The organism is Nakamurella sp. (assembly GCF_044224575.1).
Lineage (GTDB): Bacteria > Actinomycetota > Actinomycetes > Mycobacteriales > Nakamurellaceae > Nakamurella.
Genome location: NZ_JBGAKE010000018.1, coordinates 1 through 57,671 on the forward strand (window position 1 = coordinate 1; position 57,671 = coordinate 57,671).

A 57,671-nucleotide genomic window follows, 5' to 3' on the forward strand; every position below is an offset into this window, starting at 1 on the left:
CAGGACGACCTGTTGACCGTCCCGTTGGAGGCCCGGTTCGCCTACGACCCGGAGCGCAACATGTTCTTCCTGAACATGGAGGGGATGTCCCTGCGGACCCCGGCCGACGTCGAGGCGATCGGCACGGAGGTGGACAAGCGACTGTCGGCGATCGGCAAGAAGGTCCGGATCGCCGTGAACTACGACAACTTCCACCTGGCCCCGGACATGGCCGACGCCTACATCGCGGTCGTGCGCGGGCTGGCCGACCGCTACTACGAGAGCGTGACCCGCTACACCACCAGTTCGTTCATGCGGCTCAAACTCGGCGGCCAGTTGACCGAGCGGGGGCTGTCGCCACACATCTACGAGAGCCGGCAGGAGGCCGTCGGCTGGCTCACCGCCACCGGCGCCGGGTTCGACCCCTACCTCATCGACGGGAGCTGACGACGATGCCCACCGGCACGCACACCGACATTGCCACCCCGAAGGATCTGCTGGACCTGCCCGGCACTGTGCTGGGCACCAGCAGCTGGGTGGACATCACGCAAGACCAGGTCGACACGTTCGCCGTCGCGACCGGAGATCACCAATGGATCCACGTCGACCCGCAGCGGGCCAAGGGCGGGCCGTTCGGCGGCACGATCGCCCATGGGTACCTGACGCTGTCGCTGGCGCCGATGTTCCTGGCCGAGGTCGTCCGGGTTCAGCACTGCTCCGAGGTGCTGAACTACGGCGTGAACAAGGTCCGGTTCCCGGCACCCGTGCCGGTCGGCAGTCGGGTGCGCAGCGTGATCACGCTGACCGCGGCCACCGAACGACCCGGCGGTGGGGTGGAAGCGACTTTCGGCCTGCGGTACGAGATCGAGGGCGCGGGGCGACCGCCCTGCATCGCCGAAACCGTCTATCTCTACCGGTGACTCGAACCAAGGAATTGATGATGACCACCAGCGATGTCGGCCGGTCCGAACGCGCGTCGATGCTGACGATCGGACGCCGGCCGCTGGCCGTCCGGGTGCGACCCGGCGCAGGCACCGGCCCGCCGCTGGTGCTGATGAACGGCATCGGGGCGACCATGGACGTGCTGGATCCGTTCGTCGACGCCCTCGACCCGGCCATCGAGGTGGTGCGCTTCGACGCGCCCGGCGTCGGCGCGTCGCCGGCCCCGACCGTGCCCCAGCGGTACTGCTCCATCGCCCGCCTGCTCGGGGCGGCGCTGGACCGACTGGACTACGGTCGGGTGGACGTCCTCGGCATCTCGTGGGGCGGCGGGCTCGCGCAGCAGTTCGCGTTCCAGAACCCCCGGCGCTGCCGGCGTCTGGTGCTGGCCGCGACCGCGACGGGTTCGCTGATGGTCCCCGGGTCGCCGACGGTGCTGGCGAAGATGGTCACCCCCCGGCGGCACACCGACCCCGACTACGCCCGGCGCATCGCCGGATCGCTGTACGGCGGAAGCCTGCGGGCGGACACCGGCCCGGTGCCGCTGAACAAGTCGGTGGACGCCATTGGTCGGCGGTCGAGCCGGCGCGGCTACGCGTACCAGCTGCTGTCGGCGGCCGGCTGGACGAGCCTGCCGTTCCTGCCGTTGATCCGGCAGCGCACCCTGATCCTGGCCGGCGCCGACGACCCGATCGTCCCGCTGGTCAACGCCAAGATCATGGCCCGGCTGCTGCCCGACGTGCGCCTCGAGGTCAATCCGGACGGTCATCTGGGACTGATCGTCCGCGCCGAGCAACTCGGGGACTCCGTCGCTCGCTTCCTCGGCCAACCGTAGCCGGCGCGCCCGGCCGAACCGATTGTGGTCCGGCCACAACCGGCCTGGCCTGCTTCGTGCTTGGAAGCTAATGACGGGCGGTCCCGGTCGACCCAGAATTGTTGCACGCCGACTTCTGAATCTGCGAACCACCACTTCTCAAGGAGGGCAACGATGCCGCAAGCCGTGATCGTGGCGACCGCCCGCTCACCCATCGGGCGGGCATACAAGGGGTCTTTGAAGGATCTGCGCGCCGACGACCTGACCGCGACGATGGTGCGGGCGGCGTTGGACAAGGTGCCGGAGCTCGACCCGGCCGACCTCGACGACCTGATCCTGGGCTGCGGCATGCCCGGTGGGGAACAGGGGCACAACATGGCCCGGGTGGTAGCCGTGCAACTCGGCTACGACCACCTGCCCGGGGTCACACTGACCCGGTACTGCTCATCCTCGCTGCAGACCAGCCGGATGGCCATGCACGCGATCCGCGCCGGGGAGGGCGACGCGTTCATCTCGGCCGGGGTCGAGATGATCAGCCGGTTCGGCAAAGGCAGCAGCGATTCGCTGCCGGACACCCTCAACCCCCGCTTCGCGGCGGCGCGGGACCGGACCGCGGCCCGATCGGCGGCCGGCGTCCCGGTCTGGCACGACCCGCGCGCCGACGGTGACCTGCCCGACGTCTACCTGTCGATGGGCCAGACGGCCGAGAATCTGGCCCAGATCGAGGATGTCAGTCGACTGGAGATGGACGAGTTCGCCCTGCGGTCCCAGCAGCGGTACGAAAAGGCGGCGGCCGACGGGTTCTGGGCGCGCGACATCACCCCCGTGACGCTGCCGGACGGCACTGTGGTGGATCACGACGACAGCCCCCGGGCGGGCACCACGGCGCAGGCGCTGGCCGCCCTGAAACCGGTGTTCCGGCCGGACGGCCGGGTGACCGCGGGGAACGCCTGCCCGCTCAACGACGGGGCCGCGGCGGTGATCATCACCTCGGACGTCAAGGCCCGGGAGCTGGGCCTGACCCCGTTGGCGCGGATCGTGGCCACCGGAGTGTCCGGCCTGTCGCCGGAGATCATGGGCCTCGGCCCGGTCGAGGCGACCAACCGGGCGCTGCGGAACGCCGGGATGAGCATCGGCGACGTCGATCTGGCCGAGATCAACGAGGCCTTTGCCGCTCAGGTCATCCCCTCCCAACGGCATCTGGGCATTGATGAGGAACGGCTCAACGTCCATGGCGGCGCCATCGCGCTCGGTCATCCGTACGGGATGACCGGCGCCCGGATCACCACCACGCTGATCAACGCCCTGCAGGCCCACGACAGGCAGATCGGCCTGGAAACGATGTGCGTCGGCGGCGGCATGGGCATGGCCATGATCCTCGAACGACTCAGCTGATCCAGGACCTGCCGACGCACTCTCCGGACAAGGAGCGAGATCGATGACGACCCAGTACCTGCCACCGGATGTCAGCACCGCGCTGGACACCGACTACTACGCGGTGTTCACCGACGTGCCCGAGGCCGACCGGGTGTTCTGGAAGCGGGCGCGGAGCTTCGCCGACGAGACCCTGGACGAGGTGAACGAGGCCTGGGACAAGGCCGACTACCCGGTGCACCTGGTCCGCCGGCTGGGTGAGCTGGATCTGCTCACCGACGGGGTCGTCGGGCCGGGGCTCACGCCGATGTCGCCGCTGGCGGCCGGGCTGGTCAACATGGAGATCTCCCGCGGCGACGGCTCCATGGGCACCGTCGTCGCCGTCCAGGGCGGCCTGGCCCTGCGGTCCATCGCCCTGTTCGGCAGCGACAAGCAGAAGCAGCAGTGGCTGGCCCCGCTCGCCCGGGGGGAGAAGCTGGGCGCGTTCGCCCTGACCGAGCCGGCGCACGGGTCGGATTCGGTGGCCCTGGAGACGACCGCGGTGCGCGACGGCGGGCACTGGGTGCTCAACGGTGAGAAGAAGTGGATCGGCAACGGCTCGGTCGGCGACGTCACGGTCGTCTGGGCGCGCACCGAGGAGGGCACGGTCCGCGGGTTCCTGGTCGAGCAGACCACGCTCGGCTACCGGGGCGAGACCATCCGGGGGAAGGCGTCGCTGCGGGCGATCCACCAGGCGCACATCACCCTGACCGACGTCCGGGTGCCCCTGGACGCCGTGTTGCCCGGCTCGACCAGCTTCAAATCCGCCGGCACCGTGCTGCTGGCCACCCGGCTCGGCGTCGCCTGGGCCGCCCTCGGCCACGCCACCGCGGTATTCGACGCGGCCCTGACCTACGCGAAGCACCGGGAGCAGTTCGGCCGGACCTTGGCCTCGTTCCAACTGGTCCAGGAGCGGCTGACCCGGATGCTGGCCACCCTGACCACCATGCAGCTGACCTGCCGGCACCTGGCCGCCCTCGACCAGGCCGGCACGCTGACGCCGACCCAGGCCGCGCTGGCCAAGTACACCAACACCCGGGGCGCCCGCGACCTCGCCGCCACCGCCCGCGACCTGCTCGGCGGGAACGGCATCCTGCTGGCGAACCACGTCATCCGGCACATGGCCGACATCGAGTCCCTGCACACCTACGAGGGCACCGAGAGTATCCAGGCGCTGCTCATCGGCCGCGACCTGACCGGCATCAGCGCGTTCGGCTGATCATGTCGACAACTGCCCGACCATCCGACGACCACTGACCCCGACTCCGGAACGAGCCCTTCGATGACGAATCTCGCCACCAATCTCGGTGCCGCCGCGGACCGCTTCGGCGATCGCGTCGCCCTGCGCCAGGACACGGACCAGCTCACCTACTCCGACCTGGCCGATCGGACGGCGCGGGTCGCCGGATGGTTGGCCGGGCAGGGAATGCGGCCCGGCGACCGGGTCGGCATCATGCTGCCCAACGTGATCGCCTTCCCGGTGCTCTACTACGGGGTGTTGCGGGCCGGCGGCACCGTCGTGCCGATGAATCCGCTGCTCAAGGCGCGGGAGATCGGCCACTACCTGTCCGATTCGGGCGCCCGACTGATCCTCGGCGCGGAGTCTGCGGCCGGCGAAATCCGGGCCGCCGCCGAAAAAGTCGACGCGCGCGCACATCTGGTCGACGAATCGCTGATCGCCGAACTGGCGGCCGCGCCGCCGCGAACCGAGTGGGTGGAGCGGTCCGGCGCGGACACTGCCGTCATCCTCTACACGTCGGGGACGACCGGCGCGCCCAAGGGCGCCGAGCTGACCCACGCGAACCTGCGGGCCAACGCCGACGTGGTGGCCGACTACCTGCTCGGGCTGACTCCGCAGGACGTGGTGATGGGCTGCCTGCCGCTGTTCCATTCCTTCGGCCAGACCTGCAGTTTGAACGCGGCGTTGCGCAGCGGGGCGTCGTTGACGCTGCTCCCGCGGTTCGATCCCGCGCTCGCGCTCAGCATCATCGAGCGGGATCGGGTCACCGTCTTCGAGGGCGTGCCGACGATGTACGTCGCCATGCTGAACGCCGGCGGGTCCACCGCCGATACCTCGACCCTCCGGCACTGCATCTCCGGCGGCGCCGCCCTGCCGGTCGAGGTGCTGCGCGGGTTCGAGAAGGAGTTCGGCGCGGACATCCTGGAGGGGTACGGGCTGTCCGAGACCTCACCCGTCGCATCGTTCAACGTCGCCGGCCGGGCCCGCCCCGGGTCCATCGGGGTGCCGGTCGACGGGGTGCAGATGCGGGTCGTCGACGAGCACGGGCAGGACGTGCGCGCCGGTGAGGTCGGCGAGATCGCCATCCGGGGGCACAACGTCATGAAGGGCTACTGGGAGCGGCCGGAGGCGACCGCCGCGGCGATCCGCGACGGATGGTTCTTCACCGGGGACATGGCCCGTCAGGATGACGACGGCTACTTCTACATCGTCGACCGCAAGAAGGACCTGATCATCCGGGGTGGCTTCAACGTGTACCCGCGGGAGGTGGAGGAGGTGCTGTACGAGCACCCGCAGGTGCTCGAGGCGGCGGTGATCGGCATCCCGCACCCCACCCACGGCGAGGAGGTCGCGGCGATGATCGTGCTCAAGCCGGGCGGCGAGGTGACGGCCGACGACATCAAGGCCTACGTCCGGGAGCGGGTGGCTGCGTACAAGTATCCGCGCCAGGTGTGGCTGGCCGATGCCCTGCCCAAGGGGCCGACCGGCAAGATCCTCAAGCGGGCCATCGTCGCTCCGGAGCCGACGGGATGACCGGCCCAGCGGCCGGTTCCGCCCGATCGGAGCCCCCGGCGTCCGACGCCGTCGGGGCCGACGTCGCAGCACCCCTGGACGAACTGCTCACCCAGGCGGCGCTCGGGCCGGTGCGGCGCATGCTGCCCGGCGGGGCAGGCCTGCGGTTCCTCGCCGCCGCCGGTCGCCGGCCCCGGCAGGTGGGTGGTCGGCTGGCCACGCTGACCGCCGAGCTGGCCCGGATCGCCGCCGGACGGTCGGATCTCGCGCCGGACGCGCGCGACCGCCGCTTCGCCGACCCGGCCTGGACCGGCAACCCGCTGCTGCACCGCCTGGTGCAGGCGTACCTGTCGGCCGGGCGCGCGGTCGACGGCATCGTGCAGGACGTCCCGCTGGGTTGGTCGGACGGCGAACGGATCCGGTTCGCCGCCGAGAACCTGATCGACGCGCTCGCGCCCAGCAACAACCCGCTCGTCAGCCCGCTGGCCTGGAAGGCCGTGCTCGACACCGGCGGCGCCAACCTGATCAACGGCCCCCGGCAGCTGGTCTCGGACCTGGTGTCCGCCCCGCGGGTGCCGTCGATGGTGGATCGCAGCGCCTTCACCGTCGGCGGCAACGTCGCGACCAGCCCCGGGTCGGTCGTGCTGCGCACCCCCGTCCTGGAGGTGCTCCAGTACCGGCCGCGGACCGAGACCGTCCGGTCGGTGCCGGTGCTGGTGGTCCCGCCGACCATCAACAAGTACTACGTGCTGGATCTGGCGCCCGGCCGCAGCCTGGTCGAGTACCTGGTCGGGCAGGGCCAGCAGGTCTTCATGATCTCCTGGCGCAATCCGCGGGCCGAGCACCGCGCCTGGGGCTTCGACGAGTACGCCACGGCCATCACCCAGGCCCTCGACGCGGTGCAGGAGATCACCGGCGCCGATCAGGTCCACGCGCTCGCCGCCTGCTCCGGCGGCCTGCTCACCGCCCTGACGGCCGCGCACCAGGCCACCGCCGGAAAGCCGGGCCGGCTGGCCGGGCTGACCCTGCTGGTTACCATGATCGACCAGCGGCAGGCCGGCACGGTCACCGCGCTGCTGGACGCGCGGGCCGCCGAACGGGCGATCGACAAGTCCCGGCGCGCCGGCTACCTCGACGGGCGCAGCCTGGCCGAGGTCTTCGCCTGGCTCCGACCCAACGACCTGATCTGGAACTACTGGGTCGCCAACTACCTGCAAGGGCGGCCGCCGCCCGCGTTCGACATCCTTTACTGGAACGCCGATACCACCCGGATGACGGCGGCGCTGCACCGGGACTTCATCGACGTCGCCCTGCACAACAAGCTGGTGCGGCCCCACGAGGTGACCGTGCTGGGCACCCCGATCGATCTGCGCGCCATCTCCGTCGACGCCTATGTGGTCGCCGGGTCGGCCGACCACATCTGCCCCTGGGTGAACTGCTACCGCAGCAGCCAGGTGCTTGGCGGCAAGGTGCGGTTCGTGCTGTCCACCAACGGCCACATCGCCGCGCTGGTCAACCCGCCCGGCAACCGCAAGTCCAGTTACCAGGCGTCCGACGACAACACCCGGGACGCCGAGGAATGGCGCCGGGAGACGCCGACCAGCCAGGGCACCTGGTGGTCCGACTACGCCGAGTGGCTCGGCGCCCGGTCCGGCGAACCCCGGCCGGCCCCATCCGATCTCGGCAGCGCCCAGCACCGGCCGATCGAGGCCGCACCCGGGCGCTACGTCCACGAGAAGTAAACGACGCAGGAGGCACGTGTGAGCACAGCAGTGAGTACCAGCACCACCGTCACCCACCATCCGATGTATGTCGACGGCGCCTGGCTCGACGCCCCGAGCAGGCACGAGATCCACGATCCGGCCACCGGTCGGGTGGTCGCCACGGTGGCGCTCGGTGCGGTGCCGGACGCGGACCGGGCCGTCGAGGCGGCACTCCGCGCCCACCGCGACGGCAGGTGGCGTGGCCTGTCGCCGGCGGCGCGGGCGGACGTGCTCGACCGGATGTACGACTACCTGGACGAGCGCCGCGCGGAACTGGCGCACCTGGTCGCCGATGAGAACGGTGCCTGCGTGCGGCAGGCCGAGGCGTTCCACGTCGGCGTCGCGCTGGCCAGCCTGAAGTTCTCCGCCGACCAGGCCCGGACCTATGCGTTCGAACGGGATCTGGGCGAATCGTCGGTTCCGCTGCCGGCCCACGGCGTCCTGCGGCGGCAGCCGATCGGCGTCGTCGGCGCGATCCTGCCGTTCAACTTCCCCATGGTGCTGGGGATGTGGAAGATCGGCCCCGCCCTGGCCGCCGGCAACACGATGGTCGTCAAACCGGACGAGAACACCCCGCTCACCCTGCTGGCGATCGCGCGCGCGGCGCAGGCCGCCGGGCTGCCGCCGGGCGTGCTGAACATCATCACCGGCCCGGGGGAAACCGTGGGCGCCCGGCTGGCCGAGCACCCCGACGTCCGCAAGATCGCCTTCACCGGGTCGACCGAGGTCGGCCGCCTGATCATGCGGGGCGCCGCCGCGAACATCAAACGGGTCACCCTCGAACTCGGCGGCAAGGGCCCCAGCGTCATCCTCGACGACGCCGACCTCGACATCGCCGTCCCCGGTTCGCTGTTCGCGTTCCTGATGTACAACGGTCAGGTCTGCGAGTCCGGCACCCGGATCCTGGTGCCCCGGGCGCGGCACGACGAGATCGTCGCCCGCATGGTGGACAAGGCCGGCACGCTGCGGGTGGGGGACCCCCACGACCCGGCCACCGATTTCGGGCCCGTCTTCTGCGCGGAGGCCGTCGAGCGGGTCACCAAGTACGTCGAGGCGGCGGTGGCCGACGGGGCGACCATCGCGTTCCAGGGCGACCTGCCCACCGGCGAGAAGTTCCGGGACGGTCACTGGGCCCGGCCGACGATCCTCACCGGCGTCACCAACGACATGCCGATCGCCCGCGAGGAGATCTTCGGCCCGGTGGGCGTCGTCATTCCCTACGACACCGTGGACGAGGCCGTCGCGATCGCCAACGACACCGAGTACGGCCTGGCCGCGGGAGTGTGGGGCGCCGACGAGGTGCGGGCGATGGACGTCGCCCGCCGGATCGAGGCCGGCACCGTGTGGGTGAACGACTGGCATCAGTTCCCGCTCAGCGGGCCGTTCGGTGGGATGAAGCAGAGCGGGCTGGGCCGGGAGTTGGGAGCGCACGCGATCGACGAGTACACCGAGGAGCAGTACATCCACCGCGCGGCCAATCAGGACCCGCAGCGGCGCATCTACGGGCTGCTGTTCGGGCACTGATGGGCGTGTTGCTGCTGGTGCGGCACGGCCAGGCGTCCTTCGGATCGACCGACTACGACCGGTTGTCGCCGCTGGGCCGACGGCAGGCGGACCTGCTGGCCCGGCGGCTGGCCGCCGGCCCGGACCGCATTCGCGGTCTGGTCTCCGGACGGCTGGATCGGCAGCGCGGCACGGCCGTAGCGATCGGCGCGGCGGCCGGCGTCCCGACCACGGTCGACGGCCGGTGGGACGAGTACGACCACGTCGGGATCACCGGGGGTCGATCCGCCGACCTGGTGTTCGATCCGGGCGGGACGCCGGACGCCCGCGATCGGGCGTCGGCGACGCTCGACGAGGCCCTGCGCCGTTGGATCGGCGGTGAACCCGCCGGCCCGGAGACCCATCCGCAGTTCGTCCAGCGGTGCTCGGCGGCACTGCGTTCGGTGACCGCGTCCCCAGGAATCACCGTCGTATCGACCTCCGGCGGCGTGATCGCGGTCGTCGCCGCGATGCTCCTGGGCCTGCCGATCGACCGGTGGCCGTCGCTGGCCCGGGTGACCGTCAACTGCGGCTTCACTAAGGTGATCGCCGGACGGCGAGGGCTCTCGGTGGTGTCCTTCAACGACCACGCGCACCTGGAACACGACCGGGCGCTGATCACGTATCGCTAGCGAGCCGGTGCCCCGCACGGGGTGGCCGGTGATGGACGGGAGATCGGCATGGACGCAACCGACGAGGACGTCGACTTCGTGATCGTCGGGTCGGGTGCCGGCGGTGGCCCGCTGGCCGCCCGGTTGGCCTTGGACGGCTTTCGCGTCCTGGTCCTGGAGGCCGGTGACGACCATGCCTGCCCCTACTACTCCGTGCCGATCATGCAGGCGTACGCGAGCGAGGATCCGGCCATGCGGTGGGACTTCTTCGTCCGGCACTGGGGGGCGGACGAGATCCAGTCGCGTGACCCGAAGTTCGTCCCGGAGCGGGACGGAGTGCTCTACCCCCGGGGCAGCACGGTCGGCGGCAGCACCGCGGTCAGCGCCATGGTCACGATGTATCCGCCGGCCGGTGACTGGCGACGGCTGGCCGAGTTGACCGGCGACCCCTCCTGGGGGCCGGAGGCCATGCGCGGCCTGGTTCGCCGGCTCGAGGCGTGGCGCGGCGCCGACGCGCAGCCGTTGCCCGGCCTGGACGAGGCGGACCGGGAACAGTTGGCCGGCCACGGCCGGTCCGGCTGGTTGGGCACGACCCGCGCCGCGCCCTCGCTGGCCGGTCGGGAGCCGCGCTTCCTCGACATCATCGGCGCGATCGAGCAGACCGCCCGCACGATGTTCGATATTCCCCAGGAGGTCTCGCTGCCGCGGGACATCAACGCGCAGGACACCCCGGATGACTTCCAGGGCATGACGTTCGTGCCGGTCGCGGTCCGCGACGGGCGCCGCAACGGCAGCCGGGAACGCCTGCAGGAGGTGGCCCGGCAGCACCCCGATCGGCTGACCATCCGCACCGGGTGCCTGGTCACCCGGGTGGTGCTGGAGGGCACGACCGCGGTCGGGGTGGAGTACCTGGTCGGCCGCCGCGCCTACCGGGCGGCGCCGGCCGGGTCGGCGTGTGCGGCGGGTGCGGCGACCGGACCGGCGGACCCGGGCGGCGCGGCTCGGACGGCGCGGGCCCGGCGCGAGGTCATCCTGGCCGGCGGCACCTTCAACACCCCGCAGCTGCTGATGCTCTCCGGTCTCGGACCGGCGTCCGAACTGGCCGGGCTGGGCATCGAGCCGGTTCGCGATCTACCCGGCGTGGGTGCGAATCTGCATGACCGGTACGAGGTCTCGGTGGTCGGCGAACTCGCCGAGGACTACCCGATCTTCGCCGGCGCGGCGTTGGACGTCCCGGCGGACGGGGAGCCGGCCGACGACCTGTACACCCAATGGCGGGACGACGCCGACGGTCCCTACACCACCAACGGATCGCTGGCCGCGATCGTGGCCCGGTCCGGCGTGGCCGGCCCGGAGTCCGACCTGGTGGTCTTCGCGCTGCCCATCGACTTCCGCGGCTACTACCCGGGTTACGCGAAAGACGCGGTACGAGAACACGACCGGCTGTCCATCGTGGTACTCAAGGCGCACACGACCAACCGGGCGGGCACGGTGCGGCTGCGGACCACGGACCCGCGGGACGTCCCGGCGATCGACTTCCGGTACTTCGAGGAGGGTTCCGGGGACGCCGCGGCCGATCTGCGTGGCGTCGTCGACGGCATCGGGATCGCCCGGTCGATTCTGAGCCGGGTTCCCGGAGTCCGGCGTGAGTTGGTGCCGGGCGACGAGGTCACCGACAAGGACGCACTCGCCAGCTTCGTCCGCGAGCAGTCGTGGGGGCATCATGCCTGTGGCACTGCCCGGATCGGCCGCGCCGACGACCCGCTGGCCGTCGTCGACGGCGACTTCCGGGTGCACGGGATCGACCGGCTGCGGGTGGTCGACGCCTCGGTGTTCCCGGACATCCCGGGGCTGTTCATTGCCTCGGCCGTGTACCTGATCAGCGAGAAGGCCGCCGACGTGATCGCGGCGGCGCACCCGAAGGGCTGAGCGGGGAGGACCGGGCCCAGCAGATCGGATCGTGACGGCCGGGCCGGGTGTTCCGGCCGTCACCATCGGTCAGCCGACGAACGGGCGTACGCGGCGCAGTTCCTGCCGGGCGATCGAGCGCCGGTGGACGGCGTCGGGCCCGTCGACGATCCGCAGTACCCGGGCCCACGCGTAGAAGTAGGCCAGCGGGAAGTCGTCGCTGACGCCGGCGCCGCCGTACACCTCGATGGCCCGGTCGATCACCGCGGTGGCCACGGCGGGGGCGGCGACCTTGATCGCCGCGATCTCGGTGGCCGCCCCCTTGGCGCCGTGGTTGTCGATCAGCCAGGCGGTCTTGAGCACCAGCAGCCTGGCCTGGTCGATCTCAATGCGGGACCGGGCGATCAGGTCCTGGACGACGCCCTGGTCGGCCAGCGGCCCGCCGAACGCCTCCCGCTTCTGGGCCCGGTCGACCATCAGGGCCAGGGCCCGTTCGGCCATCCCGATGGCCCGCATGGCGTGGTGGATCCGGCCGGGACCCAGCCGGGCCTGCGCGATCATGAACCCGTCGCCCTCACCGGCGAGCAGGTTCGTCGCCGGCACCCGGACGTCATCGAAGACGATCTCGCAGTGGCCGTGCTGGTCCTGGTAGCCGAAGATCGGCAGGGAGCGGACGACGGTGATCCCCGGGGTGGTCGCCGGGACCAGCACCATCGACTGCTGCCGGTGCGGCTCGGCGTCCGGATCGGTCTTGCCCATGACGATGTAGATGGCGCAGCCCTCGTCGGAGACCCCGGTGATCCACCACTTGCGACCGTTGATCACGTAGTCGTCGCCGTCCCGGACGATGGAGGTGGCGATGTTACGGGCGTCGGAGCTGGCGACCGCGGGTTCGGTCATCGCGAAGGCCGACCGGATGTCGCCGGCCAGCAGCGGTTCAAGCCACCGCTCCCGCTGCTCCGGGGTCCCGAACAGGTGCAGGGTCTCCATGTTGCCGGTGTCGGGGGCCGCGCAGTTGATCGCCTCGGGCGCGAGCACCGGTGACCAGCCGGTGATCTCGGCCAGCGTGGCGTACTCGGTATTGGTCAGGCCGGACACGTCGGGCAGGAACAGGTTCCACAGGCCGCGGCGCCGGGCCTGCGCCTTCAGCACGTCCAGGATCGGCGGCCGGTCGTGGTCGCCGTGCGCGGCCCGCCACTGGGCGTACTCCGGCTCGGCCGGGAAGACGTGCTCGCGCATGAAGTCCCACAGCCGGGCCGAGAGGTCCTCGACCTGCGGGCTCAATCCGAAGTCCATGCCTGTTCTCCTTTGAATGAATGGGTCATCGGGTGGTTGGATCCGGTCGAAAGCTCTCAGTGCCCGGACATACCGCCGTCGACGGGCAAGGTGATCCCGGTGATGTACGACGACGCGTCCGCGGCGAGGAACAGCACCGCGGCATCCAGTTCGTGCTGCTGGCCGACCCGCTTGAGCGTGGATGTGCGGTCGATGAACTCCTGCAGCGGGCCGGACGGGATGGCGGCCGTCATCTCACTGGCGAAGTAGCCCGGGGCGATCGCGTTGACCCGGATGCCGCGGCGTCCGGACCATTGCTGGGACAGGTCCCGGGTCAACCCGATCACCGCGGCCTTGCTGGCGGAGTAGGCGGCCTGCGGGTTGTAGGACTTGATCAGGCCGAGGACGCTGGCGATGTTCACGATGCTCGATCCCGGCGCCATCACCCGGGCACAGGCCTGGGCCATCCAGTAGCTGCCCATCAGGTTCACCTCGACCACCTGCCGGAACTGGTCCGGGGTCTCCCGGAGGGCCGGGACCGCGGACCCGACGCCGGCATTGTTGACCAGCACGTCGATCCGGCCGAACTCGGCCCGCCCGGCCTCGACCAGGGCGGCGCAGGCATCCGGGTCGGCGACGTCGGTGGCCCGGGTGACCACCCGGGCGCCGGCCGCCCGGAGGTCGCCGGCCAGCTCGGACAGGGCGTCCGCGCGACGGGCGCCGAGCACCAGCCGCGCGCCGGCGTCGGCGAACGCGCGGGCGAACCCGGCGCCCAGACCGGAGCTGGCCCCGGTGATCACCACCACCTTGCCGTCAAGCCGGAACCGGTCGATCGCCCGCACCCGCTCGATCTCGCTCATGGTCCCTCCAGAATGGCCAGCCCGGTCTCGGCGAGGCGGACCACGTCGGCGTCAACCTTGGCGAACTGCTGGCCACCCATGGCGCCGGCCTCGGCCCGGGCCTGCACCCCCTGGATGATCACCGCGAATTTGAACTGGGCAAACGCGTGGTACCAGCCGACCCGGTCCAGATCCGCGCCCGACCCGGCCGCGTAGCGATCCAACAGATGGGCCCGGCCGGGGAACCCACCGTTGCCGGTCACCGTTGGCACCAAGGGGATTTCGGGTTCGCCCGGTTCGGGCCAGTAGAGCAGCAGCAGGCCAAGATCGGCCAACGGGTCCCCGAGCGTGGACAGCTCCCAGTCCAGCACGGCGGCGACCCGCCCCGGGTCCGTCGGATGCATCAGGCAGTTGTCCAGCCGGTAGTCCCCGTGCACGATCGTGCCCCGTGCGGAGCGGGGGACCGAACGGGCCAGGCGGGCCGCGAGTTCGTCCAGGGCCGGCACCTCGTCGGTGCGGGACGACAACGATTGGGCGGTCCAGCGCCGCACCTGCCGGTCCAGGAACCCCTCTGGCCGGCCGAACCCGGCCAGTCCGACCGCCGGCGGGTCGACCGCGTGCAGCTCGACCAGGGTGTCGACCAGCGCGTCCGCCATCCGGGTCCGCTCCGCCGCGGTGTCGGCGTACGCCGGCGGCATGACGTCCCGGATCACGTGCCCGTCGACCCGTTCCATCACGTAGAACGGCGCACCGATGGTGCCGGGATCGGGCTCGTCCAGCGCCACCGGAGGGGTCGGCACGGCACTGCCTGCCAGCGCCCGCTGGACCCGCACCTCCCGCGCCATGTCGTGCGCCGTGGGCAGCAGGTCGCCGCTCGGCGGCCGGCGCAGGATCAGCTCGCCGGCGTCGCCGCGCAGCAGGTAGGTCAGGTTCGACTTGCCGCCTGCAATCAGCGTGACCTCGAACGAGGCCCAGCGCGGATCTCCCGTCGCGTCGACCAGCCGCGGCGCCAACCTCGCCACCGGCACCAGGCCCTGCTCGTCTGCGACTGTGCTCGAGTCGGTGCTCATGACCGGCTCGGTTCGGTCTCGGCGGCGTCCTGCCGCAGGGCCGTGACGACCGCCTGCGCCACCGGCCGGGCACTGGCCGGGTTCTGGCCGGTGATCAGCCGGCCGTCGACGACGACGTAAGGCTCGAAAAGCTCGTCGGCCCGGCTGTAGTCGGCACCCAGTGCGATCAGCTCGTCCTCCAGCCGGAACGGAACCGCGCCGGCCCGCTGGGCGGCCACCTCTTCCGGCCAGGAGAAGCCGGTGACGCGCCGGCCGCGGATCATCGGCGAGCCGTCGCGCAGGGGCACGTTCAGGATTCCGGCGGGGCCGTGGCAGACCGCGGACACGATGCGGCCGGACTCCCAGAAGCGGGCGGTCAGGGCGCCGAGGTCCGCGCCGCGGAAGTCGAACATCACGCCGTGCCCGCCGGTGAAGTAGATGGCATCGAAGTCCTCGACGTCCACCTCGGCGACGGGGACGGTGTCTGCCAGCCGGTCCATGAACGCGCGGTCGTGGTACCGCTCGCCGGTACCGAGCTCGTCGAGAACGTCGTGCGTCAGGCTCTCCGGATCCAGCGGCACGTGACCGCCGGCCGGGCTGGCGATCGTGATCTCGATTCCGTTGTCGACGGTATGGTCGTAGAAGTGGGTGAGTTCGCCGAGCCAGAGTCCGGTCCGGTAACCGACCGAGCGGTACTCACCGGTGTTGGTGACGATCACCAGGATCCTGTTGTTTGCCATGCTGTTTCATCCAATCCTGGGGGAGGCGGCAATGGGAGCGGTGGTGGGCCGACCCGGGTGACGGGGGAGCGACGCCGGTTCGACGTCCAGGGCGCGATCCTTGGTCTCCCGCAGGGCCAGCAGACACACCGTGCTCAGCAGGGCGAGCCCGGACAGGAAGAGGGCGATGCCGTTGACGCCGAACCGGTGGATGAGCGGGTCCGCGACGATCAGCGGAACCGCGCCGCCGAGGATGCCGGCCAGGTTGTAGGCCATGCCCGCCCCGGTGTAGCGGTACCGGGCCCGGAACAGTTCGGGCAGGTACGCCGCGGCCGGGCCGTAGGGGATGGCCAGCACCAGCATGAGCAGACACACCGCCACGACGAACGAGAAGCTGTTGCCCGGCTGCATGATTGCGAAGGCCACCGGACCGACGATGATCCCCAGAACGGTCCCGGTCAGCAGCACCCGCCGACGACCGACGCGGTCGGACAGCACGGCGGAGGCGATCACCCCAGCAGAAAGCACCAGGGCGCCGACCATGTTGGCGACCAGGATGGTGTTCCGCGGCAGCCCCAGAACCCCGACGTCCGGCGTCCGGCCGGCGTACCCGGTCAGGAAGACGGTGGCGATGTAGAAGATCGCGAAGGTCATCGACAGCATGCCGCCGCCCAGCAGAATCTGCCGCCACTGCTCGCGGATCGCGTCGGCGAAGGGCAGCGTGACCTGCTCGTGGCGGGCGGCGACCCGACTGAAGGAGGGCGTTTCAGCGATGTTGAGCCGCACCCACAGGCCCAGACCGACCAGCACCGCGCTGCCCAGGAAGGGAATCCGCCAGCCCCAGCTGGTGAATGCCTCCGGGCTCATCAGGAGCGAGGCCGCCAGGAAGGTTGCACTGGACAGGGCCACCCCCAGGCCCGGCCCGAGCTGCGGGAACATGCTGTACTTCCCGCGCTTGCCCGGGTCGGCGTACTCCGACGTCAACAGGGCCGCGCCCGCCCACTCGCCGCCCAGAGCCAGGCCCTGCAGCGCCCGGAGCAGCACCAGGATGATCGGAGCCGCGGCGCCGATCGTCGCGGCCGTGGGCATCAGCCCGATCGCGAAGGTCGACCCGCCCATCATCAGCAGGGTTGTCACCAGGGTCTTCTTCCGGCCCAGCCGGTCCCCGAAGTGGCCGAACAGGATCGCACCGAGCGGGCGGACGACGAAGGCGACGCCGAAGGTCGCGATCGACGCGACGGTGGCCGCGCCCGGACCGAGGGAGGGGAAGAACAGCGGGCCGAAGACCAGGGCCGCGGCGGCGCCGTAGATCAGGAAGTCGTAGAACTCGATGGTCGTACCGACCAGCGAGGCGACCGCGATCCGGCTCATCGAACGCGGGTGATTCGTCGTCATCCTTGACGCCTTCCGTCGACGGAATGGTGGGTTCCTCGCCGGCGGGCGGCAAGGCGCAGACTGTGGTTCCCCAACTATCCCGGCGAATTTGCTACCGATCACGATGGCCGAATGACAAGCCTTGCTTCGGCGAGTTGTCGTCCGACAACAAATCCGCGGGTAGGCTCCTCAGCCGTGAACCCCGAGGAGCTGGTGCGGTCCATCGTCCGCCGGGTGCAGGAGCGCCTGCCCGACGTGGTGGATGCGGGGGTCGGCCGCACCTGGGACCAGGTAGCGGCCTACGCCGCGAGCTCGGACCCGGCGCTGCGGGACGACCTGGCCCTGCACATCGAGGCGGTCTTCCGGACGGTGCTCGGCACGATCCTGCAGGGCCGCGACGCTGAGCGGGACGATTTCCCGGTCACCGCGGCCCAGGCCCGGCGCCGTTTCGCCCAAGGGGTGTCGCTGTCAGACTTCCTGCGGGCGTTCCGGATCAACCAGGTGGTGCTCTGGGAGAGCGTGCTCGAGGCGGCCGGACGGGATCCGGAGAGCCGGGACGCCGCCCTCCGCCTGGCCACCCATGTCATGCAGGTGATCGAGGTCGGCAGCTCGGTCGCCGCCGACGCGTACGTGCTGGCCCAGCAAATGGAAGTGGCCGAGGGGGACCGGCTCGCCCGAGACCTGATGGAGGACCTGCTGGCCGGGCGCGCCCCGGACGCGGGGCCCAAGCGGGAACTGGCCCACGCATCCGGATTGGACCGGGCGGTGGATTTGCTGGTGGCCGCGATGACACCGGCGCGGCCTCTGCCGGGCGATCAGAGTCTGCGGGATGCGCTGTCCATGGTGCGTGGGGTGTTCGGAGCGGGGCGGCCAGGTCTGGCCGTCATCCGGCAGGACGAGATCGTCGGCATCGCCGCGGCCGGCGGTGCACCACCCGTCAAGGTCATCAACGAGATGGAGCGGGTCCAAAGACGTCTGGTGCGCCAGGGTATCCAGCTCGCCCTGGGCCTCAGCACCGTGCACCCCGACCTGTCGGCAGTCCCCGAGGCCTACGCGGAGGCCGTGACCGCGCGCGACGGGCTGCACGGCGAGCCGGGAATGATGGCACTGCCGACGATGTCGACGTTCGAGTACCTGATGCTGCGCGACGACCCCACCGCCCGCCGGGTGATCCGACCCGAACTGCGGCGCTTCGTCGAGGAGGACAGCACCGCCGGCGGCGCCCTGGTCGCAACATTCGAGGAGTACATCCGCAGTGACCTGAACGCCAAGGTCGCCGCGGTCAACCTCCATGTTCATGTGAATACGGCCTATTACCGATTGGAACGCATCGCCGAGCGCACCGGCTGCGATCTGCGCAACGTCGCCGATCTGCTGGAGCTGCTGATCGCCATCCGGTTGCTCGTGCGGACCGGCGGCGCGCGGAATCGATCCTTCCCCTCGAACTAGTGGCCCGGATCCGCTTTCGCGTTGGCCGGCCAGGGGCTCGACGAATCCCGATCGATCCGGCCACACCAACGAACTCATCCCAGACCGGACACCCCGGCGCCGGTTGGATGGCGGCGGCCTCCACTGATCGGGGGAGGCAGATGTCACCGGGAAAGGGCCTGACCGGTGGATTCTGACCGGGTTCATGTTGTCGCACAGTTTCGGTAGTGGGATTGCGGCTCCGAGGGGCGGAGCGCCGACACCGCTGGAAGTGGACCGATCATCATGACAACTATTCGCAAGACCATGGTCACCGCCCTCACCGCCCTCGCGCTGACCGGCCTTGGGGCCGGCGTGGCTGCGGCCGCCCAGGTCGGTGATGGAATTCCGGACATCACCTTCTTCAACGCAAGCCCGTACACGATGGATGTCACCGGGGTCGACCAGCCCATCATGCCTGCGAACATCATCGCCGAGATCGCCCCCGGACAAAGTGTGACGGTCCCCGGCTACACCCTGCAGGCGCGAGCCGGTACGGGGATCAACGTGTCCGAGGGGGACCGGCAGACCCATGTCACCGATATCTCGGCCATTCAGATCACCGGTTACCAGCCAGGCGTCGCTACCGGGTGCACGCCATTTCGCGGGCGGACCAATGCCAAGGAGATGGGCTGCATGGTGCAGACCCCGAACGTGATCGCGGGCGAGTCCGGACCGATGCAGATCTCCATCTGGACCGCCAACCCGAAGCGCAACGGCGCCGCGACCGATCTGGATGCCACCGCCGCCGGATCCGATCCCGCGGCCATGGGCAACTTCCTGTCCGGCCTGGCCACTATCAACCCCTCGTCGGTCTCGTTCGACACGAACGTCGACTCGGTGGGGTGGGGCACCGGCAAGCAGATGATGGCCGGAGCGCCGGTCTGGAACTGCGGCAGCGAGGACGCCAACGAGCAGATCGGGGGCGGCGCCACCCACGAGGAGTCGACCAGTGTGACCGGCACCCTGACCCTGACCCAGGGGATCAAGCTGTTCGATACCGTCGACACCGACATCTCGGTGAGCATCAGCGCGGGCCACACCTGGACCAGCAGCACCACCGACACCTACACCGTCGGCGAGAACATCGCCCCGCACAATGTCGGCTGGCTCGGCTCGATCCCGTCCACCGAGACCGTCACCGGCGCGGTCACCGCGACTCCCGCCGGCGCGGATCCCGTCGTCATCTCCCACATCTCGTTCACCGAGCCCGGTCAGAGCCAGCCCGGAAAGCCGGCCTACCAGTACGTCACCCACACCCGAGCCATGACCCAGGACGAGATCAGCACCTACTGCACACCCAGCGCCGTCGCCGGATCCACCCGCCACCTCGACACCGTCACCGGCGGAACGGTCGGCGACGTCTCCGGCGGGACGGCCACCTCGATCAACTGACATCACCGTTGGTTGCTCCCGATCACGGTGGGCCCCAGGCAGATCGACTGCCCGGGGCCTGCGGCGTTCGGACCGCCCGCTGGCGCCTGTGCGGGCGGTGTCCATCCCGCGTGCGGGCCTTTGCGGTGCTGGTCTCCTCGTCTTTCGAGTTCGTCATCGCGACACCCTCATGTCAGGCCCTGGTGCAGCCTGAATTCCCCCGGCCTGTCCGGAGACTGTCTCAAACTGTGAGCTCGGCGGGTTGCTGGACTTGGTGGTGAGCGTAGAACCCGTCGTCGATAGCCAGGGCGTTGTCGTTGGAGTCGCCGACGCTGCCCACCGACACCGCCATCCCCACCTCCGCGAGGCGTTCGGAGTACCGGACCGATGTGCGTTGCGACCCTCGATCGCTATGCGCCACCACGTGTTCCACGGTCTGATCGGACCGTTGGCGGGTCCAGATGGCCTGCTCCAACGCGTCCAGCACCAGCTGTGTGGTCATCGTGGTGCTCACTCGCCAGCCCTGGATGCTCCGGGCCGCGGCATCGGTCACCAACGCCACGTACACCCACCCCCGACCAGGTGTTCACGTCGGTGATGTCGGCCACCCACAGCCGGTCCGGCACCAAAGCGGCGAACCGTCGTTGCATGAGGTCAGCGGCCCGGGTCGGCGACCGTCGTCCGCTTGGTCTTGGCCCGACGGACGGGACATCGAGTCCAATGAACACTCGGCTCCGACCAGAGAAAAGGCACTTCATGGCCAACGTCTTCCACACGATCGGACACCGCCAAGTCTGCAACATCCGCAAGGGTGACATGATCCGTCATCGGGAGGTCGGCCTTACTGAGTGGTGCTCCGTGAAGACGGATGCGCCATCCGGTGCATCCCCCTTCGTACCCATCACAGTCCAGCGTCCAAACCCGGCCGGGGAGTGGATAGTTCGCGTCGTCGATCTGTTCCAGCTCGATCTTGTCGAGATCCAAGTCGAGGTGAAGAAGGGTGCCAACTTCGCAGTCGGAGTAGATGTGCCGCTGGGGTGACCATGAGGAAAGCGCCGCCTCACGGAAGCCGGCGATGGCAGCATCAGTGCATCGGGGGACTGAGCCTGGTGGCGGGTGGCAGCCATCGCGGCGATGAGCCGTTGCAGGCCGGCGCCTACCGACGGTACCGCGCGGGTGTTGTCGCGCATCTGCAGAACCCGGAACATCCCGGTCCGCCGGCGGGCGAAGGTGACATACCGGTGCGCGAGGTCGTCCGGAACGGACTCCGGGCCTTATTCACCGAAGTGAAGGCGGTCGAGTCCTGGCTGCGCACCGAGGTCGCTGACGCCTACGACGAACTCCGCGCCGATCTCTCCCGGGCGATCAATTCCGACGATATCCGTCAGCGAATAGCTGCCCAGCACTCGCGGTCCACCAACGACCATCCCTCGTGACCCGACGGGTCTTCTACTCACCCTCGGCGGAAGGGATCGGCACCTCGGGGACCTCTATGACTGGATCGCGGCAGCAAGCACCCCAGCCATCGCTGTGCGTTTCGTCGGGTCGATCATGGACCGGTGTGACCAGCTCGCCGACTTCCCCGTGGTCGGCACCGCGCGGGACGAGATCCGCCCTGGCCTCAGGACCCTGGGCGATCGAAGGCGAGCAGTGATCGCCTTCGCCGTCACCGACACGACCGTCGAGATCATCGGAGTCACTACGGTGGCGCGAGATCGACACAGTTCTGGCGGCCGACGACGCATCGTTACCGACATCGTGGTCGATCACGGCCGATACTGGCCGTCTGGATCGGCCCGCGCAGTCGAGGGGGGAGAGAGATTCCTGCGGTCGCACTCTGCCGCGCCCGGAGCCGCCAACGCGGCCGGATAGCGTCACCCGTCATCGGGTGTTGACCCCGTACGGTCGCGCAGGCTCGAACTCGCGGGCGACTACCCGGCGGAGAGCGTGACCCGCAGCCGCAGGTTGTTCTCCTCGAACTCGCTCGTTGCGTAGAAGTTCGACCGGCCGGTCTCGACATGCCCGGGATGGGCGGTGGCCAGCTTCTGTATCTCGGCAGCCCGCTCCCTCTTCCCGAGTCCCGCGATCGCCGGAAGTTCGTTGAGCACTGCGGCGGCCTCAGGGTTGGTTGTCACCCGGCGCACGGCGGCCGCCTGCCGGCCCGCGTCCATCTTGAGGAACTCCGCCGCGATGGCCGCGCCGTCACCAGCGTGCACGAACAGGTAGCCGTTCAGCCCGGGCGTGACGCGGGCACCGGCCGGGTCGTGCACCACCACCCCGTCGCCGAGAACCTCTGTCAGGAAGACGTAGTGGTTGACCGTGCCGAGGATTACCCGGGTGCCGTCGGCCAGCATCTCGGCGGCCTTGGCGCGGACCCGGGGGTCGGTGAACTGGACGCGGCCGGTCGACGCCTGGGCCTTGGTGGCGATGCCGGCATCTCGGGCGACGCGAGCGATGGTGCCGGCGTCCGTCACGGACTTGTAGGAGCCGTGCCGGCCGATCGCGACGGCGGTCACGAGGTCCAAGGTGCGGATCCGGGCGGATGTGTGTGGATCGTCCAGCGCCGCGGCGAGGTCCACGAACGTGCCGCCGACCTGTACCTGCGCGCCCGCGTGCATGCCGGCCGACCGCAGCAGGCCGATCATCCGGGCGCGCACCTCGTCCTCACCCGCCATGCTGACCAGCCCCATCGTCAGGGAGGTCATGTTGCAGACGTTCGCACCCGACGACCCGTAGAGCCAGACACGGACCTTTCCGGCGTTCTGGCCGGTGTCGGCGACGTCGCGGTAGCGGCCGACGCCCTGCGCGAAATACTTGTCGCCGCTCCCGGCCTGCGACGCGCCGGCGACCCGGGGCGGTGGACTTTCGGCAATGACCACGTCTGCGGGGACGGTCCCGGGCGCCGGCCGGGTGGCGGGCGGAGTGGTCGGAGCCGCCTGCCGGATGGATGTCGAGTGCGCGGCTTGCACGATGCCGTCCCGCAGGTGGATCCACTCCGCCGATAGCTGGGCGAAGTTCGGCTCGGACGGCTGCAGCTTCGTGCCGAACAACTCGGGGTGGGCGGCCCAGAACGCGATGTTGGTCAACGCGTTGCGGTCGCCGTGCCCGGCCGCGACGAGCAGGCGCAGCGCCGCGAGGACGAGGCCGGCCGAGCCGATCGCCGACACGACACCCGAGCCACCCGTCGCCGCCCTGGTGGGGGGCAGGACGCTGGCTGCCTGGCCGACCAGGTCGGCGCCCTTCGCGCCGGCGGCCGGTGTGGGCACAGGAGTGGGCCTCGACGCGGCCGGTGCGACGGCGGGACCGCCGGACGGCACCGCCCGCGGGATCTTGCCGATGATGTGCTCGCCCTTGACGCGCTCGTCCCGCGCCTCGTAGGCACCCAGTATCTCGGACTCGAGAACGGCCAGGAACGCCTCGCGGGTCAGTTCCTGCCCGATGGTTCGCCGCAGCGTCCCCTTCGCGGCCGCGTACGCGTAAGCCGGTCGGTTGTTCATGGTCTCCAGCAGCCACGCCCGCGCCGTCGGGTCCTTCATCCACGGGTTCGACCGGCCCGGGCTGTCCTTCGCGAAGCGCCGTTCCATGCGCCCGAGTTCGCTGAGCGTGTAGGCAACCATGGCCGACACGACCTCGTCCTCGGCGCCCGCGTCGAAGAAGCGATCAGTCCACGGTGGAGTCTTGAGCGAAACCGGGTCCGGCGCACCCTCGATCGCCGGGAGCTTGCCCGCCTTCAGCGCGTAGGTCCCAGCGCCCAGAACGATGCCGTGCTTGGCGAACGCCGCCGGTGCCGCCCGGATGATCTCGTACAGCGATCCCCAGCTGAGCGTGACCTGCTTGAACCCCAGGCTCACGTACATGTTGTCGCGGGTGTAGACCGCGTTGTCCATACCGCCGGTTTCGACGTTGGCGACGCCCTGCAGTAGGAACAGCTGATCGCGGTCCAAGGTGGCAGGTGCACCGGCGACGCCGAGGACCCCTCGCTGCATCATGTCCCGCAGCCGGACCGTGAGCTTCGTGCTGCCGTACTTTGCGACGCCGGCGGCGTTTCCCTTCTGTCGCTGCACCTGGAGCAGCAGGCCAGCGGTGGCGCCATTGCCCGCAGCGCGCTGCAGGTCGAGCACGGCTGAGGCGGTCTGCGCCATCGACGACGGTGCGGCGCCGGGCGACCGTCGGGCCAGCGGTGCCGGACGGTCGACGTGCACGACGACACGATCCGGCTCCATTCCGGAATTCTGCTCCTACCAGCAGGTCTGTGACGAGGAGCGAAGGGACACCGTCCGTTGCCCGATAAGGCAAACCCTGTCCTCGATGTCGAAGATCACGCCGTTCAAGCGGATCGTCGCCCCACACAGCCAGCGCGGGCGGGCAACATCCAGCTGATACCAGGACTGGTGAGCACATCTGCGAATTCGGGGCCTACCGTAGCGCCTTCGCCAGGCAAGACGTCGGAACCCATGAGGACCGACAATCAACGTTAACGGCTCTGCGTGCCCATCATGGGCACGTTCGCGCGGCAGCCCTGCGCGCCCAGGGGATCGGCAAAGTCGATCATGCAGTCAGCAGGAGTTCGATCGGCAGACTGATGGAACGGCCTTGATGTCGGAGCGCGCTGACGATGTTGGTGTTGCCGGCGGGGCCGAGCAGGCTGATTGCGGTGTGGCGCAAGGTCGCCATGACCTGCAGCGGCGACGCCTCCTGCGGAGGTCGAAGCGCACCTGCAAGCGAGCACTGGCGGCACGCCGAGGTGAGTCAGGGCGCGGATCGGCCGATCGGATCTTCTGAGTCAGGCGCGGTCGGGCGAATAGACTGGCTGGTCGCCGTGGACAACCACCATCCAGGGCACCTGACGGGCCGATCGCGAACCGCCGATGACTGGATCCACCGCCGGACACGACCAACTCACCCAGCGAGTGCTCCCGCTTTAGTTTCCTGCCCCAAGTGTCCGAGGGGGACTTGTACAGAGAGGACACGCAGCGGCGAGTTCCCCATAGCATCCTGACCTGCGCAAATGGCGTGGCCCGCATCGACAAGACGCAGAACCTGACTGTCTGCCGTCTTCTGTCGGCGCCCCGGACCAGTCGGCTGATGCCCCGTGGCCGTCGTCAGCCGGACGCACCCACTTCGGAGTGCGCGCTGGATCCTCCGGAGAGGAAGTAGAAGAGTAGGAATCAGTCCTCCTTGTGGGAAGTTTGTCATGCGGGCGACACGGCAATTGAGCATCACCCTGCCCAACGGCATGGCCGAGGCCCTTCGTGAGCGTGTCTCATCGCGCGCCTACGCCAGCGAGAGCGAGGTCGTCCGGGACGGACTTCGGGCCTTGTTCGCCCAGGAGAAGGCGGTCGGGTCCTGGTTGCGCACCGAGGTCGCCGACGCCGACGACGGCCTCCGCGCCGCTCCCGTCCGGCCGGTCAGTTCCGACGAGATGACGAGATGCGGCAGCGAATAGCTGCCCACCACGCCCGTCATACCGACTCTCAGGACCGGCGACGACGGGCCGCGTCCTCCCGCAGCGGCGGAGGGTCCGGATGCGCCAAGGTGCGACCGCAATATTCTTCCCTAATCGGTGTCATGAGGCTCGAGTTGGCGAACTGGCACGCTTCATCATTCGTCATTGATACCTTGACCTACGATCATTCTCTTGCCTGCGTTCGAGCAACGGATTGCATAAGTAAGACACGCCTGACCAAGTTTCTCGTGGCGTCCTGCGTGGGCAAACGATAGACGATGAAGATCCGAGATCCGGGAGGTGAAGCCCGTTGCTGCATTGATGAACACGCTGTCGGTGCCGCACCCGACGAGAGCGGTGCTGTAGGCAGTCCAGTCGACGGGTTCGCGAATGAGCGAAATCTTCGGGTATCGTCGACAAATTTCTAAGTTCGATTCGGGGGATTCGAGGGTATCGATCGACTCACCCGACCTGGGTGCAGCCAGCCGCCAGCGCACTGCCAAGCTCGATTGGCTTCAGTCCCGTCGTTGCACCGCATTTTACGGTCGGATCGTCTGAGACCGAATCGATCTGTGCTGGTTCGCCGCTCAGTCTGATGCCGGCAAGATTAAAGAGTGCTCGGTGAGCATCAGATGACGCCCCTTGAGGATCATTGGGTGTTACGTCCGGGAACATGATCCATCCTCTCCATAGCACCCAGGGCTTGCCGGTGCCTGCGTCAAGTTTCCAGGTATTGGTTTGGTACAGACTAGTATTCGCATTGCAGGTGTCGCCTTCGAGACCAACCCATACTGTATTTGTTGGTGGCAATGGTGCCATGGCGCCTACCTGCATGACCGACATGGTATATATTAGGGGCATTTCGACCCTGACGGCCAGTGGTGACTGGATTACGACCGATATGACGGTTGGTATGGCAACCGATCGGTCGAGATCGATTCCTGCTTTCGCTATTTCGGCCTCGCATGATTCACTCGTCAGTTTATCGGCACCCACGACTCCGTTGGCGGGACCCACGGGCAGGGCTTCTACGCGCATCGTCACCTTGTCACCGAGTTTGTTCGAAAGTTGCCATTTCGGGAAGAAGGCAGGCGCACTTGATGGCTGCTGGCTGGCGGTTGAGGACCGCAGAACCGACGATGGCGAATGTTGCTGACCCGTGGGTGACACGGACGCACTTAACGTTTCGGTCGCTTGGTGAACGCTTGGCTGTGGAGAGGTCGACGTCGGCGCGCTGGCACCGCTACTGCATGAGCCGATTACCGCACATGTTGATAATGCGGTGATGAGCGCACACACTTTACGCCGACTTTGTTGATTGCGTTGTCCTTCCGAGTCTTTCATGTGTGATTTCCCCGTCCTTCCAAGGTTGGACGAGTCACACTCGTCGCATCATCTTGCAAACCGTCTGCATCGATCCGATAGTTCAGGCTCCTGCAATTCCCCCAGCGACGCTTGTCCAAACACAGATGGCGGGCTGCGACGACCCTAGCCGATGTCCGCTGCGAGACCGGCCCAATCGGTCATTGCTGCGCTCTTACTTTGCCAGTGGCACTACCGCCCATGCTCGCGTGTCACGCGGGCGACGGGCAACGGACCGTCCTCGGCCAGTACCTGCGCAAGGTCCGGGCCGCGGACCAGGCGCGTGTGCAGGTACAACTGCCCATCGATGTCGCCATACCGGTGGATCGGGATGACGTGCGGGTCGCTGAGCCGGGCGGCCGCGACAGACTCGCGGCGGCCCACCGAGTGCTTGCGCGGGTTTCGCGGCGATGCGGGCCGGGGAGATCGACAACGTCGACCTGGGGGCGAGCCGGGCATCCGCCTCCCGACAGGCCGCGATCACCCAGGTGTCCGAACCGCCCGGCGAACGCGATGTGCTCGACCGGATCGCGGCCGGCGAGGCGAATGCGGTCATCGCCGACCGGCTGGGCCTGAGCGAGAAGACCGTCCGGAACAACGTTTCGGCGACTCTCGGCAAGCTCCTGGTCGCCGACCGGGCGCCGGCTATCGTCAAGGCCCGCAACGCCGGGTTCGGTTCGCCATGACGCCCGGTCGGCCTACGGCCCGGACCGCCAGCCGTGCACGTTCGCCCACTGTTGCATCAGGTAGTCCTGTGAGTAGCCGGCGCTGGCCGCGGACACGAACTGGTCGAAGGTGGTGAACGCGTGCGGATCCGGCAGGCCGCCGGACTGCGGCAGCGGGGTCGACTGGATGACGAACGTCGACGAGTTCGTCCCGGCCGGCGTCGTCGAGGTGAGGGGCCCCGCCGGGGTGTGGCTGTAGGTGAGCGAGCCGACCCCGTTGACAAAGCTGATGGTGGCGCCGGTCGCGGCCACCGGCCGGACCACCAGCGGCGCGGTCATGATCGTGGACACCGGCGTGCCCGAGCGCAGCGCGGCACTGAGCCACAGGGTGGACGGCGTCACCCCCGAGGCGCTCACACCGGCGGCGTTGAAGACCTGCCCGCCGTAGCTGGCACAATCGTTGACGAAGAGGCCGTAGGCGCCGGCGTTGCCGGCACTGCTCTGCATGAACGCGCGAGCGGCCATGGCCTGTTCGGTGGTCAGCGGGACGGTCGCCAGCGAGGCGAACCTCGGCGCGACGTCGCCGGTCACGATCACCGCGTCTCCGCTCTTGACCAGGGTGCCGCCGAGCATCATCACCCGGTTCGGCGCCTCCGGGACGATCAGGTGCGACCACACGGTCGAGGTCTGGCCGGCCTCGTCGACGATCGTCACGCCGACCCGGGTGTGCCCGATCGCGTAGCCGAGGGGATTGGTCAGGCCGAGCGCGGATGGTGCCCCGGCGGCGTGCGAGACGGTGATCGACGTCTCCGCCGCCACTCCGGCGATGGCCGGCGTCTTGGCCAGTGCGCCGGCCCCCAACGACCCGACGATGCCGATGCCGGCGTCGGTGAGATTGGCGCTGGTGCGGCTCATCCCGGCCGACTGGAGGACCTCCGAGGTGCCGCTGTCCACCTCCCGGCCGGTCCACAGGGTGCGCGCCCCGGACTGCACGGTGTCGATGCCGTGACCACCGACCAGTATCCCGCCGCCGATGCCGACCGCGGCGCCGACCCCGGTCTCGGCGGTCACCACTCCGCCCACGATGAGGGTGCCGCCGGCGACCATCTCGACGGCCCCGCCGATCATCTTCAGCCCGCCCAGGAAGCGGTTCCAGTTGCTGGGTTGCTCGGTCTCGCCGTCCCGCCCGTCCCGGTCGGTCAGCCTGATCGGGTTGCCCCGGCAGTACGCGTAGGCGTTCGGATGGTCGGCGGTGCCCTCCGGGTCGGTGCTGAGCCACCGGCCGAGCCAGGGCGCGTAGTACCGGGCACCGACGTAGTACAGGCCGGTCTCCTCGTCCCGTTCCCGGGCCGCGAAGCGGTACCGGCTGGAGGTCTGCGTGGCGGTGTGCACACCCTGGTAGGCGGTCGAGCCGTACGGGGTGTACTCGGCATAGCTCAGCAAGGCGGCGTTCTCGTCCAGCTCGATCCGCACCGACCGCATGTGGTCGCCGTGCTGGTAGCGCAGCAGGCGGGCCGCGGACGGGTCGGCGCCCGCGGTCCGGGTCTCGAGCAGGGCGATCCGGCCGTCGTCGTCGTTGATGTGCAGGGATTCCCGGGTCAGGGCCGCGCCGGAGAGCGTGCGGAAGATCTCCAGCCCGCCCAGGTACACCCGCTCCGACACCGGTTGTCCGGCCGCGTCGACCCGGACCTTACGGACCCGTCCGCCGTCCGCGCCGTAGACGAACCAGGTCCGCTCCCCGCCTCCCCCGTTCACCACCTGCCGCTGGGCCATCCGCAACCGGTCCGCGTGATCCCACTGCAGCTGCGGCAGGTTCGGCAGGCGCAGGGCGTTGCCGTTCGCGTCGTACCCGTCCCCGGCTATGCTGAAAACCTCGACGGTGTCAGCTATTTCCGAGCTAGTGAGCCGGTTTCCGGTGCGGCCCGGCTCCAGCCGGCTCGCCTCTGTGTCGGCGAACGTGCGGGTCCAGCCCGGGTCGGCGGGATCGGTTCCGCGGTGCGCGATCCGGGTGAGCGAGCCGGCCGCGTCGTAGGCATACCGTTCGAGATAGGTTGCCATCGCCCGCCCGTCGCCGGGCGCCGGCCGGATCCGCGGGCCGTCGTCGGGACCGAAGGGCAACGGGCCACCGGCCGGTTGGCCGAGATGCTCGCGGCCGGTCGCCTCGATCAGCTGGTAGAGGGCGTCGTAGGTGTACTCAGCGGTGGGTTCCACTCGCTTGTTCCGGAAGAAGACGGCCTGCTGGGCGTCGTCCCGGATGGAGGTCGGATTGCCCATCGGATCGTAGGTGTAGCGCAGGTTCTGCACCTGCATGCCGGGCCAACCGGCCGGCGCCGCGGTGTCGCCCGGGAAGGTGGCCGGATCCCGCCGGGTGGTCAGGTTCGCCAGCCGCCAGGTCGCCGGCTCGTACCGCAGGGTCGTCACCACCGAGTTGCCGTGGCCGATCCGGGTCCGGTGGCCCAGCTCGTCGTAGTCGATTCCGGTGACCGCGTGAATGGTGGCGGTGCCGGGATCCAGCGCCCCGTCCGGCCGGGCGGCCAGGCCGTCCCACACGTCCACCGTGTCCAGCAGCCCGCCGACGCCGTAGCCGAGCTGGGTCACGTAGTAGCCGCCGGCGGTCTGATCGCTGTGCGGGGCCACAGTCTGAATCGGCCGGTTTCGCGCGTCGAACGACGTGGCGCCGGTGAACGTCTCGGTGGCCAGCGCCGGGCCGGCCGACCAGTCCAGCACGGTGGCGAACTCGGCGGCCAGCTGGCGGCTGCTGACCAGCTTGTTGCCCTTGAAGTCCCAGTCCGGCTGGCCAACTACGCCCGCCTGGTCCTGGATCTGCACCACCTTGCCGCGCTGGTTGCGCTCCTCCGGGGTGGCCGACGCGGTATCCCCGTACACGTTGCGGCCCACCACGATCTCCGCACCGCCGGCCGTGGCGACCAGCCATTCGACCGGCCGACGCAGCGCGTCGTACCGGGTGCGGGTCGCGGTGCCGTTGCTGTCCCAGCCGCGCAACGGGTTTCCGGTGACGTCGGCGAGCGTCCAGCGCGGTCCGGCGTCCAGCCCGGTGCGGACCAGGCAGGCACCGAGCAGGTCGTAGCCGGCGGTCGCGATGAGCCGCCCGGTGGCGTCCCGGTCGGCGACGTGATTGCCCTTGATATCCAGGACGGTGCCGGAGCGCAGTACCTCGGCGGTCGCGGGGGAGCCGGAGTACCGCGCGACGTTGCGCTCGGTGACCGCGATGCCGCGGCCGAGCGCGTCCACGTGCAGGGTGCTGGGCGTCGCGGCGTGCACCTCGGCGCCGCGGGCGGCGCGGACCTGCGCCGCCTGGTCGCGTGCGTCAGGCCAGCGCGCCGCGGCCAGCGCCGGGTCGGTACGCAGCGCATGCCAGGTCGGCCGGAACTCGGCCGGATCCAGGTGCCCGAACCAGCCGCCGACGTCGGGGTCGTCGGCCGGGTCGTCGATCAGCACGGTGTCACTACGGTCCCAGAGCTCGTGGCTCCAGGCGCCGAAGACCGTCTTCTCGAAGGTGTGGTCCGGGGAGAGCCGGGCGATGAGCCGGCTGCCGGCGTCGTAGCAGCGGACCGCGGTGACCCCGACCCGAGTGTCCGGCTCGAAGCCGGCGAGCTCGGTGAAGAACGGCTCGAACTCGCGGACCGGGTTGCTCTTGGTGTTGAACACCTGCCAGCCCGAGCACAGCCACCTGGTCGCCACGGCGGCGCCCGGTGCCGGCCGCCCGTCGGCGCCGATCACGATGTGGCCCAGGGCGTCCCGCTCCGGCGCCGGTCCCGGCTCGGCCAGCACCTTGCGTTGGATCTGGCGGCCGAACCCATCGGTGAAGGCGACGCCGATTCGGATGCGCAACCCGGCCGCCGGGACCGGCTCGGCGGCGTGCACGTTGTCCCGGTCGAGGGTGACGGTCACCGCCGGCGCCCGTCCGGACCGCCAATAGGCGTGCACGTCGTACACCGTCCGCGACGTCGCATCGCCGAGCAGCGCGGCGGCTCCGGCCACCGGCGCGGCCAGCAGCGCGGCGATCTGGGCGCGGGTCGGCTCGACCACCAGCGCGCCGGTGATCCTGTCCCCGCGGGCGGGCACGTCCTCCGGCTTGCCCATCGCGGCCGTCGCGGTCAGCATGCCCAGCGCGTCGTACACGCACTCATTGCGGTTGCGGTTGGCGTCCATCAGCAGCACCGGCTGCACCGTCCGGTAGTCCAGGCCGTGCCGGACCGGCGGGTCGGCCGGATCGACGGCCCGCTCACCCACGGTCACCCGGTTGCCCAGGGCGTCGACCGTCTCCTGGACCCGCAGGTCGTACTCGTCGTAGGACACCGTGCTCTCGGTGGGCACCGCCGCGGTGTCGTACGGGTCGCGGAACCGCACAGGGAGGAAGAAATGCGCCCGGGCCCGGGCGAGTTCGGTGGCCGTCGGGTCGTCGCGGCCGGGCGAGTAGAACAGCCGGCCGGACGGCGCCCACCAGTCCCCGTCACCCGCGTCGTGCCGGTAGCCGCCGGCGGTCAGGTCGGCGTCGTCGGCCCGCCCGCCGAACACCCCCGCGACCATCTGCCGGTGCAGCGCCAGCCGGAGGGCCTGTGCGGGCAGGGCCAGTGACTGGACGACGCCCAGCGGCAGGTCGCTCGCGAGATCGTCGGCGCGGTAATAGGTCCGGGTGTGTTGGAGTAGCCGCTTCTGCTCGCCGGCGGTGGGCGCTTCGTCGAACCGGAGCGGTGCCGCCCCGGTGGCGGCCGCGGCCAGCGCGGCCAGGGACAGCCGGCCCGCCGCGCTCACCGCCGGCAGGCCGGTCAGCTCGTACACCCGGGACTCGGACGGCAGCGGCATCCGGTAGGCGTCGGCGGTGTCGACGACGTTGGTGAAGGCCGCCTCGGTGAGGGTGGCCAGCGTCGCCACCTGCCGCAACCGGTCCGCCTCGAGCAGGGCGGCATCGGGCCGGGTCCGGCCGTACCCGACGGACGCGGCCAGCAGCACGTTGCCGTGGTCGTCGACCGCAAGGGCCGCGGTGTGGTTGATCCGCGCCTCGGCGCCGCGTTCGAACTGGTAGGTCAGCGTCTCCCGGGGAACGGCCAGCAGCACCGCGTGCCGCTGGTTCCGACGCGACTGGAGCAGGCGGACCCCGAAGTTCTGCTCGCGGACGGTGATCGGCGCGACCCCGGGGGCGGGGGCGTCCCGGTCGTAGATCTCCTGCCGGATCATCGATCCGCGCAGCGCCCGGCAGGCCTCCCGCTGCTCGGCCGGGGTCAGGTCGTCCGGGAGAACCGAGTCGGGCAGCCGCCGCGCCCGGCGCGCCGCGTCGGACAGGCCAGGCTCGGCGTAGAACTCGCCGCGCCCGGCGGGACCGAGGCAGGCGAAGTAGTCGGAGATGCGGTCGCGACCCAGGAAAGCGCCGGTGTGGAACCAGGTCCGGCTGTACATCGGCGGCGCGTCCGCGCCGGTGCCGGTGTTGCTGGGCGGGCCGTCCGGGTCGGTGTCGGCGGCCGCGACGTCGACCTGTTCGACCATGCCGAAGCCGCGGAACTCCCGGTCCACCGGGTCGTAGTAGCCGTGGTGGTACCGATAGCTCGTCCGAAACACGTTGCCGCTGACCCGATCCCGCACCTGGGTGGCCGCGACGACGGGGACCGGGAACGGCAGTCGGGTCACCCATGGCCGGCCCGCCCGCCGGTCGTCCAGGTAGAACCCGGTGGACGATCGGTACTGCACCGAGGTCTCCGCGCCCAGGTTGTTCACCACCCGGGTGAGCAGATTCGGTCTCGTCGCCCCGGTCAGGTCCAGGTAGCGGATGCGGGACCCGCCCGGGTCGGGCAGTGGCGTCGACCAGACCAGGCACGCGGTGCCGGTGCCGAGCAGGTCGAGAACCTCGGCGGTGGCCGTGGAGTCGGTGACCGGGAAGGCGGGCAGCTTCCGTGGCCGGCTCCACCGGTTGCCGCACTGGTTGAACAGCACGACGGTCGACTCCCGGCCCAGGTACACCAGGTCGGTCGTGCCCGAGCCGTCGATGTCGGCCAGCCGGATCCGGTCCGGGGCGAACTGGTCGGGCGCGTCCAGCCGGGGGCAGCCGTCCAGCACGACCCGCGGGCCGAAGGCGCCGTAGCCGAGGTTGGGCCAGTAGCAGACCTCGCCGTTGCGCACCCGCACCAGGTCGGGCAGCCCGTCGCCGGACATGTCGGCCACCTGCACCGACTGCTCGGGGTCGGCGAAGAGTACTCGCGGTCCCCGGGTCTCGTCCGACGGCTGGTCGACCCGGATACCCGGTCCGTACCCGTCCCGGCCGCGTGAGGGGTACCAGGTGATGCAGTCGCCGGCGGTGACCAGGACGTCGGCGACGCCGTCGCCGTCGATGTCGGCGAAGCGCAGGTTGGGGTCGTGCCAGTCCAGGTTCGGCAGGCCGGGGAACGGTTCGAAGTCGGCCCACTCGCCGTCCTCCCGGGCGAAGTACCCGGGGGTCGGTCCCCGGAACTCGACCAGGTCGACCTGGCCCCGACCGGTCAGGTCGAGCAACCGGTTCCCGGCGGCGATCCGGCCGCCGGCCGGGCGGGTGGCCAGGGTGACCGGCGCCCCGAACCGGCCCTCGCCGGCGTTCGGCAGGTAGTGCCACGCGCCGGGCAGCTCCTGCAGGATGCCGGTCAGGCCGTCCCCGTCGAGATCGACCAGCACCGCCGGCGGTCCGATACCGGCCGGCGCGGTGGCCAGGTCGGCCGCGTCCACCTCGTGCAGCCGGTCGTCGATCACCGGCCGGCTGTACTCCAGGGTGAGCGGCGGCAACGCCCGGCGCAGGTACCGCCGATACCGCGGGTCCACGCCGGGATCCGGCGGAGCGGTGCTGTCCGGCACGAACCCGACCTGGGTGACGGCGCACAGCAGGGAGCCGGACCGGGTGCTGCCGGGGTGGGCCAGTTCGGCCGCCAACGAGTCGGCCGGATACGCCAGGTCGTGGTAGTCGAACTCGGTCGCCGCGACGAGCCCGTCGTAGCCGGGTTCGCCGGACGGCAGCGCCGGGATGTGGTGGAACATCAGCACCCTCCGGCAGCGCCGGTACATCCGGATGTCGAAGCCGGCCCGGTAGCTGGACACCGGGTCCGGACGCACCGGCCAGTCGTCGATCGCCTCGCGGGCGGCCAGCACGTAGTCGTGCTGCTCGTCGCGGGGCCGCACCGGGTCGGCCGGCACGTCGACGCAGTGCGCCTCGTCGTAGTCCAGCACGACCTCGAACAGCCACTGCGCGGCATCCAGATCCGGCTCCGTCAGGCGCGACACCCGGTTGCCGTACCAGATCCGTTTCAGGTAGCGGTGCCGCCCGCGGGCGGCGGCAGACCGGCTCGCCTCGTGCGCGGCGGTCACGTCGACGCCGCGGCCGTTCTCCGCGACGTACTCGAACCGCATCGCATGGCCTTTGCCGTCATAGGACTCGCGCAGCAGCCAGCGGGCGACGCGGGTCGTCGCGGCGTGGCCGTCGGCCACCCGGGACTGCTCGTCGGTGCCGTACCGGGAGGTGATGCCGTCCCGGCTGATGGTGCGCCAGGAGACCGCGCCGGTGGCCGCCTCGGTGAGGCGCTCCACCCGGACGAACGCGCCCTCCACCCGCGGCCGGTACCGGTGGATCACGGAGCCGGGCACCGACGTCGTGTCGACGAACCGGGTGCCGTCGGCCCGCAGCACCGGCACCAGGTCCTCGGCGTCGGACAGCACGAACACGTCCGACTCGTCCGCGTCCTGGTAGCGCGGCAGGCCCTTGTCGCTGCGCCGGGAGATGGACGCGCCGGACAGCGTGAAGCCCTGCCCGAACGGCCCGTTGCCGACCGTCGTGTCGTAGCTGAGCACCAGCTGCGGCCCGAAGCTGTCCCGGCCGTCGGTGGTGGCGATGGGAATCGTCAGCCCGCAGCTGCCGCTCGCCGGGTTCGCGGTGAACTTCTCGCCGATGCCGCGGATGGCGCCGCCCGCCTTCGGCGGCGTCAGCGTCGGCGACCGGTACGCCGCCGTCGACTCGTCGGCCTCGCCCGCCCCGGCCGGGTCCGGGCCGGCGCCGACCCGGTTGGCGCCGATCACGCCGCGCTCCCGCGGGTGAACGCGACCAGCTGGGACGGAGCGCCGCACTCGGGGTGGGACTCGCCGACGCCGGTGATCCGCACCCGGTACCCGCCGGACTCCGCGCGGGCCCGGGCCCACGCGGCGAACTGCGGCCGGGTCCATTCGAACCGGTGGTCCGGGTGCCGCAGCCCGCGACCCGGCAGCAGCGCGTTGAAGTCGGCGTTGGGGGTGGTGACCACGATCGTCGCCGGACGCAGCCGGCGGAACAGGATCTCGTCGAGCCGGCGCAGCACCGGCGGATCGAGGTGCTCGATCACCTCGATCGCGACGAGCGCGTCGTGACCGCGCCAGCGCCGTTCGAGATCGTCCACGCCGCCCACCCCGATACGGACCCGCTGCCGCTGGCCGCCCGGCAGCTCGGTCGCCACCCGCTCCCGGGCGGCCGCGACCGCGGTCCGGTCGGGGTCGAGACCCGCGACCCGCGACGCGTCGTCGGACGCGGCGGCCAGGGCAGCGACGAACTCGCCGGTGCCGCAGCCCAGGTCCAGGACGTCGCGGCTGCCCCGGTCGCGCAGCACCTCGAGCACGGCCGCGTGCCGTCGGGCGTGCAGGCCGCGGGGCAGCGGCCGGTGGGTCAGGGTCGTCACCGGCGGGTTGAGCAGCCCGCGGGTGGCCGGCGCGGTCCGGCCGAACCGGTCGATCGGAATCATCGCCTGCATGATCTGCACCCGCAGGAACGGCGGTGCGTCGTCCAGGTCGATGACGTCGACGGCGCGGCCGGTCCGCTCGCTCAGCACGCCGGTCAGCGCCACGCGTTGCCCGGCGGGCAGCCCGGTGGTGGCGAAGTCCAGGTCCGACGCCGCGTCCCAGTGCTGGCCGTGGGCCAGCGACCCGCAGATCCACACCCGGCGGGCGCCGGCCCGGTACAGCAGTTGGGCGGCCTCGGTCGCCGGCCCCAGATCGGCGGCCGTGCGCGGCGGCAGCTGCGCCCGCGCCTCGCTCATGTCGACGTGTTGATCGTTCGCTCGGCAAGCCTCGCTCATGCCGACGCCGTCCTGCGGACTCCTCGCCCGCTCGGATCCCCCGAGGACGACGTCGACATTCGAGTGTTGATCATTCGCTCGGCAAGCCTCGCTCATGCCGACGCCGTCCTGCGGACTCCTCGCCCGCTCGGATCCCCCGAGGACGGCGTCGACATTCGAGTGTTGATCGTTCGCTCGGCAAGCCTCGCTCATGCGACGCTCCGCCGGCCGTCGGCGGCGACCGCACCCAGCACGGCCGCGTATGCGTTGAGCCGCGGGCCGGGGCAGCCGGGGGCGATCCGGACGCTGACCACCGACGGTTCGGTCCGCGGCGGCAGCGCCCTCCGCCACCGGCGCAGCCCCGCGGCCGCCGACGGCCGGTCCACCAGCAGCCGTTGGACCACGTCGATGGCGTCGGGCACCAGCAGCTGGCGGGTGAGTTCGACCTTGAGCTCCACGCCGGATGGCCCACCGGCGGGTGCCGGTCGCAGCGCCAGCAGCGCCCCGCCGCCGGGCAGCACCAGGCAGCCGCCGGTCAGCCGCCGGACCGCGTCGATCAGCGCGGGCAGCACCGGTTCGAGCGACGGCGGCGCCCAATCGAACAGGTCCAGCAGCGCCAGGCCGGCGCCGGCCTCCAGATAGACCCGCTCGGCGCCGTCGCCGGTCAGCGACACCAGGTGCGGCCGCAGCCCGGGGACGTGCCTGCGCAGCGCGTCGACGAGGCCGGCGAACGGTTCGGGGAGCGCCGACGCCCCGTGGTCCAATTCGAGGTACGCGGTCCATCGCGCACCGGTCGGCCGGTCGGGCAACACGACAACCGGCGTCCCGACGACCGGCCCGACCACCACCGGCCCGACCGACAGCCCGACGAAGGCGCCGAAACGGCTGGGCGCCAACGACTCTCGCCAACGCGACCACCCCGCTGGGGGCCGGGCCAGTTCGAACGCGGCGGCCAGCCGGTCCGCCGGCGAGAGCCGGAGATCGGGCTGTACGTCCACCCGCAGGGCGTCCGGATCGAGTTCGCTGAACGACACCTCCACCGGGTAGCTGCCCGGGCACAGCGCGTTGGCCGGGTAGGCGGGGTGACCGGCGGGCAGCGGCAGGGTCCGGTCGAGCAGATCGAGCAACGGCCCCGGCAGGTCGCCGGGTCGGCCGAGCCGGCGGGCGTACTCCCCGATCCGCTGCGCCGCCGCGGCGGCCGGCGGGACCTGTGCTTTCATCGTGCCGTCCGGTTCAGAAGGTGTAGTGGAGCAGCACACCGATGTCCTCCAACGCATCCGGTTTGAGCCGGTCGATCGGGGTACCGTCGACGTCGACCTGGTCGACCAGTGCCGACGGCAGGGCGGTGAGCTGCACCGTCCAGGTCGCGTCGGGTCCGACCGGGGCCGCCGGCGCGATGTCGGTGACTGCGGCCGGCAGGCTGCCCAGATCGGTCCCCACCACCGCCACCGGCAGCGGCAGCGCCGCCCCGCCCGGCGGCTGCAGGGTGATGGCGAACGGGTCGGCCGCGTCGTACGCGGCGGTCCGGAAGAAGACGGCCACCCGGTCCACCGTGAGCGTGCGGTTCTGGTACAGAAACGGGAACCGGTCGGGTCCGATGGTGATCGTCAGGGTGTGCGGATCCAGCGCCCCGGGCGCGGGGCTGCGCATGGCCTGCCAGGCGAGCCGGTCGTCCTGCCGCACGGACAGCAGCCGGTACAGCCCGCGCCGGCCCTGCTGGACCTCCATCGCCTTGAGCGCGGCCTTCAGATCGGCGACCGCGGCGGCGCGCAGCGGGTCGCCGCCGTACAGGGCCGTGTAGCACACCGTGAGCACCACGTCGGGAATGGTCTGCCGGTCGAACTGGGCGAACTCGGCCGGCATGTCCAGCTGCCAGGTGCTGACCGCACCCTCCCCTTCGAACGGCAGGAAGCGCTCGTCGTTGAAGCTGGGGGCGAACAGGCCCGAGTCGTCGCGACCGGAACTGGTGACGATCGACGTGCCGGCCCCGACGGAGTACTGAAAGCGGGCGTCGTCGGCGCCGGTCGACCGGTACGGGGTGGCGGGGGTGGCCTTGGTCCGGACGACGCTGGACAGCAGCGTCAGCTGGCAGCTGACGCCGACGTATGGCCCGAGCACGCCGGGGATGGTCAGGCTGACCATCTTGATGCGGCGCTGATAGTCACCCGGACGGTCGAGGTCGAACAACGGCTCGGGCAGCTGCACGGTGCACCGGCCGGTCTGCCGCAGGTCGACCAGGGCCGCCGGGTTGACCGCGGCCAGCGACAAGTGCTTGGTGATCTCGTAGGTGCGGCGGTTCGCGTCGAGGTAGGCGTTGTTGAGGCGGTGCACGGCCAGTTGCAGTCGTTCCCCGGCGAGCAGCCCCCGGCGCAGGCTGTCCCAGTACCCGAACTGGATGAGATCCCCGTCGGTGGTGCCGAGTTCACGACGCATCGCCCGCTCGGCCTTCTTCGCCATGTCGTAGGCGAGCTGGTAGGCCTGGAAGTACAGCGCCGAGGTCTGGGTGAGTAGCCAGTCGTACAGCTCGGTGCCGGTGTACTTGGTCTGCAGGTACTCCTGCACGGCCGCCGCCTGGTCGCGGGCCCGCCGGGCGCTGGCCAGCTCGTCGGTAGCCACCTTCTTGGCCAGTTGGGCGGCCGCGCGCTGGCTGTCGATCAGCATGATGTCCTGGGCGGCCTGGTTGCTCTGCAGCACCCAGTCGTGTTCCCGGATCACCGCCTGGGCCAGCCGGGCCGACTTGTTCGCCTGGAAGTTCGCGCTGGCCGCGTTGGCGGTGAACACCGAGGCCAGCGCGTTCGCGGCCGCGGCGAGATTCGCGCCGCCCCAGGACGAACCGACGCCGATGCCCCACGGCGTGACGTCGAACGCGATCGTCGGGATGATCGCCAGCAGGCTGCCGACGCCCTGCGCGCCCGCCGCCCACTGCTGATCCTTCGAGCTGTCCTCGAGCCGGTCGAGCTCGGACTTCTCGTGGCCGAGCAGCTTGACCCCGTCGCTGGTGGTGATGCTGGCGTTGGCCGACGGCGCCACCAGCGGGATCGGCTTGTCCTCGGCCGGCGCCGCGGGTGCGGTGACTCCGAGCAGCTTCTGGAAGTGCAGGTACCGCTGCACCGAACCGGCCCGTTGCACCCGCAGGGCCGCGATCCGCTGGTCCGCCTCGGACTCCTGGCCGACCCGGATCTTCTCCACGTCGTCGGCGAGCAGCCGTTCGTGGGTCGCCCGCAGCTGGGCCAGGGCCTCGGCGTCCCGCTTCTCCAGGGCCGACAGCAGCGCCGCGCCGAGCGAGCGGACGTCAGCGGCCAGGGTCAGCGCCTGGGCGACCAGGGTGCGGAACCGGTAGTGCGGGGTGGGCGCCGAACTGTCCGCGAGCGCGCTGGACAGGTCCATCCCGGCCGCCGCGGCCCGGACCAGCAGGGCCGGATCGACCAGCTGGTCGAACAGCGGCAGCTGCCGGACGACGCCCTCGATGTTCATCGAGTTGCGGATCTTGAACAGGCGATCGGCCAGGGTGTCCCAGTAGCCGGCCAGCCGGGTGTTCGACGGCACCCCGAAGTACAGGGTCTTCGGCCAGGTCAGCGGGGGCGCGTCGGGCGCCGGCCGCACCGCGTCGGGGGCCGGCGCGCCGATGACCTGCTCGATCTGCACCAGCGTGTCGCTGAACGTGTCGACGTCGGCGTCCAGGCTGACCGCCGTCCGGACCTGCGGCAGCGCCCGGGGCGCCATGGTCGTCGGCCGTCGCCCCAGCCCCTCGCCGACCTGCACGAACAGGCCAAGGGCGCGCAGGATGCTCTCCGAGGTGTCCTGCCGGAATTCGTGATCGGCCCAGGCGAGCTGGTTGTCCCAGTACCGCATCACCACCATCTTCTGGAACGCCACCGGCCGCAGTCGGGCCACCGCGTACGGATTGAACGGGTTGGACCGCCACGCCGCGATCTGTTGCAGCGTCCCCGGATCCGCGGTGCCACCGGCCAGCGCGGTGATCAGCTCGGTGATCCGCTGCGCCAGCACCTGCGGCTGGGTCAGTTCGTAGAATGGTCGGGTCTGCCAGAACCGGGCCGGCGTCGGACCGTTGGACGTGTCCCGGGGGTTGAAGATGAGGTGGAACCAGCGTTGCGCCTCGGCGAACCGTTGGTTGGCGGCCAGCTTCGTGGCGATCAGCAGCGGCGCGTGGAAGAACAGCTCCCAGTTGTACTGCTGGAAGAAGCCGTCCGCGGTGAAGTCGACGTCCTCGACCGGGTACGGCGCGCTGACCAGCGTGCCGGGGCCGTACCGGCCGGCGAACGGGGCTGCTGTGCGCAGCTGGTTGGCCCGGGCGAGCAGCCGTTCGACCCCGCCGACGGCCAGGTCCTGCTCGAAATCGCAGGCGTACGGGTGGAAACCGGCCCGGAAGACGTACCGGCGGGCGGGGGTGGACACCCACTGCCAGCCGGCCTGGCCGACGATGCGGGCGTCGTCGAGGTACGCGGAGATCGGCACCATCGCCTTGTCGGCCTTGGACACCACGTAACGCTTGTCGGTGCGGGCCGGCAGCAGGCTCAGGTCCCGCTGCGCGGCGGCTGCGTCGGTCAGGAACGCCGCCTTCGCGTCCACCTGCGCCATCGCCAGCCGGACCGGGTCGGCGGTGCCCAGGCGGGCGACCGGATCGGGCCGTGGCCCGGCCGGCGGATCGATGACGGCGGGGTTTCTGATCAGCGCGGCGGCGGCCGCCGCCGCGCTGATCCCGGTGTAGTACCGATCCTTGATCGCACCGAAGATGCCCGGATGCACCTTCTCCGGTTGCACCCACTGGAAGTGGCCGGCGGAGCCCACGATCGGGTCGACCACGTACGTCTTGGACGTGTCCTGGTAGACGAACGTCCGCTGCCCGCTCAGGTACTGGTCCTGGTGCGGGTAGGCCAGCGAGAAGGTCGGCGGCGAGACGGCGAAGGCGGTGTCCTCGGCGGTCCCGTGCAGCTCGGCGGGCAGCTTCAACGGCGCCGACCCCTTCTGCGCGAACAGCATGCCGACCGGCGTCGTCCCGCTCGGCTCGAAGATGCCGCTGATGTTCTGGTGGAACGGCTCGACCTGGTCGTCGGCTCCGGTGAAGTGGAAACCGGTGACGTTCGCGTAGTTCAGCGTGCCCGGCGTCCCTGGCTGGTAAGGCGACGTCGCCGTGGCCATGGTCGTGTGCGGGTCGTCCCATTCGGGCCAGATCCACAGGTCGGGACCGCCGCTGCCGGGCACGCTCGCGCGCAACACGAATCGCCCGCGACCGCCGTCCGCCGCGTCGTCCAGCGGGGCCAGTGGCGTGCTCACGGTCAGGTCGGTGAGCTGCTTGGGCTGCCACTTGCCGCGGGAGAAGCGCGAGTAGGCCAGGGTCAGGTCGACGCGCCGGTTCGTCGGGACCACCGGCTTGTCGCCCGCCGCCGGCGACGGGGTGACGTCGGTGAACACCGGCCAGAACAGGTACAGGCGGCGGTTCCAGACCACCGGCAGCACCTGCGGTTCGGCGATGTCGAGGTCGATGGGCCGCCACGCGGTCCACGCCGCGCCGGCGATCCGGGTGCGGTGGTAGTACTTCGGGGCCTTGCCGCGGGACCGTCCGATGAGGTGCAGCGTGGCAGGCCGGCCGGCCACCGGCGGCTGGTCCCAGATTCCCAGGATCTCCAGCCGGGCGATGTCGTTGAGCCGCTGCAGGTAGGCGGTGAACGCGTCCTCAACGAGCTCGGCGGTGACGTCGTCCTGCATCAGGGCGGATTCGAGCTCGGCGAAGAACGGGGTCTTGTCGTCCCGCAGCGACGGCTCGAGCCAGTTCTCCGGGTAGCACAGGATCTGCCGATTGCCCGCCCACAGGACGTAGCCGGACATCCAGGTCCAGTCGTTCCAACCGGGATCGACGGCGGCATCGACGGTCACGTCGGGTTCCAGCTGCATCGAGCACCGCTGGACGAACTGCTGGATCGAGCTGATCGCCTGCTTGATCCGGGAGCTGAGCATGATGGGTTCCATCTGGCTGTCCATCAGCAGGTACCCGAACAGGTCGGCGTCGTCGCGCATCGGGTGCGGGGCGAACAGTTCGGGGTGGCTCAGCGCGTAGCGCACCAGCGCGGTGCGCTGTCGGGCCCGCAGCCCGTCCCGCAACGGCTTGGCCACGCCCTGCCAGCCGGCGTCGTCGTAGCGCGCCCTGACCAGTTGGCGTGCGGTGCGGGCATCGTCCTGGCTCGCCTCCGGCGCGGCCAGGCCAAGCAACTGGGTGACCGAGGCGCCGGTGCGCCGGACCAGCCGGACAGCGGCCAGCAGCCGGGCGGGCCCGGCCTCGTCGACGAAGTCCGCGGGAGCGGCGACCTGCACCGCGGCCGCCAGCGCGATGACGTCGGCGTCGGTCACCGGCCGGCCGGTCGCCGAGACGGCCTCGGCGAACCTGGAGAACAGGTCCGCGGCAACGACTCCCGGCTCGCGCGCGGCGGCCAGCAGGTCGCCCGTTGCGGTCTCGGTCAGCGTGTCGCGGAGCCGGTCGAGGGCGGCCAGCCGCAGCAGGGCGGCCAGCGGGGCCGCGGTCCGCGCCGTCGGGGCGACCACCACCGTGCGCGGATCCCACCAGGACGCGGCGGCGCCCGCCCGCCACTGGACCGGCCGCGGCGCGACAGTGGGGCCGAACCGGGCGAGCCAGTCCAACTCGCCGGTGGTCAGCCGCAGGCCGGCCACCACCTGCGCCACCTTGTACATCCGGGTGTAGGTGTCGAACTGGGCGGCGAAGGCGGCCCGGGTGACCGGGACGTCGCGGTCGCTGGTGACGAACGGGTCGGCGAGCAGGTCGGTGATCGCCGGCAGGGCCGGATCCCCGGCCGCCGGCAACTGCACCGCCAGCAGCCGGTCGGCCACCGTGGCGGCGATGCCGAAGTCCTGGCTCAGCTTCTGCCCGATCAGGCGCCGGCCGGTCGCCCGCCGCACATAGTGCAGGACCGGGGCCAGCAGGGCGGCGAACCGCCGGGCCGGCTCCCCGGGCAGGTCGGCCAGCGCGGACGCCTGCGCGGCCGTCAGGAACCGCTGCTCCGCCAGCGGCGCGTAGCCGGCGGGGGCGGCGACCAGCGCGGCCACCGCGGCGCGCCACGTCGGATCGGTCGACGCGGCCGCCAACGGCACCGCCTCGGCCGCGGTCACCGGCGCCTTACCGACCAGCTGCCCGGCCGGCGCGTCGTAATACACCCGGGCGCGTAATCCCGCGGGCAGCACCAGGTTCGGTGGCAACGCCGCCAGCGGGACGCGTAGCGCCGGCCATTCGAACACCTTCAGCGCGGTCGTCAGGTCGTCCCGCGGCGCCTGGTACAGGGCGGTCACCGCGGCGCCGAACGCCGGGTCCGGGTCGGCAGCCAGCAGCGCATCGCGCTCGGCGGTGGTGAGGGCGCCGCGGACGGTGAGCCGGCCGTCGGCGTGCCCGATCCGGCCCACCAGGTCCGGCGGCAGCACGAGCCCGGCCGGCAACGCGGCCAGCGGCGCCGAGTACCCGGCGGTGCCGTCCAGCGCCTGGGTCACCGAGGCGATCAGGCCGGCCGGCCAGCGCAGCCCGGCCAACGCCTTGCCCAGCAGCGTCCCGTCGGGATCGTCGGCGACGGTGGTGGCGTCGGCGACGAGCCGCAGGTCGCCGCGCAGATCGTCCAGGACCAGGGCGATCTGGCCGTCGTCGATCGCCACGGACGCAGCGCCGGCGGCCGGGGCCGACCGGTGGTACAGCAGGTAGTCGACGTCGGCGATGCTCAGGCCGGTTGACCGGACGTCCGTGACCAGGGCGGCGAACCGGAGGGTGGCCGCCGGGCCCCGCAGACCAGCGGCGAAGGGGGAGTCGGCGACCTCCAGCAGCGCGATGAGCTCGCCGGCCTCCAGGTTCAGGGCGCGGGCCAGCCGGGCGCAGCGGTACAGCCGGGACAGGTTGGCCAGGGTCAGCCGGCCGTCCGGCAGCACGGCGAGCAGGGTGGTGAGGTCGGCGTCGGTGAGTTGCAGGGCGGCCAGCACGGTCGGCGCGTGCGCGGCGACAGTGGCGTGCGCCGGGTCGGCGGCCACGATCGCCAGCTCGGGACCGCCCGCCGCCGTCGGGTCGACGGCGAAGGCGGGATCGACCGGCCGCCGCACCGTGGGGTCGCCGAACAGCCGGTGGAACTGGTCATCCGGCCGGGTGGTGGCCAGGGTTGCCCAGAACCCGGGCAACTCGTCCAGCCCGATGCCCAGCTGCCGGTGCAGCCGGTCGGCCCCGGCCAGGGAGGTGACGAGCGGTCCGTCCAACCGGGCGTCGACGTCGGCGGTCGCTCCCGCCAGGGCGGTGATCAGGTCGTCCAGGTGCCGCGCGGGCCACCCCAGCACCCGCCGGAGCCGGGTGAACCGCAGCAGGCGGATCGCGGCGGCGGCGTAGTCGTCGAGGTCGGCGGCGGGATCGGGGCCGGCCAGGACCAGCTTGAACACCGCACAGCTGAGCGGATCGTCCGGATCCGCCGATTCGATCCGGATCGCCCGGCCGGGGTTGACGTAGTCGGTGCCGAGCAGGGTCAGCAGCTCGTCGTAGGTCAGGCCGGTCCGGTCCAGCAGGGGCCGGACCCACCGCAGCGCGTCGATCCAGTCCAGCGCGATCGTCGTACGCTGCCCCGGTTGGCCGGCGGCGAAGACCTCGATGGGGTTGCCGTGCTCGAGCAAACCGAATAGGGCCCACGGGTCGGCCGGGACGGGATCGACGATCAGCGCGCGTTCGGACACCGTCAGGCCCAGCGACTCGGTGGCGATGTCGGGTGACGCGTCCGGATCGACGCCCGCAGGCGCCAGCGTCCGCATCAGCTCGGCACGGTTCGGCGCGGCGACGCCCGGCTCCAGCAGGTGACCCAGGTAGGTACGCACCTCCAGCGTCCACAGGTCCAGCGGCAGGTCCGCCGGGTAGCGGGCATTGCGCAGCAGGGTGTACGCGGCGGGCCACCGATGCTCGGCGTCGGCGGCCAGCTCCGTGGTCGACGCCGACGTCTGGTAGCTGCCGAAGGTGGCCGTCAGCTCGGCCGGCGAGGTGCGCCGCACCACCCACAGGGCCGCCCGATCGGTGAGGAACCAGTGGCTGTCGGCGGCGACGACGAACGCGGCGTGATCGGCCGTCAGCGGCAGTCCGGTGCCGGCGAACTGCGCCCGCAGCTCGTCGGATACTCGGCTGGCATCCAACTCGGCCGCGAAGGCGGCGTCCAACGCGACCGGCGGGACGGGCGCGACGACGGTCTCCAGCAGCTCGTTGACCAGGTCGATGTACGGCAGCGCGTTGTTGGTGTTGATGCACGACAGCTCGATCTCGCCGATGTCGGGGCGCCGCGCGTAGAGCACGTCCCGCGCCGTTCGGCCACCGCCGGCGGCCCGCTGGCCCAGCCAGCCGAGCAGCTCGGCCAGGTAGGCCGCCGGGCTGAACACGGTGCGGCAGTCGCTGCACGCGCACAGGTCCAGGGAGCCGAACAGGTTCTCCAGGGTGGGCTCGGCGGTGGTGTCCCAGGCCGGCAGCACCGGCAACGACAGGTTGTTGAACAGCGGCGCGTAGGCTTCGAACAGCGCGGTACTGGTGGCCGAGATCATCGCGGCCTTCTCCGCGTACTGCAGCGTCTGCGCCGGACCGCCGAGTTCGTCGGCGTGCCGGGCGATCAGCACGCCGGCGCCAAGCTGATCGATCGCCCGGGCCGAGTCCAGCCCGGCCCGCCGCAACGCGTCGAGGTGGTCGTAGTCGGTGGTGACCCGCAGCAGCCGGCTCACGCCGCCGACCTCGGCCCGGACCCGGGCCTTGTCCTGCACGCCGTCGAGCAGCGGGTCCAGCTTCGTGCGGTCGAATGTCCCGTCCAGCAGATCGATCTCGGTGTCCGCGGTCGCCACGTTGCGGAAGAACCGGCGCAGGTCGTCGGACTGCCGTTCGTCCGCCGCGGCCCGGTGCGCGAACGCCGCGGTCGGCATGGCGTCGGCGATGATCGTCGTCAGCGTCCGGGCGTAGGCGCCGATCGCCCGCTCGTGCTCGGGCAGCCCTGGATCACCGGCGCCGTCGAACGGCACGGTGAAGCCGGCCGGCAACTGCTCGTCCTCGGGCAGCTGCCGGATGGCGGCCTCGAAGTCGGCCGCCGAGAACCCGGCAAGGGCGCGCAGGGCACCCTGCCCGTCGGCCAGGCGGGCGGACAACTGGCGGACCAGCGGGGCGTGGCTGCCGGTCAGCGCGGCGAGCTGCATGTCCAGCTGCAAAACTGGCACGGCCGGTCCGAGCCGTGGATGGTCGGCCAGCTCGCGCCAGAACGCCTGGGTGGCGGTCGCCAGGTCCGGCGATCCGACCGGCCGATCCGCCCCGCCGGCCGGATCCGGCTGCGGCGCGGCGGGGGTGGCGGCGGCCATCCAGCGGTTCAGGAACTCGGTGCGATCCCGGCGGTCGGGCAGCGCGGTCAGCGCCCCGCCCAGCGCCTGCGGGTCCCGCGCGAGCAGGCCGACCGCGGCCTCCCGGAGCCGGGGGGCGACCCCGTCGATGCCGTCGATCACCGCGCCGGGGACGATCCCCGCATCGGCGGCCCGGCGCAGGGTGCGCTGCAGCTGGTCGTCGCTCTGCCCGAGCAGGGTGACCAGGTCGGTGCCCGCGTTGCCGCGGACGAAGCCGTACAGCGCCTCGGCCGGAAGCTCGGTGTGAGCGGCCATCTTGTGCGCGACCACGAAGTCGGCCAGCCGCCGGATCGGTTGGTGGGTCTTGCCGGCCAGCAGGGACACGTCGTGCCGGCCGGCCTTCTCCGCCAGGTCGCCGACCGGCAGGTCCTCCAGGTGGGTCGCCAGCTCGGCCGCCAACTGCTGGTACTCGGTCCACCTGGTGTCCGGTCCGCCGTAGACGCGCAGCCGCATCTTCTCCATCGACCCGGCGGCGTAGATCACCCGGGACTGAGCGATCGCGGTGTCGGCCTTGGCGCCGTCCGCCGCCGCATCGTCGGCGTAGGCCCGGATCTGAATGTCGGCGCGGCGCTGCGGCAGCTCGGCCACCGAGTAGCGGACGACGTACTCGCCGCGGTCGTCGGTGGTGGTCGCGCCGAGCGGCAGGTCGGTGCGCAGGCCGCGGTGCACCACCCTGATCGGCAGCCCGGCGATGGGCAGGCCGCGGTAGTACATCACCTGGCCGCGAACCAGCCGGGCATCCGGATCCGGGGCCGGCCGGTCGTCCGTTCCGAGCTCGTGCCCGACCGCCTTCGTCAGCGCCTCGACGGTGTGGTCGTCCGCGATCCCGGTCGGGTCCAGGCGCTGGGAGCGCTGGAACCTGGCCAGCGCCACGCCGGTGCCCTTCCCGAACCGGCCGGCGGCGGTCTCGTCGTCGGGGATGTCGAGGCCGAGTTCGCGCAAGGCGCCCTGCAGGATGACGACGTCCGGGCCCTGGGCGCCGACGGCCAGGTTCTTGCCGAGCAACGACATGGGATTCCCCTGGTCGGCCGGCGGGCCTGCCGCGGATGAGGTCATCCGTCCTCGGAGCAACCCCCGGTCGTCCGCACAGCATGGACCGGCGGGGAGACGTCCGCAAGATCAATTTCGTCCGGTTGCGGTGCCGTCAGCGGATCGGTGGGTCCAGGTCGGTGCGACCGGTAACGGCCAGCAGGATGTCCGCGGCCGGCAACCTGGTCACCTCCTGGCCGTCGCCCAGCGCCAGTTCGGTGTCGGTCGCCTCGAGCCGCCGGACGGTGCGGTCGACCCCGAAGAAGGCCAGTTGGCGCTCATCCGCTGCGCCCAGAACGAGCCGGACCCGGTCCGCCGGCGGGCGCGGCAGGCCCAGCGGTTCGGTGATGTCCAGGCCGTGGATGACGTCGTGGCTCAGCGCCCGGCCTGGCCCCCGGCTGCGGCTGCCAGGGGTGTTCGACGTTGTCCCGCACGGCAGGCCAGCATCTCGGCGTGGACGGCCGGGCGGTGTCCTGCCGCGCCTGATCGTCCGCGTACCTATGAAATCGCCTCCGGCCGCGGCGATCCCGGCCGGCACGGTCTGGCCGGTGTGCCGGTAGGGCATCGTCATGTGCGCGCCGACCTCGCGCACCCGACAGCCCACGCACAGTGAGCCGGCGCCCCACTGGTCGGGGTCCAGCGAAGCGAGCAGATCGGCCAGGCGGGTTCGTTCGGCGGCGCTCTCCCGGGCGAAAGGGTCGGTGCGGTCGAGCACTACTTTCGTCTTCCGCTCGGGGTCGTTCTTGATACGACCACCTCAGCCGGAATTCATCGGTCCGGGCGAAGGATCTCCGGCAGACCGATCCCGTTCGACGGGACAGTGCCGCACCCGACGACGCTGATCAAGCTCACGACCAAGTGCGGGTCGACCGCGTTCGACGCGCTGAACGGGTGCGGCTGGCCAAGGCCGTTAAGGCGAAAGTGGTCCGCACGAAAAAGGTCCGCGCCGACGCTACGGTGGCGCCGGCGAACGTGGCCTACCCGACCGACTCCGGATTGCTGGCCAAGGCGGTTCGCCGCATCAGCACCAGTGTGAACGGATCCAGGCGGCGGGCGGCGCGGTCCGCACCCGGGTGCGGGACCGATCAAGGTCGGCCGGGCGAAGGCGCACGGGAACGCCGCCAAGTTGCGGTCTCGCGCCCAGCTGGGTCGGGACCAGGCCAGGGCCGGCGGGCAGCGGATCACCGGAGAGCTGGCTGACCTGGCCGAATCGGCGATCAAAGAATGCGCGGGTTCGGCTCGGGAACGCTCGCCGGGCCGCCGACCGGGCCCGCGCCAAGGCCACGGTGTTGGCCCAGGTCGGGGTTCATGACGCGGCCGCGGGTCGACGCCGCGGGCGGCTGATCGGCGCGGTCGACAACCTGCACGCCCTGGTCGAGGCGACCAAGCAGATCATCGGTCAGACCCGGGTTCGGTTGACCGGCCGCACCCCGGACAGTGCACCCGGGTGGTCAGCCTGCACGGCACCCAGGCGAGGCCGATCGCCACGGGCCGACCGGGGAAGCCTGTCGAGTTCGGTGATAAGGGGCAGGTTGTCGACAACCAGGACGGCATCGTGCTGGACCACGACGTCGAACTGGGCAACCCGCCCGATGCACCACAGTTGGCGCCGGCGATCGATCGGATCACCGAGCGCACCGGCCGGGGGCCGCGGACGGTGACCGCCGACCGCGGCTACGGCGAGGCCGGCGTCGACCAGCACCTGACCGACCGCAGGGTTGCCAACGTCGTCATCCCGCGGAAGGCAAACCAGGCGCGGCCCGCCGAACCGTCGAACACCGGCCCCCGTTCCGCCGAACCGTGAAATGGCGAACCGGCTGCGAAGGCCCGATCAGCACCCTTAAACGCGGATACGGGTGGGACCGCACACGCCTGGACTCGCTGGAAGGCGCCCGGACCTGGACCGGACACTGGATCATGGCCCACAACCTGGTCAAGATCCACCCTGACCGCCTGAACGCGATCCGATCCGATCCGAGATCATCGGGCCCAACGACCATCTCTCCCAAGGACGAATCGGTCCGATCACGCCGAATCGGCCTTCTTCATGACGAGTAACTATGTGTCCGAGGGGGGACTTGAACCCCACCATCTGGACCGGTGTGGATCGACGGGTGAGCTGACGGCCCGACGTGCCCATCATGGGCACGTCGACACGTTCGAGGAAGCATCATGCGGGGCCGTGGGTGACGGTGTCGCGACCACGGCCGGACTCTCATCGTCATCCTCGCGTGCTGGCGCCGGCCGACTACGGCGGTTGAGGCTGGTCGTGGGCGATTCCGAGCTCGGCCGCAATCGCCGTCAGCCGCCTGTCCCGGCTCCACAAGAGGGAACCGGACGTGAGCAACGTCGCCGCGAGCAGTTGAACGTCGACGTAACCGACCCCGCGGCCGAACAACCGTTGCCGGTCGATCAGAATCCGGAGCTCGGAGTCGGTCGCGACGGCGGCCTGCGACAGATTGCCAAGCAGCCCAAGGACCTCGACCCGGTTCGCGAGGTTTCCGAGGGCGATCTCCCCGGTCACCCAAGGATGCGCGAGGACATGCCCGTCCCGCAGGAGCGCCACCAACGCGGGGTTGCCGGCACGGAGATGGTCGATCCAGACCGACGTGTCGGCGAGGATCATGATGTGGGCGAGTCCCTATATCGCGGGACGGCGGCGGCGTCCGGCTCGCTCCCGCCGAGCGACGCCAAGCGGCGGGCGCTTTCCCTCTCGATCAACGCCCGCAGGCCCTGACGAACCAGGGCACCCTTCTCCGTGATCCCGCTGAGGCGCTGTGCCTCTTTCACAAGGTCGTCATCCAGAGCGATCGTCGTTCGCATCTTGACCTCCATGCACACTCAACAGCATCAATTGGTGATGCTACACGCACCGAGGCGACCAACCCAGGGCCGGCTTTGGCAGACTCCCGGGTGCCCTGCAGCACCGTGCGCAGCCAGCGGGGTTGCGGCGCCGAAGTCCCGTCGTGACCGTCGACGCCGTCGAACGAAGGAGACCCGCCGGCTGGACGGCCCCACGGCGCCCCCACTCTGCATCTGCCGCACTCGAACGCGTGGCGCAAGGAGTAGTGAGGCGAGGGGCGCTCCTGTCACTGCGGCCAACAGTCCCGCCCGGCGCCGTCCCGACAGTTGCGTCGCCGTCACCCGGTCGTTGTCCGAGACGCGTCCGTCACTCACCAAGGACTATTCATTTCACACAGTCGTGACCCACGTCACCCCGAGCACACTGGTCGTAGCAAGCAGAACGGCCGACAGATTCGGGACCCGGTGCAAGCCGCGCCGGATACCGACACCGGGCATGCCGCGCGATGGGATGTCGAGTCGCTCCGCCACTTTCCACTCTTGGCCCGCCGGGCATGCCGTCCACCAGGGTCACGAGAAGTGCCGACCGACGTCCCGGACCGCCCAGTGAGGTTCGCGACGTCTCGATCCGCCCGGCCGATCACCGACGGGGGCAGCGAGCAATCGCTCCACCGGGACGTCGGCTTACGGGCGGCCAGGAAGCGGTCTTGACGCGCGGTGGTTGTCGGTCAGCCGGCGCCCGTGGCTGGCAGTACCGGTAGCAGTAGCTGGGAGTCGGCGAAGACTTCGTTGACGGCACTGGTGCCGACCGGGGTGTGCCGGAAGTTCATGATCGCCGGGCGGTCCTTCGGTTGATCGTCGGACGTCAGGACCAACCGGATCCGGTGGCCGGCCCGGAACCGGCGGGCGTTGGGCACCAGCGGGATGCGGTACTCGACGGGTTCACCGACCGGCACCACTTCGGCGTGCCGGCAGGGCAGCGTCGGCGCGCCGGGACGGCTGGTCTGTTCGTCCACGGCGCGCAGGCTCGCCCGCAGGAAGCCCGCGGTGACGTCGACCGTGGTGCCGTCCTCGTCGACGTCCTGCAGGACCGCGATCCAGGCAGTATCGGATGCGGTGCTGGCCGCGTGCAGGCGCAGTTCGATCTCGCCGACCACGTCGGTGTCCTGGGCCAGCGGGACGGTGTCCCAGGACAGCAGGCCCGGCAACGGGAACGGGTTGGCGTTGGGCATCCGGTTCAGCCCGGCGCCCTCGCACAGGTACCGGCGCGATGCCGCCCCGTCCGGGTCGCCGCCCAGGGTGCCGTCGGCGCCGAGCGCGAACACGCGGTGCTCCGCAGACGGGGGCCAGGCCTCGGCGGTGCGCCAGTCGTCCTGGCCGGGCAGCAGGTAACGCACCGCGGGCCCGTCCATGATCCCGGTGTCCCGCCCCTTGAGCCAATGGTCGAACCAGGCCAGCGCCTCCACGTGCAGGCTCTCCCACGGCCAGGTGAGACCGAACTCGCCGAGCATGCCCATCCGGACGTTCGGGTTGTGCCGCAACGCTTCCCATGCAGTGAAGGTGCCGGGTAGGTGCAGCGGCACGTTCTGCCAGTCGCAGCCCAGGTAGACCGGGATGTCCACCTCGGCCAGCAGCGGCAACACGTTCCGGTCGTCCCAGAACCCGTCCCGGACCTGGTGTTCGATGGCGATCTGCTGGAACAGCCGGTCCCACGGGACCGGGTCGTAGTGCAACCGCATGACCTTCTTGAGCCCGGTGACGGCTGCCTCACCGTTCATGTGGGCCAGCCGGGCGTGGATCCTCGGCTCGTTCAGGACGTGCCGGACGGCGGCCAGCAGCTTGCCCCGCCAGAAGGCGTCACTGCGTCCGGACGTCACCCCCATGGCCGTCACGAAGGGCGCGTCGAAACTGGAGCTGAGCAGGCCGTGGTGGTAGGCCGCGTCGTACAGATCGGGGGTCACGGCAACCGGGAAGATGGCCTTGAGGTGCGGCGGCTTCTCCACCGCCGCCTCCAGCTGGGCCATCGCGAAGTAACTGATTCCGATCATGCCGACCGTGCCGTCGCACCACGGCTGCGCGGCCGCCCACTCGACCACGTCGTGCAGATCACGCCGCTCCTGGCCGTCGAAGAAGCCGAACGTGCCGTCCGACCCGCCGGTGGACCGCAGATTCACGATGACGTGCACATAACCGCGCGGGACGAAGAAGTCACTCGCCCCAGCCTCGATGAAACCCATGGGCGCGCCGAGGTTCTGAATTTGCCGCGGGTACGGCGACGCGGCGATCAAGGCCGGGAACCGGCCGTCGTCGTCGGGGCGATGGACATCGGCGAACAACCGGGACCCGTCACGCACCCGGATCTCGACGTCCTCGTCGGTGGTCATCCGGTGACGCGGCTCGGACAGCTCGCGGTACTCCCGGCCGGTGGTCTGCGGGCCGTTGAGGCGACGCTCACCCGGTCCGGTCCCGGCCGACTCGATCCTGGTGACCATCTGACCCCCACGTGTCGTCCGCTGGCGAAATTTCCGCGACTGAGGAAGTCTGGACGACGCGGGGCGTTCCCGCAACAGCTGTGACCTGGAGTGGCGAATGGTGGACGGTGGGCGGCGTGGGCCCAGCCAGGAACGCGGCGTCGTGATGGATCGCATCGTGGCCCTCGCGCGGGCCTCATTCGCCGAGCACGGCTGGGCCGGCACATCGCTGCGGGCGGTGGCCCGCGACGCGCAGGTCGACCCGCGGCTGGTGTCCTACTACTTCCGGACCAAGTCGGCCCTGCTCGAGGCCTGTCTGCAGCCGCCACCCGGGTACCTCGAACGGATCGCCGCCGTCGCCGGTTCGCCGCTGCCCCAGCGCGGCGCGGCCCTGGTCCGAGTGCTGCTCACCGCGTGGAACGACCCGCACATGGCCGCCGTGCTGCGCTCCATCATCCTGACGGCCGCGCACGAACCGATCGCCCGGGACCGCCTTGCCCAGGTCTTCCGGGACAGCATGATCGGCGCCGTCGCCCGCTCACTCGACGATGACGAACGTGAACTCCGGGCCGGACTGGTGGCCAGCCAACTCGTCGGCCTGGCCCTGACCCGCTACGTCTGGCGCCTCCAACCGATGGCCGACCTCCCCGACGACGCAGTGGTCACCCTGATCGGACCCACCATCGGGAACTACCTCACCGGCCCGCTGGCCGCATCGGTCGACGACGGGTCGACCACGGGCGCCCGGCCGCTCCGTGAGCCGACCGGGTCAGCTTGAATGGAGTGTCGGCCGGCGGCGGAAAGGACATCCCGTGTCCATTGGATCGGTGGAATCAGGCACCTTGGACCCGTCACCCAGTTGGCGATCAGCTGCGGAGTTGGCCACGTCGGCGTTGCAGCGGGCTCGGTCGGGTGAACCGACGACGTTGGTCGTCACCGGCGAGTCCGGCATGGGTAAGTCGACGCTGCTGGACGAGGTCGCGCGCGGTGCACAGGGCTTCAGCGTCCTGTCGGCCGAGGGCCTGGAAGGGGACGTCGATCCGTATTCCAGCCTGGTCGGATGGGGCCTGTCGATCGACCGGGCGGACCCGCGGATATCGTCACCGTTCCTCATCGCCCAGGAGATCCGCTCGGTTCTGGACGACATCGGCCCGGACCAGCCGGTGCTGCTGCGACTGGACGATCTGCAATGGGCCGACCCCGAGTCGGTCCAGGCGTTGATCGCCTTGATGCGGCGGATGTCCGGGGATCGCCTGCTGCTCATGGTGGCCACCCGACCCCTGGGTGACCTGCATCCGGAGTGGCAACGGTGGGTGGACCGGTCCGATCGGGTCGTGCGGGTCTCCCTCCAGGGGTTGAGTCTGGCCGAGGCGCAGGAACTGGCTCGGCGGCTGCAGCCCGGGCTGGAGCCATCGGACGTCCGGATGCTGTGGGAGCACACCGGACGCAATCCGCTCTACCTGACCGCGCTGCTGTCCGAGTACGACCGGGCCACATTGGTGGGCAGCCGGGTCGCGCCGGCACCGGAGCAGTTCGCCCGGATCACCCAGCAGCAATTGGCCCGGCTCGGCACCCCGGCCACGCGCATGCTGCGTGCGGTTGTCGTCCTGGGGGCCGGATGGGTCCCGCTCACCGATGCGGCCGAAGTCGCCGGCGTCGCCGATCCGGAGTCGACGGTGGATTCGCTGACCGCCGCGGGGCTGGCGGTGATCCGCGACCTGGCCGGCGGCGCCGAGGTGCGGGCGGCCCACGCCCTCCTCCGGTCCGCGGTGTACCAGCAGACACCGCTGCCGGAGCGACGCGAGATGCACGCCCGTGCAGCGCACGTCGTTGGGCTGCAGGACGCAGTCCTGGATCATCGGGTGGCGGCCACGACGGGATACGACGACGCCCTGGCTGAGGAGCTGGCGGGTTTCGGCTGGTCCTGCTACGACCAGCAACGCTATCGTGATGCCGCCAAGTTCCTTCGCCAATCTGCCGGCCTGACCTCGGACGTCGGCCGGCGGGAGCGTCGTTGGCTGGACTCGCTGTACCTGGGGGCGGTGGCGGGTGATTTCGCCGCCGTTCGGACGGAGTTCGACCGCGTCCGGCTGGCCCGGGATGCCACCCGGCGCGCGCTGGTGCTGGGCGCGACGGAGATCCTCCAAGGCGCTCCCGTGCTCGGCGTGCAGATCTTGACGGCGGACCCCGACCTGCTGGGCGGGCCCCCGGGCGACGATCGTGACCGCGCCCGGGTTCACTACCGTCTCCAGGCCCTGCTTGCCTGGGCCAGAACGACATCCGGCGCCGCGACGGCCCTCGTCCTGGCCGGAATTCAGCAGTGCGCCGAACTCGGCGTCACCGACGCGGCGATGACGCCCATGCTCAGATACGCCTCGGCCATCGTCGCGCTCCGGGTCCAAGGCTCTGAGGCGATGCTGGCCACCCTGCCACCCCTTCCCGATGATCCTTCGGCGGTACCCGACGACATGGCCCCCCTGGTCGGAGTCCGTGGAATGATGCGGATGTTCCGCGGCCAGTTCGACCGGGCCCTGCGAGACCAGCTGGTGACCCAGGCCCGTGTTGCCGCCGGGCGGGAGGCCGAGGCCTCGCCCGGAGGGGTTTATGCCTTCCTCGGCTACCTGTACTGGTGGACCGGTCAATGGGATCTGGCCCGGGTCAACTTCCGCCTCGCCGTGCAGAGCACCCGAAGCGAGGTTCTGCCCACGGTGGGTGCGGTGGCCGTCCTGGACGGGGCCGGGCGAGGCGAGTTCGCCGAGACCGACCGGCAGTTGGGGCGACTGGAGTCGCGACTGTCCGAAACCCCCTGGCCGGAACCGATCGCCCAGATCCTCGAGGTTGCCGTGGTGCGGTTGCACGCCGAGGCCGGCGCCGAGACCGCCCGCGCGGAGCTGTTACCCACCTACCGCGCCCGCTGGCCCCAGGCCCTTGACATCGGCCTGCAGTCGGTGCGTGGCCCCCTGATGGTGGCCCCGGTGCTCGCTGCGATCTGGGCCGACGACCTGGAACAAGCCGAGACCTGGCTGCAGTTCGTCGATGCCGGGCCCGAACCGCCGGCGTGGGCCGCCGCGGTGGCCGGTTGGTTGCGTGCGCTCATGGCTGAACGGCGCGGCGACCAGCGAACCGCCCTTGAGCTCGTCCGGCGAGCCGCCGACGACGGCGCTCAGGCCGTTCCGTTCTATCGCGCTCACCTCCTGTCGGATCAGGCCCGTCTGGAACTGGCCGCCGGGGAGCGGAGCCGAGCCGCTCGGGCCGCCGCCGCCGCGTTGAACATCTACCGCCGACTGGGTGCCGCGTCCTACCTCGACCGCCCCCACCTGAAGGTCGACGAGAGCGACCCGGACGCGGGCAGGCCAACCGAAACCAGGGCCGAACCGGTGACCGTGTCGCTCCGCATCCTCGGCGCCCGGTTCGGCCTGTCCGACCGAGAACTGGACGTGCTGACCCTGCTCGCCGGCGGCCTGAGCATGAAGCAGATTGCCCAGGAGCTGTTCATCACCGCGAGCACCGTCAGCTTCCATCTCGGCCGGATCTACAGCAAGGCCGGCGTTCACTCCCGCCATCAGCTCACCGGAATCCTCCGGGCGGAGTCGATGTCCGCGTGAGGGGCCACGTCAGCGCCGTGATCGACCACCGACGGCACCGTCCGCTGTCCCGGGTGCCCCATCTGCATCTTGTCGTCCGCCGGCCGAACCCATCCGAAGATTGCGGGGAATGAGCCACCGATGACGTCCATCGCGCAACAGCTCCGGGCAGCCGGGGTGACCCGGGTCGTCGGCCCGCAGGATCCCGGGTACACCGAGGCCACGGCCGGCTTCGACACGGCGGTGACCATCGCTCCCGATCTGGTGGTCGTGGCGGACACCGTGACCGACGTGGCGAGCGCGGTCGCCGTGGCCGCCGATCACGGCGAACGCCTGACCGTCGTCGGATCAGGACACGGTCGGCTCGCGAACGTGGGCGGCGGCATCGGGATCGCCATGCAACGACTCGAGTCGGTCGAGGTCGATACCGGCGCCGGCCTGGCCCGCATCGGGGCCGGCGCGACCTGGGAGCCGGTGCTGGCCGCGACCGCGCCGCATGGGCTTGCTCCGCTCTGCGGATCGGCCCCCGGGGTCGGGGTCGTCGGCTACCTGCTGGGCGGCGGGCTGGGGCCGCTCGCCCGCACCTACGGGTTCTCAACCGACCGGGTGCGATCGATCGACATCGTCACGCCGGCCGACGGTCCCCGGACCGTCACGGTCGACTCGGATCCGGACCTCTTCTGGGCGTTGCGGGGCGGCAAGGGCGGCTTCGGCGTCGTCACCGCGGTGACCGTGGAACTCCTCCCACTCACGACCGTCTACGGGGGAGGGTTGTATTTCGACGCGGCCGATGCGATCGACGTGCTGACCACGTTCGCCCACTGGTCACCGGCGCTTCCCGAGTCGTCCACGGCATCGATTGCGCTGCTGCGTCTTCCGGCCCGCGATGCACTGCCCGAGCCGATTCGCGGGCGCATCGTCGTCCACCTCCGGTTCGTCAGCACCGACATACCCGCCGACGCCGAACATCAGCTCACGACGATGCGCCGTGCGGCGACGCCCGTGCTCGACACCATCGGCCCGCTGCCGTACACGAAGAT

General features: G+C 70.8%; 35 protein-coding genes and 3 pseudogenes (1 of these 38 running past the window's edge). 21 read left to right on the plus strand and 17 right to left on the minus strand.

What is annotated here, in order from left to right:
- The 10 genes and pseudogenes from ACILSK_RS18410 to ACILSK_RS18455 form a co-directional block, all read left to right on the plus strand.
- A pseudogene (locus tag ACILSK_RS18410) lies at nt 1-426 on the plus strand (acyl CoA:acetate/3-ketoacid CoA transferase); the annotation flags it as partial.
- Nucleotides 427-431: 5 nt separating this feature from the next.
- On the plus strand, nt 432-899 hold the full coding sequence (locus ACILSK_RS18415; RefSeq protein ID WP_395728638.1) for a MaoC family dehydratase: 468 nt from the start codon (nt 432-434) through the stop codon (nt 897-899).
- A gap of 17 nt (nt 900-916) precedes the next feature.
- The gene (gene phaZ / locus ACILSK_RS18420; RefSeq protein WP_395728639.1) at nt 917-1,753 is read left to right on the plus strand and encodes a poly(3-hydroxyalkanoate) depolymerase; all 837 of its coding nucleotides are present in this window, start codon (nt 917-919) and stop codon (nt 1,751-1,753) included.
- A gap of 153 nt (nt 1,754-1,906) precedes the next feature.
- Entirely contained in the window at nt 1,907-3,127 is a 1,221-nt protein-coding gene (locus ACILSK_RS18425) for an acetyl-CoA C-acetyltransferase (protein ID WP_395728640.1), read from the plus strand.
- Between the two features lie 43 nt (nt 3,128-3,170).
- Nucleotides 3,171-4,364: an acyl-CoA dehydrogenase family protein gene (locus ACILSK_RS18430; protein ID WP_395728641.1), complete on the plus strand. Its 1,194-nt coding sequence runs from the start codon at nt 3,171-3,173 to the stop codon at nt 4,362-4,364.
- 63 nt (nt 4,365-4,427) lie between these two features.
- Nucleotides 4,428-5,918, plus strand: coding sequence for a long-chain fatty acid--CoA ligase (locus tag ACILSK_RS18435; RefSeq protein WP_395728642.1), 1,491 nt, complete (start codon nt 4,428-4,430; stop codon nt 5,916-5,918).
- Complete coding sequence (locus tag ACILSK_RS18440; RefSeq protein ID WP_395728643.1) at nt 5,915-7,639, plus strand: PHA/PHB synthase family protein; 1,725 nt, start codon at nt 5,915-5,917, stop codon at nt 7,637-7,639. Before ACILSK_RS18435 ends, ACILSK_RS18440 begins: the two co-directional genes overlap by 4 nt.
- Nucleotides 7,640-7,702: 63 nt before the next feature.
- The gene (locus ACILSK_RS18445) at nt 7,703-9,184 is read left to right on the plus strand and encodes an aldehyde dehydrogenase family protein (RefSeq protein ID WP_395728699.1); all 1,482 of its coding nucleotides are present in this window, start codon (nt 7,703-7,705) and stop codon (nt 9,182-9,184) included.
- The gene (locus tag ACILSK_RS18450) at nt 9,184-9,834 is read left to right on the plus strand and encodes a histidine phosphatase family protein (RefSeq protein ID WP_395728644.1); all 651 of its coding nucleotides are present in this window, start codon (nt 9,184-9,186) and stop codon (nt 9,832-9,834) included. Before ACILSK_RS18445 ends, ACILSK_RS18450 begins: the two co-directional genes overlap by 1 nt.
- Before the next feature lie 48 nt (nt 9,835-9,882).
- Entirely contained in the window at nt 9,883-11,742 is a 1,860-nt protein-coding gene (locus tag ACILSK_RS18455) for a GMC family oxidoreductase (RefSeq protein WP_395728645.1), read from the plus strand.
- A gap of 69 nt (nt 11,743-11,811) precedes the next feature.
- Here ACILSK_RS18455 and ACILSK_RS18460 read toward each other — a convergent pair whose 3' ends face one another.
- The 5 genes from ACILSK_RS18460 to ACILSK_RS18480 are packed head-to-tail and all read right to left on the minus strand — an operon-like array spanning nt 11,812 to nt 16,998.
- Entirely contained in the window at nt 11,812-13,017 is a 1,206-nt protein-coding gene (locus tag ACILSK_RS18460) for an acyl-CoA dehydrogenase family protein (protein WP_395728646.1), read from the minus strand.
- A 56-nt stretch (nt 13,018-13,073) separates the two neighbouring features.
- Nucleotides 13,074-13,856: an SDR family NAD(P)-dependent oxidoreductase gene (locus tag ACILSK_RS18465; protein WP_395728647.1), complete on the minus strand. Its 783-nt coding sequence runs from the start codon at nt 13,854-13,856 to the stop codon at nt 13,074-13,076.
- On the minus strand, nt 13,853-14,905 hold the full coding sequence (locus ACILSK_RS18470; RefSeq protein WP_395728648.1) for a phosphotransferase family protein: 1,053 nt from the start codon (nt 14,903-14,905) through the stop codon (nt 13,853-13,855). The genes ACILSK_RS18465 and ACILSK_RS18470 overlap by 4 nt, the downstream gene beginning before the upstream one ends.
- Entirely contained in the window at nt 14,902-15,624 is a 723-nt protein-coding gene (locus ACILSK_RS18475; protein ID WP_395728649.1) for a type 1 glutamine amidotransferase domain-containing protein, read from the minus strand. Before ACILSK_RS18475 ends, ACILSK_RS18470 begins: the two co-directional genes overlap by 4 nt.
- A gap of 6 nt (nt 15,625-15,630) precedes the next feature.
- Entirely contained in the window at nt 15,631-16,998 is a 1,368-nt protein-coding gene (locus ACILSK_RS18480) for an MFS transporter (protein ID WP_395728650.1), read from the minus strand.
- A gap of 174 nt (nt 16,999-17,172) precedes the next feature.
- Between ACILSK_RS18480 and ACILSK_RS18485 the strand changes: the two genes are divergently transcribed.
- Nucleotides 17,173-18,426: a PucR family transcriptional regulator gene (locus ACILSK_RS18485; RefSeq protein WP_395728651.1), complete on the plus strand. Its 1,254-nt coding sequence runs from the start codon at nt 17,173-17,175 to the stop codon at nt 18,424-18,426.
- A 264-nt stretch (nt 18,427-18,690) separates the two neighbouring features.
- Nucleotides 18,691-19,839, plus strand: a complete 1,149-nt coding sequence (locus ACILSK_RS18490; protein ID WP_395728652.1) for a hypothetical protein — start codon at nt 18,691-18,693, stop codon at nt 19,837-19,839.
- A gap of 280 nt (nt 19,840-20,119) precedes the next feature.
- Here ACILSK_RS18490 and ACILSK_RS18495 read toward each other — a convergent pair.
- Nucleotides 20,120-20,517: pseudogene (locus tag ACILSK_RS18495) on the minus strand (DDE-type integrase/transposase/recombinase); the annotation flags it as partial.
- A 57-nt stretch (nt 20,518-20,574) separates the two neighbouring features.
- Between ACILSK_RS18495 and ACILSK_RS18500 the strand changes: the two are divergent.
- The 3 genes from ACILSK_RS18500 (at nt 20,575) to ACILSK_RS18510 (ending at nt 21,690) form a co-directional block, all read left to right on the plus strand.
- Nucleotides 20,575-20,859 (plus strand): hypothetical protein, encoded by a 285-nt coding sequence (locus tag ACILSK_RS18500; protein ID WP_395728701.1) that lies wholly within the window; start codon nt 20,575-20,577, stop codon nt 20,857-20,859.
- Between the two features lie 200 nt (nt 20,860-21,059).
- Nucleotides 21,060-21,254, plus strand: a complete 195-nt coding sequence (locus ACILSK_RS18505; RefSeq protein ID WP_395728653.1) for a hypothetical protein — start codon at nt 21,060-21,062, stop codon at nt 21,252-21,254.
- Between the two features lie 94 nt (nt 21,255-21,348).
- On the plus strand, nt 21,349-21,690 hold the full coding sequence (locus ACILSK_RS18510) for a type II toxin-antitoxin system RelE/ParE family toxin (RefSeq protein ID WP_395728654.1): 342 nt from the start codon (nt 21,349-21,351) through the stop codon (nt 21,688-21,690).
- Nucleotides 21,691-21,749: 59 nt separating this feature from the next.
- Here ACILSK_RS18510 and ACILSK_RS18515 read toward each other — a convergent pair whose 3' ends face one another.
- Entirely contained in the window at nt 21,750-24,041 is a 2,292-nt protein-coding gene (locus ACILSK_RS18515) for a hypothetical protein (protein ID WP_395728655.1), read from the minus strand.
- Between the two features lie 325 nt (nt 24,042-24,366).
- Nucleotides 24,367-24,492, minus strand: coding sequence for a hypothetical protein (locus tag ACILSK_RS18520; RefSeq protein WP_395728656.1), 126 nt, complete (start codon nt 24,490-24,492; stop codon nt 24,367-24,369).
- 520 nt (nt 24,493-25,012) lie between these two features.
- On the opposite strand from ACILSK_RS18520, the gene ACILSK_RS18525 reads away from it, so the two are divergent.
- Nucleotides 25,013-25,264: a type II toxin-antitoxin system ParD family antitoxin gene (locus ACILSK_RS18525; protein ID WP_395728657.1), complete on the plus strand. Its 252-nt coding sequence runs from the start codon at nt 25,013-25,015 to the stop codon at nt 25,262-25,264.
- A 462-nt stretch (nt 25,265-25,726) separates the two neighbouring features.
- On the opposite strand, the gene ACILSK_RS18530 is transcribed toward ACILSK_RS18525, so the two are convergent.
- Nucleotides 25,727-26,608, minus strand: coding sequence for a hypothetical protein (locus ACILSK_RS18530; RefSeq protein WP_395728658.1), 882 nt, complete (start codon nt 26,606-26,608; stop codon nt 25,727-25,729).
- A gap of 428 nt (nt 26,609-27,036) precedes the next feature.
- Between ACILSK_RS18530 and ACILSK_RS18535 the strand changes: the two genes are divergently transcribed.
- Complete coding sequence (locus ACILSK_RS18535) at nt 27,037-27,312, plus strand: LuxR C-terminal-related transcriptional regulator (RefSeq protein WP_395728659.1); 276 nt, start codon at nt 27,037-27,039, stop codon at nt 27,310-27,312.
- A 12-nt stretch (nt 27,313-27,324) separates the two neighbouring features.
- Here ACILSK_RS18535 and ACILSK_RS18540 read toward each other — a convergent pair whose 3' ends face one another.
- From ACILSK_RS18540 to ACILSK_RS18560, 5 genes are all read right to left on the minus strand, one after another.
- Nucleotides 27,325-35,340, minus strand: a complete 8,016-nt coding sequence (locus ACILSK_RS18540) for a SpvB/TcaC N-terminal domain-containing protein (protein ID WP_395728660.1) — start codon at nt 35,338-35,340, stop codon at nt 27,325-27,327.
- Complete coding sequence (locus ACILSK_RS18545) at nt 35,337-36,365, minus strand: methyltransferase domain-containing protein (protein ID WP_395728661.1); 1,029 nt, start codon at nt 36,363-36,365, stop codon at nt 35,337-35,339. The genes ACILSK_RS18540 and ACILSK_RS18545 overlap by 4 nt, the downstream gene beginning before the upstream one ends.
- A 188-nt stretch (nt 36,366-36,553) precedes the next feature.
- Nucleotides 36,554-37,564: a hypothetical protein gene (locus tag ACILSK_RS18550; RefSeq protein ID WP_395728662.1), complete on the minus strand. Its 1,011-nt coding sequence runs from the start codon at nt 37,562-37,564 to the stop codon at nt 36,554-36,556.
- A 13-nt stretch (nt 37,565-37,577) separates the two neighbouring features.
- Complete coding sequence (locus ACILSK_RS18555) at nt 37,578-47,801, minus strand: neuraminidase-like domain-containing protein (RefSeq protein WP_395728663.1); 10,224 nt, start codon at nt 47,799-47,801, stop codon at nt 37,578-37,580.
- 88 nt (nt 47,802-47,889) lie between these two features.
- Nucleotides 47,890-48,489: a maleylpyruvate isomerase N-terminal domain-containing protein gene (locus tag ACILSK_RS18560; protein ID WP_395728664.1), complete on the minus strand. Its 600-nt coding sequence runs from the start codon at nt 48,487-48,489 to the stop codon at nt 47,890-47,892.
- An 87-nt stretch (nt 48,490-48,576) separates the two neighbouring features.
- On the opposite strand from ACILSK_RS18560, the pseudogene ACILSK_RS18565 reads away from it, so the two are divergent.
- Nucleotides 48,577-49,715: pseudogene (locus tag ACILSK_RS18565) on the plus strand (transposase); the annotation flags it as partial.
- A 307-nt stretch (nt 49,716-50,022) separates the two neighbouring features.
- On the opposite strand, the gene ACILSK_RS18570 reads toward ACILSK_RS18565, so the two are convergent.
- From ACILSK_RS18570 to ACILSK_RS18580, 3 genes are all read right to left on the minus strand, one after another.
- Nucleotides 50,023-50,400, minus strand: coding sequence for a type II toxin-antitoxin system VapC family toxin (locus ACILSK_RS18570; RefSeq protein WP_395728665.1), 378 nt, complete (start codon nt 50,398-50,400; stop codon nt 50,023-50,025).
- Nucleotides 50,397-50,597: a type II toxin-antitoxin system VapB family antitoxin gene (locus ACILSK_RS18575; protein ID WP_395728700.1), complete on the minus strand. Its 201-nt coding sequence runs from the start codon at nt 50,595-50,597 to the stop codon at nt 50,397-50,399. Before ACILSK_RS18575 ends, ACILSK_RS18570 begins: the two co-directional genes overlap by 4 nt.
- Before the next feature lie 707 nt (nt 50,598-51,304).
- On the minus strand, nt 51,305-53,068 hold the full coding sequence (locus ACILSK_RS18580) for a CocE/NonD family hydrolase (protein ID WP_395728666.1): 1,764 nt from the start codon (nt 53,066-53,068) through the stop codon (nt 51,305-51,307).
- A 157-nt stretch (nt 53,069-53,225) separates the two neighbouring features.
- Here ACILSK_RS18580 and ACILSK_RS18585 point away from each other — a divergent pair, with 157 nt between their 5' ends.
- The 3 genes from ACILSK_RS18585 to ACILSK_RS18595 all read left to right on the plus strand — a co-directional run.
- Nucleotides 53,226-53,825, plus strand: a complete 600-nt coding sequence (locus tag ACILSK_RS18585) for a TetR family transcriptional regulator (RefSeq protein ID WP_395728667.1) — start codon at nt 53,226-53,228, stop codon at nt 53,823-53,825.
- 34 nt (nt 53,826-53,859) lie between these two features.
- Nucleotides 53,860-56,652: a LuxR C-terminal-related transcriptional regulator gene (locus tag ACILSK_RS18590; RefSeq protein WP_395728668.1), complete on the plus strand. Its 2,793-nt coding sequence runs from the start codon at nt 53,860-53,862 to the stop codon at nt 56,650-56,652.
- A gap of 120 nt (nt 56,653-56,772) precedes the next feature.
- A protein-coding gene (locus tag ACILSK_RS18595; protein WP_395728669.1) for an FAD-binding oxidoreductase crosses the window boundary here: on the plus strand, nt 56,773-57,671 show its 5' portion. 466 nt of this gene lie beyond the right edge of the window; 899 of the gene's 1,365 nt are visible here — the first part of the coding sequence; the start codon lies at nt 56,773-56,775; its stop codon lies beyond the right edge, outside the window.

Excerpts from the sequence above, each read along its gene's own strand:
- ACILSK_RS18460 (WP_395728646.1), bottom strand. The coding sequence starts at position 13,017 with ATGGACTTCGGATTGAGCCCGCAGGTCGAGGACCTCTCGGCCCGGCTG.
- ACILSK_RS18530 (WP_395728658.1), bottom strand. The coding sequence starts at position 26,608 with ATGAAAGACTCGGAAGGACAACGCAATCAACAAAGTCGGCGTAAAGTG.
- ACILSK_RS18550 (WP_395728662.1), bottom strand. The coding sequence starts at position 37,564 with ATGAAAGCACAGGTCCCGCCGGCCGCCGCGGCGGCGCAGCGGATCGGG.
- ACILSK_RS18470 (WP_395728648.1), bottom strand. The coding sequence starts at position 14,905 with ATGAGCACCGACTCGAGCACAGTCGCAGACGAGCAGGGCCTGGTGCCG.
- ACILSK_RS18515 (WP_395728655.1), bottom strand. The coding sequence starts at position 24,041 with ATGGAGCCGGATCGTGTCGTCGTGCACGTCGACCGTCCGGCACCGCTG.
- ACILSK_RS18500 (WP_395728701.1), top strand. The coding sequence starts at position 20,575 with ATGGCCAACGTCTTCCACACGATCGGACACCGCCAAGTCTGCAACATC.
- phaZ (WP_395728639.1), top strand. The coding sequence starts at position 917 with ATGATGACCACCAGCGATGTCGGCCGGTCCGAACGCGCGTCGATGCTG.
- ACILSK_RS18480 (WP_395728650.1), bottom strand. The coding sequence starts at position 16,998 with ATGACGACGAATCACCCGCGTTCGATGAGCCGGATCGCGGTCGCCTCG.
- ACILSK_RS18475 (WP_395728649.1), bottom strand. The coding sequence starts at position 15,624 with ATGGCAAACAACAGGATCCTGGTGATCGTCACCAACACCGGTGAGTAC.
- ACILSK_RS18415 (WP_395728638.1), top strand. The coding sequence starts at position 432 with ATGCCCACCGGCACGCACACCGACATTGCCACCCCGAAGGATCTGCTG.
- ACILSK_RS18435 (WP_395728642.1), top strand. The coding sequence starts at position 4,428 with ATGACGAATCTCGCCACCAATCTCGGTGCCGCCGCGGACCGCTTCGGC.
- ACILSK_RS18520 (WP_395728656.1), bottom strand. The coding sequence starts at position 24,492 with ATGGCGACCTTGCGCCACACCGCAATCAGCCTGCTCGGCCCCGCCGGC.
- ACILSK_RS18425 (WP_395728640.1), top strand. The coding sequence starts at position 1,907 with ATGCCGCAAGCCGTGATCGTGGCGACCGCCCGCTCACCCATCGGGCGG.
- ACILSK_RS18430 (WP_395728641.1), top strand. The coding sequence starts at position 3,171 with ATGACGACCCAGTACCTGCCACCGGATGTCAGCACCGCGCTGGACACC.
- ACILSK_RS18580 (WP_395728666.1), bottom strand. The coding sequence starts at position 53,068 with ATGGTCACCAGGATCGAGTCGGCCGGGACCGGACCGGGTGAGCGTCGC.
- ACILSK_RS18450 (WP_395728644.1), top strand. The coding sequence starts at position 9,184 with ATGGGCGTGTTGCTGCTGGTGCGGCACGGCCAGGCGTCCTTCGGATCG.
- ACILSK_RS18465 (WP_395728647.1), bottom strand. The coding sequence starts at position 13,856 with ATGAGCGAGATCGAGCGGGTGCGGGCGATCGACCGGTTCCGGCTTGAC.
- ACILSK_RS18525 (WP_395728657.1), top strand. The coding sequence starts at position 25,013 with ATGCGGGCGACACGGCAATTGAGCATCACCCTGCCCAACGGCATGGCC.
- ACILSK_RS18555 (WP_395728663.1), bottom strand. The coding sequence starts at position 47,801 with ATGACCTCATCCGCGGCAGGCCCGCCGGCCGACCAGGGGAATCCCATG.
- ACILSK_RS18545 (WP_395728661.1), bottom strand. The coding sequence starts at position 36,365 with ATGAGCGAGGCTTGCCGAGCGAACGATCAACACGTCGACATGAGCGAG.
- ACILSK_RS18575 (WP_395728700.1), bottom strand. The coding sequence starts at position 50,597 with ATGCGAACGACGATCGCTCTGGATGACGACCTTGTGAAAGAGGCACAG.
- ACILSK_RS18490 (WP_395728652.1), top strand. The coding sequence starts at position 18,691 with ATGACAACTATTCGCAAGACCATGGTCACCGCCCTCACCGCCCTCGCG.
- ACILSK_RS18440 (WP_395728643.1), top strand. The coding sequence starts at position 5,915 with ATGACCGGCCCAGCGGCCGGTTCCGCCCGATCGGAGCCCCCGGCGTCC.
- ACILSK_RS18445 (WP_395728699.1), top strand. The coding sequence starts at position 7,703 with ATGTATGTCGACGGCGCCTGGCTCGACGCCCCGAGCAGGCACGAGATC.
- ACILSK_RS18570 (WP_395728665.1), bottom strand. The coding sequence starts at position 50,400 with ATGATCCTCGCCGACACGTCGGTCTGGATCGACCATCTCCGTGCCGGC.
- ACILSK_RS18455 (WP_395728645.1), top strand. The coding sequence starts at position 9,883 with ATGGACGCAACCGACGAGGACGTCGACTTCGTGATCGTCGGGTCGGGT.
- ACILSK_RS18535 (WP_395728659.1), top strand. The coding sequence starts at position 27,037 with ATGCGGGCCGGGGAGATCGACAACGTCGACCTGGGGGCGAGCCGGGCA.